The sequence below is a fragment of the Amycolatopsis sp. NPDC104587 genome (assembly GCF_055583645.1).
Window position 1 is genome coordinate 38,386 of record NZ_JBVJNO010000003.1, and the last position, 56,627, is coordinate 95,012.

48 protein-coding genes (1 of these 48 running past the window's edge) are annotated in these 56,627 nt (G+C 74.2%); 24 read left to right on the top strand and 24 right to left on the bottom strand.

Annotated features, from left to right (window positions below; genetic code table 11):
• Positions 1–152: 152 nt before the first annotated feature.
• Positions 153–1,601, top strand: coding sequence for an argininosuccinate synthase (gene argG / locus ACZ61C_RS08340; RefSeq protein ID WP_465304301.1), 1,449 nt, complete (start codon positions 153–155; stop codon positions 1,599–1,601).
• A gap of 51 nt (positions 1,602–1,652) precedes the next feature.
• Here the strand turns inward: argG and ACZ61C_RS08345 are convergent, their stop codons facing one another.
• The 3 genes from ACZ61C_RS08345 to ACZ61C_RS08355 all read right to left on the bottom strand — a co-directional run bounded on the left by ACZ61C_RS08345 (position 1,653) and on the right by ACZ61C_RS08355 (position 4,079).
• Positions 1,653–2,663 carry a medium chain dehydrogenase/reductase family protein gene (locus tag ACZ61C_RS08345; protein ID WP_465304303.1) on the bottom strand — a complete coding sequence of 337 codons (1,011 nt, stop codon included), beginning with the start codon at positions 2,661–2,663 and terminating at the stop codon, positions 1,653–1,655.
• 73 nt (positions 2,664–2,736) lie between these two features.
• Positions 2,737–3,306, bottom strand: coding sequence for a TetR/AcrR family transcriptional regulator (locus ACZ61C_RS08350; protein ID WP_465304305.1), 570 nt, complete (start codon positions 3,304–3,306; stop codon positions 2,737–2,739).
• 71 nt (positions 3,307–3,377) lie between these two features.
• Entirely contained in the window at positions 3,378–4,079 is a 702-nt protein-coding gene (locus ACZ61C_RS08355) for a S1 family peptidase (protein ID WP_465304307.1), read from the bottom strand.
• Between the two features lie 245 nt (positions 4,080–4,324).
• Here ACZ61C_RS08355 and ACZ61C_RS08360 point away from each other — a divergent pair, with 245 nt between their 5' ends.
• Positions 4,325–7,099: an AfsR/SARP family transcriptional regulator gene (locus tag ACZ61C_RS08360; protein WP_465304309.1), complete on the top strand. Its 2,775-nt coding sequence runs from the start codon at positions 4,325–4,327 to the stop codon at positions 7,097–7,099.
• A gap of 39 nt (positions 7,100–7,138) precedes the next feature.
• Here the strand turns inward: ACZ61C_RS08360 and ACZ61C_RS08365 are convergent, their stop codons facing one another.
• Positions 7,139–7,645 carry a hypothetical protein gene (locus ACZ61C_RS08365; protein WP_465304311.1) on the bottom strand — a complete coding sequence of 169 codons (507 nt, stop codon included), beginning with the start codon at positions 7,643–7,645 and terminating at the stop codon, positions 7,139–7,141.
• A gap of 269 nt (positions 7,646–7,914) precedes the next feature.
• On the opposite strand from ACZ61C_RS08365, the gene ACZ61C_RS08370 reads away from it, so the two are divergent.
• From ACZ61C_RS08370 to ACZ61C_RS08395, 6 genes are all read left to right on the top strand, one after another.
• Positions 7,915–8,511 (top strand): DUF6801 domain-containing protein, encoded by a 597-nt coding sequence (locus tag ACZ61C_RS08370; protein ID WP_465304313.1) that lies wholly within the window; start codon positions 7,915–7,917, stop codon positions 8,509–8,511.
• Between the two features lie 198 nt (positions 8,512–8,709).
• Positions 8,710–9,297, top strand: a complete 588-nt coding sequence (locus ACZ61C_RS08375; protein ID WP_465304314.1) for a papain-like cysteine protease family protein — start codon at positions 8,710–8,712, stop codon at positions 9,295–9,297.
• Complete coding sequence (locus tag ACZ61C_RS08380; protein WP_465304315.1) at positions 9,294–10,052, top strand: hypothetical protein; 759 nt, start codon at positions 9,294–9,296, stop codon at positions 10,050–10,052. The genes ACZ61C_RS08375 and ACZ61C_RS08380 overlap by 4 nt, the downstream gene beginning before the upstream one ends.
• Positions 10,053–10,124: 72 nt before the next feature.
• Positions 10,125–11,162 (top strand): Lrp/AsnC family transcriptional regulator, encoded by a 1,038-nt coding sequence (locus ACZ61C_RS08385; RefSeq protein ID WP_465304317.1) that lies wholly within the window; start codon positions 10,125–10,127, stop codon positions 11,160–11,162.
• Between the two features lie 47 nt (positions 11,163–11,209).
• Positions 11,210–12,454 (top strand): FAD-binding protein, encoded by a 1,245-nt coding sequence (locus ACZ61C_RS08390; protein ID WP_465304319.1) that lies wholly within the window; start codon positions 11,210–11,212, stop codon positions 12,452–12,454.
• A gap of 296 nt (positions 12,455–12,750) precedes the next feature.
• Positions 12,751–12,936: a hypothetical protein gene (locus ACZ61C_RS08395; protein ID WP_465304321.1), complete on the top strand. Its 186-nt coding sequence runs from the start codon at positions 12,751–12,753 to the stop codon at positions 12,934–12,936.
• Here the strand turns inward: ACZ61C_RS08395 and ACZ61C_RS08400 are convergent.
• The 3 genes from ACZ61C_RS08400 to ACZ61C_RS08410 form a co-directional block, all read right to left on the bottom strand.
• Positions 12,933–13,328 carry a hypothetical protein gene (locus tag ACZ61C_RS08400; protein WP_465304323.1) on the bottom strand — a complete coding sequence of 132 codons (396 nt, stop codon included), beginning with the start codon at positions 13,326–13,328 and terminating at the stop codon, positions 12,933–12,935. The genes ACZ61C_RS08395 and ACZ61C_RS08400 overlap by 4 nt on opposite strands.
• 70 nt (positions 13,329–13,398) lie before the next feature.
• Positions 13,399–14,262 (bottom strand): universal stress protein, encoded by an 864-nt coding sequence (locus tag ACZ61C_RS08405; protein WP_465304325.1) that lies wholly within the window; start codon positions 14,260–14,262, stop codon positions 13,399–13,401.
• Between the two features lie 70 nt (positions 14,263–14,332).
• A complete protein-coding gene (locus ACZ61C_RS08410; protein WP_465304327.1) occupies positions 14,333–15,544 on the bottom strand; it encodes an MFS transporter in 1,212 nt (403 codons plus the stop codon).
• 113 nt (positions 15,545–15,657) lie between these two features.
• On the opposite strand from ACZ61C_RS08410, the gene ACZ61C_RS08415 reads away from it, so the two are divergent.
• Both ACZ61C_RS08415 and ACZ61C_RS08420 read left to right on the top strand, forming a co-directional pair.
• Complete coding sequence (locus ACZ61C_RS08415; protein WP_465304329.1) at positions 15,658–16,536, top strand: LysR family transcriptional regulator; 879 nt, start codon at positions 15,658–15,660, stop codon at positions 16,534–16,536.
• Positions 16,537–16,593: 57 nt separating this feature from the next.
• Complete coding sequence (locus ACZ61C_RS08420; protein ID WP_465304331.1) at positions 16,594–17,562, top strand: DUF1731 domain-containing protein; 969 nt, start codon at positions 16,594–16,596, stop codon at positions 17,560–17,562.
• On the opposite strand, the gene ACZ61C_RS08425 is transcribed toward ACZ61C_RS08420, so the two are convergent.
• Positions 17,555–18,568: a helix-turn-helix domain-containing protein gene (locus ACZ61C_RS08425; RefSeq protein WP_465304333.1), complete on the bottom strand. Its 1,014-nt coding sequence runs from the start codon at positions 18,566–18,568 to the stop codon at positions 17,555–17,557. The two genes, ACZ61C_RS08420 and ACZ61C_RS08425, sit on opposite strands and share 8 nt — an antisense overlap.
• 103 nt (positions 18,569–18,671) lie before the next feature.
• On the opposite strand from ACZ61C_RS08425, the gene ACZ61C_RS08430 reads away from it, so the two are divergent.
• Entirely contained in the window at positions 18,672–19,622 is a 951-nt protein-coding gene (locus ACZ61C_RS08430; RefSeq protein WP_465304335.1) for an alpha/beta hydrolase, read from the top strand.
• Positions 19,623–19,629: 7 nt separating this feature from the next.
• Here the strand turns inward: ACZ61C_RS08430 and ACZ61C_RS08435 are convergent, their stop codons facing one another.
• Positions 19,630–21,432 (bottom strand): serine/threonine-protein kinase, encoded by a 1,803-nt coding sequence (locus ACZ61C_RS08435; protein WP_465304337.1) that lies wholly within the window; start codon positions 21,430–21,432, stop codon positions 19,630–19,632.
• Complete coding sequence (locus tag ACZ61C_RS08440) at positions 21,429–23,300, bottom strand: serine/threonine-protein kinase (protein WP_465304339.1); 1,872 nt, start codon at positions 23,298–23,300, stop codon at positions 21,429–21,431. The genes ACZ61C_RS08435 and ACZ61C_RS08440 overlap by 4 nt, the downstream gene beginning before the upstream one ends.
• Positions 23,301–23,662: 362 nt before the next feature.
• Here ACZ61C_RS08440 and ACZ61C_RS08445 point away from each other — a divergent pair, with 362 nt between their 5' ends.
• A complete protein-coding gene (locus ACZ61C_RS08445) occupies positions 23,663–24,511 on the top strand; it encodes an NAD(P)-dependent oxidoreductase (RefSeq protein WP_465304341.1) in 849 nt (282 codons plus the stop codon).
• Here the strand turns inward: ACZ61C_RS08445 and ACZ61C_RS08450 are convergent.
• Entirely contained in the window at positions 24,495–25,532 is a 1,038-nt protein-coding gene (locus ACZ61C_RS08450; protein ID WP_465304343.1) for an NADPH:quinone reductase, read from the bottom strand. The genes ACZ61C_RS08445 and ACZ61C_RS08450 overlap by 17 nt on opposite strands.
• Before the next feature lie 470 nt (positions 25,533–26,002).
• Here ACZ61C_RS08450 and ACZ61C_RS08455 point away from each other — a divergent pair, with 470 nt between their 5' ends.
• Entirely contained in the window at positions 26,003–26,131 is a 129-nt protein-coding gene (locus tag ACZ61C_RS08455; RefSeq protein ID WP_465304345.1) for a hypothetical protein, read from the top strand.
• Between the two features lie 6 nt (positions 26,132–26,137).
• Here the strand turns inward: ACZ61C_RS08455 and glgC are convergent, their stop codons facing one another.
• The 4 genes from glgC to ACZ61C_RS08475 all read right to left on the bottom strand — a co-directional run bounded on the left by glgC (position 26,138) and on the right by ACZ61C_RS08475 (position 31,802).
• Positions 26,138–27,355, bottom strand: coding sequence for a glucose-1-phosphate adenylyltransferase (glgC, locus tag ACZ61C_RS08460; protein WP_465304347.1), 1,218 nt, complete (start codon positions 27,353–27,355; stop codon positions 26,138–26,140).
• Complete coding sequence (gene glgA, locus ACZ61C_RS08465; RefSeq protein WP_465304349.1) at positions 27,352–28,506, bottom strand: glycogen synthase; 1,155 nt, start codon at positions 28,504–28,506, stop codon at positions 27,352–27,354. Before glgA ends, glgC begins: the two co-directional genes overlap by 4 nt.
• A gap of 94 nt (positions 28,507–28,600) precedes the next feature.
• Positions 28,601–30,130 (bottom strand): hypothetical protein, encoded by a 1,530-nt coding sequence (locus ACZ61C_RS08470; protein ID WP_465304350.1) that lies wholly within the window; start codon positions 30,128–30,130, stop codon positions 28,601–28,603.
• A gap of 205 nt (positions 30,131–30,335) precedes the next feature.
• Complete coding sequence (locus ACZ61C_RS08475; RefSeq protein WP_465304352.1) at positions 30,336–31,802, bottom strand: choice-of-anchor A family protein; 1,467 nt, start codon at positions 31,800–31,802, stop codon at positions 30,336–30,338.
• A gap of 211 nt (positions 31,803–32,013) precedes the next feature.
• Between ACZ61C_RS08475 and ACZ61C_RS08480 the strand changes: the two genes are divergently transcribed.
• Both ACZ61C_RS08480 and ACZ61C_RS08485 read left to right on the top strand, forming a co-directional pair.
• Positions 32,014–33,174 carry a sensor histidine kinase gene (locus ACZ61C_RS08480; protein ID WP_465304354.1) on the top strand — a complete coding sequence of 387 codons (1,161 nt, stop codon included), beginning with the start codon at positions 32,014–32,016 and terminating at the stop codon, positions 33,172–33,174.
• Positions 33,171–34,646 (top strand): BTAD domain-containing putative transcriptional regulator, encoded by a 1,476-nt coding sequence (locus tag ACZ61C_RS08485; RefSeq protein ID WP_465304356.1) that lies wholly within the window; start codon positions 33,171–33,173, stop codon positions 34,644–34,646. The genes ACZ61C_RS08480 and ACZ61C_RS08485 overlap by 4 nt, the downstream gene beginning before the upstream one ends.
• 7 nt (positions 34,647–34,653) lie before the next feature.
• Here ACZ61C_RS08485 and ACZ61C_RS08490 read toward each other — a convergent pair whose 3' ends face one another.
• On the bottom strand, positions 34,654–35,028 hold the full coding sequence (locus ACZ61C_RS08490; protein WP_465304358.1) for an STAS domain-containing protein: 375 nt from the start codon (positions 35,026–35,028) through the stop codon (positions 34,654–34,656).
• 400 nt (positions 35,029–35,428) lie between these two features.
• Here ACZ61C_RS08490 and ACZ61C_RS08495 point away from each other — a divergent pair, with 400 nt between their 5' ends.
• Entirely contained in the window at positions 35,429–36,298 is an 870-nt protein-coding gene (locus ACZ61C_RS08495; RefSeq protein ID WP_465304360.1) for a MerR family transcriptional regulator, read from the top strand.
• A gap of 15 nt (positions 36,299–36,313) precedes the next feature.
• On the opposite strand, the gene ACZ61C_RS08500 is transcribed toward ACZ61C_RS08495, so the two are convergent.
• Entirely contained in the window at positions 36,314–36,748 is a 435-nt protein-coding gene (locus ACZ61C_RS08500) for an SRPBCC family protein (RefSeq protein WP_465304362.1), read from the bottom strand.
• Positions 36,749–36,991: 243 nt separating this feature from the next.
• On the opposite strand from ACZ61C_RS08500, the gene ACZ61C_RS08505 reads away from it, so the two are divergent.
• The 3 genes from ACZ61C_RS08505 (at position 36,992) to ACZ61C_RS08515 (ending at position 44,056) form a co-directional block, all read left to right on the top strand.
• Positions 36,992–40,594 carry a discoidin domain-containing protein gene (locus ACZ61C_RS08505; protein ID WP_465304364.1) on the top strand — a complete coding sequence of 1,201 codons (3,603 nt, stop codon included), beginning with the start codon at positions 36,992–36,994 and terminating at the stop codon, positions 40,592–40,594.
• A gap of 99 nt (positions 40,595–40,693) precedes the next feature.
• Entirely contained in the window at positions 40,694–42,337 is a 1,644-nt protein-coding gene (locus ACZ61C_RS08510; RefSeq protein ID WP_465304366.1) for a PucR family transcriptional regulator, read from the top strand.
• 279 nt (positions 42,338–42,616) lie between these two features.
• Positions 42,617–44,056: a M4 family metallopeptidase gene (locus ACZ61C_RS08515; protein WP_465304368.1), complete on the top strand. Its 1,440-nt coding sequence runs from the start codon at positions 42,617–42,619 to the stop codon at positions 44,054–44,056.
• A gap of 55 nt (positions 44,057–44,111) precedes the next feature.
• Here ACZ61C_RS08515 and ACZ61C_RS08520 read toward each other — a convergent pair whose 3' ends face one another.
• On the bottom strand, positions 44,112–45,314 hold the full coding sequence (locus ACZ61C_RS08520; protein WP_465304370.1) for a cysteine desulfurase-like protein: 1,203 nt from the start codon (positions 45,312–45,314) through the stop codon (positions 44,112–44,114).
• A 23-nt stretch (positions 45,315–45,337) separates the two neighbouring features.
• Positions 45,338–45,565 (bottom strand): hypothetical protein, encoded by a 228-nt coding sequence (locus tag ACZ61C_RS08525; protein ID WP_465304372.1) that lies wholly within the window; start codon positions 45,563–45,565, stop codon positions 45,338–45,340.
• Between the two features lie 87 nt (positions 45,566–45,652).
• Here ACZ61C_RS08525 and ACZ61C_RS08530 point away from each other — a divergent pair, with 87 nt between their 5' ends.
• Positions 45,653–46,915: a glycosyltransferase 87 family protein gene (locus ACZ61C_RS08530; protein ID WP_465304374.1), complete on the top strand. Its 1,263-nt coding sequence runs from the start codon at positions 45,653–45,655 to the stop codon at positions 46,913–46,915.
• Here the strand turns inward: ACZ61C_RS08530 and ACZ61C_RS08535 are convergent.
• Positions 46,866–47,300 carry a DUF4383 domain-containing protein gene (locus ACZ61C_RS08535; protein ID WP_465304376.1) on the bottom strand — a complete coding sequence of 145 codons (435 nt, stop codon included), beginning with the start codon at positions 47,298–47,300 and terminating at the stop codon, positions 46,866–46,868. The genes ACZ61C_RS08530 and ACZ61C_RS08535 overlap by 50 nt on opposite strands.
• Positions 47,301–47,406: 106 nt before the next feature.
• On the opposite strand from ACZ61C_RS08535, the gene ACZ61C_RS08540 reads away from it, so the two are divergent.
• Positions 47,407–47,865 carry an SRPBCC family protein gene (locus ACZ61C_RS08540; protein WP_465304378.1) on the top strand — a complete coding sequence of 153 codons (459 nt, stop codon included), beginning with the start codon at positions 47,407–47,409 and terminating at the stop codon, positions 47,863–47,865.
• On the opposite strand, the gene ACZ61C_RS08545 is transcribed toward ACZ61C_RS08540, so the two are convergent.
• Positions 47,838–49,034, bottom strand: a complete 1,197-nt coding sequence (locus ACZ61C_RS08545; RefSeq protein ID WP_465304380.1) for an FAD-dependent oxidoreductase — start codon at positions 49,032–49,034, stop codon at positions 47,838–47,840. The genes ACZ61C_RS08540 and ACZ61C_RS08545 overlap by 28 nt on opposite strands.
• Positions 49,031–49,474: a nitroreductase/quinone reductase family protein gene (locus tag ACZ61C_RS08550; RefSeq protein WP_465304382.1), complete on the bottom strand. Its 444-nt coding sequence runs from the start codon at positions 49,472–49,474 to the stop codon at positions 49,031–49,033. The genes ACZ61C_RS08545 and ACZ61C_RS08550 overlap by 4 nt, the downstream gene beginning before the upstream one ends.
• A 54-nt stretch (positions 49,475–49,528) precedes the next feature.
• Between ACZ61C_RS08550 and ACZ61C_RS08555 the strand changes: the two genes are divergently transcribed.
• The 3 genes from ACZ61C_RS08555 to ACZ61C_RS08565 all read left to right on the top strand — a co-directional run bounded on the left by ACZ61C_RS08555 (position 49,529) and on the right by ACZ61C_RS08565 (position 52,727).
• Positions 49,529–49,984 carry a MarR family winged helix-turn-helix transcriptional regulator gene (locus ACZ61C_RS08555; protein ID WP_465304383.1) on the top strand — a complete coding sequence of 152 codons (456 nt, stop codon included), beginning with the start codon at positions 49,529–49,531 and terminating at the stop codon, positions 49,982–49,984.
• Positions 49,985–49,994: 10 nt separating this feature from the next.
• On the top strand, positions 49,995–51,491 hold the full coding sequence (locus ACZ61C_RS08560) for a cryptochrome/photolyase family protein (protein ID WP_465304385.1): 1,497 nt from the start codon (positions 49,995–49,997) through the stop codon (positions 51,489–51,491).
• A gap of 84 nt (positions 51,492–51,575) precedes the next feature.
• Positions 51,576–52,727: a DICT sensory domain-containing protein gene (locus tag ACZ61C_RS08565; RefSeq protein WP_465304387.1), complete on the top strand. Its 1,152-nt coding sequence runs from the start codon at positions 51,576–51,578 to the stop codon at positions 52,725–52,727.
• 157 nt (positions 52,728–52,884) lie between these two features.
• Here the strand turns inward: ACZ61C_RS08565 and ACZ61C_RS08570 are convergent, their stop codons facing one another.
• Both ACZ61C_RS08570 and ACZ61C_RS08575 read right to left on the bottom strand, forming a co-directional pair.
• Positions 52,885–54,339, bottom strand: a complete 1,455-nt coding sequence (locus tag ACZ61C_RS08570) for an MFS transporter (protein ID WP_465304389.1) — start codon at positions 54,337–54,339, stop codon at positions 52,885–52,887.
• A protein-coding gene (locus ACZ61C_RS08575; RefSeq protein ID WP_465304391.1) for a beta-ketoacyl synthase N-terminal-like domain-containing protein crosses the window boundary here: on the bottom strand, positions 54,336–56,627 show its 3' portion. The gene runs 1,884 nt beyond the window's last position; only the last 2,292 of its 4,176 coding nucleotides appear in the window; its start codon lies off the right edge, out of view; it ends in the stop codon at positions 54,336–54,338. The genes ACZ61C_RS08570 and ACZ61C_RS08575 overlap by 4 nt, the downstream gene beginning before the upstream one ends.

A 56,627-nucleotide genomic window follows, 5' to 3' on the forward strand; every position in this document is an offset into this window, starting at 1 on the left:
CCACCCCCCCCCCCCACACCACCCCCCCCCCCCCCCCCCCCCCCCCCCCCCCCCCCACCCCCCCCCCCCCCCCCCCCCCCCCCCCCCCCCCCCCCCCCCCCCCGGGGCACCCCGGATTGCACGACGATGCATAGCCGTGCATAATCATTCGCATGTCCAAGGTGCTCACTTCCCTGCCCGTCGGCGAGCGTGTCGGTATCGCCTTCTCCGGTGGCCTCGACACTTCCGTAGCGGTCGCGTGGATGCGCGACAAAGGCGCGGTCCCCTGCACCTACACCGCCGACATCGGCCAGTACGACGAACCCGACATCGACTCGGTGCCCGGCCGGGCCGGGCAGTACGGCGCCGAGATCGCCCGGCTGGTCGACTGCAAGGAAGCCCTCGTCGAAGAAGGGCTCGCGGCGCTGACCTGCGGGGCGTTCCACATCCGCACCGGCGGCCGCAGCTACTTCAACACCACCCCGCTCGGCCGCGCGGTCACCGGCACGCTGCTGGTGCGCGCCATGCTCGAGGACGACGTCCAGATCTGGGGCGACGGCTCCACCTACAAGGGCAACGACATCGAGCGGTTCTACCGCTACGGCCTGCTGGCCAACCCCTCCCTGCGCGTCTACAAGCCGTGGCTCGACGCCGACTTCGTCACCGAGCTCGGCGGGCGCAAGGAGATGTCGGAGTGGCTGCTGGCCCACGACCTGCCCTACCGCGACAGCACCGAGAAAGCGTACTCGACCGACGCCAACATCTGGGGCGCGACGCACGAGGCGAAGTCGCTGGAGCACCTGGACACCGGCATCGAGATCGTCAAGCCGATCATGGGCGTGGCGTTCTGGGACCCCGAGGTCGAGATCGCCACCGAGGACGTGACCGTCGGCTTCGAGCAGGGCCGGCCGGTGACGATCAACGGCAAGGAGTTCTCCTCCGCCGTCGACCTGGTGCTGGAGGCCAACGCCATCGGCGGCCGGCACGGCCTGGGCATGTCCGACCAGATCGAGAACCGGATCATCGAGGCCAAGAGCCGCGGCATCTACGAGGCGCCGGGCATGGCGCTGCTGCACGCCGCCTACGAGCGGCTCGTCAACGCCATCCACAACGAGGACACCCTCGCGAGCTACCACAACCACGGGCGCCGGCTCGGCCGGCTGATGTACGAAGGCCGCTGGCTGGACCCGCAGGCGATGATGCTGCGCGAGTCGCTGCAGCGCTGGGTCGGCACCGCGGTCACCGGCGAGGTCACGCTGCGGCTGCGCCGCGGCGAGGACTACTCCATCCTGGACACGACCGGCCCGGCGTTCAGCTACCACCCGGACAAGCTGTCGATGGAGCGCACCGAAGACTCGGCGTTCGGCCCGGTCGACCGGATCGGCCAGCTGACCATGCGCAACCTCGACATCGCCGACTCGCGGGCGAAGCTCGAGCAGTACGCCAGCATCGGCATGGTCGGCGGCAACTCGCACCCGAAGCTGATCGGCGCCGCGCAGGCCGCGTCGACCGGCCTCATCGGCGCGATGCCCGAGGGCGGCGCCCAGGTGATCGCCTCGCGCGGCAAGGCCGACGACGCCGAGCTGCTCGACAGCGCCGCGATGGAGTTCGGCACCGACTGACACGCTTTCCGAAGGCCGCACTTTCACGTGAAAGTGCGGCCTTCGGCGCGTTCAGGGGACGAGCACAACCTTGCCGGTGACCGTGCCGGATTCGGCCAGCGTCAACGCCTTCGCGGCTTCGGTCAGCGGGATCCGTGCCGCCACCTGCGCCTTGAGCCGTCCCTTCGCCGCCAGGGCGAAGACGGCCGTCAGGTCCTCGGTGAGGCGCGCGCGGAACCGGGTGAGGTTCCGCTTGCCGCCCCAGACGTTGTAGAAGTGCGTGCGGCGCCGGTTCGGCAGCGCCTGCCACCAGAGCAGCCGGGCGACGAGCTTGAGCACCGGGAGCCGCGAGTTGCCGCCGGTGTCCTTGGTGGACGCGCTGCCGTAGGCGACCAGGGTGCCGCCGGGGGCGAGCAGCCGGAACGAGTCGACGATGCCGGGGCCGCCGACGTGGTCGAAGACGGCGTCGACCCCGCCGGGCGCCAGCTCGCGCACCCGCGCCGGGACGTCGCCGCGGTAGTCGACGGCGGTGGCGCCGAGCGCGGTCACGACGTCGAGGTTGCGCGCCGACGCGGTGCCGATCACCTTGATGCCGGCCGCCTGGGCGAGCTGGACGAGGGTGGTGCCGACGCCGCCGCTCGCGCCGTGGACCAGGATCGTGCCGCCGGTCCCGACCTGCGCGATCCGGTGCAGCATCTGCCAGGCCGTGATGCCGTTGACCACGAACGTCTCCGCTTCGGCGGCGTCGAGGCCGTCGGGCACGGGGACCAGGTCGGCCGCGGGGACGACGAGGTGGCTGCTCCAGCCGCCGATCTTGGTCATCGCCGCGACACGGCGCCCGACCAGCGCGCGGTCCTCGGCTTCGAGCACCGTGCCGACGACGTCGTAGCCGGGCACGAACGGGAACGGCGGCTGGTCGTAGTACTTCCCGCGGCGCATCTGCTGCTCGGCGAACGAGATCCCGCTCGCTTCGACGCGGACGAGTGCTTCGCCGGCGCCCGGGGCGGGCAGCTCGCGGTGTTCGACGCGCAGGCCGTCCGGCTCGACGAGGCCGGGGAGGACGATTTCGGTGGTGGTGGTCATGGTGCTTTCCTTCCGATGCGTGAGTGACTGATCAATCACTCGACGGGCGTGAGAAAAGAAGGGCCGGGCCGGCTCAGTTCTTGCCGGGGTGGCGGATGCCGGCGGAGAGGATCGCGGCCCAGTCGCCGGTGTGGTCGTCGAGGTCGAGGGTGGCGATGAGGTGGCAGAGCTGGCCGTAGGCGATGAAACGCTGGACCTGCTCGCCGGCGGCGCCGGAGCGGTCGTGGGCGAGCTCGGTGACCTTCGCGAGGCCACGCCGCAGGGCGTCGGCGATCTCGGGTGTGTCGGCCGCCGACTGGGCGTGCACCTGCAGCATGAGCAGGCTCCGGTCGGCGATCAGCTCGGCGTAGGCGCCGCCCATCTCGTAGAGGATCTTTTCGGGGTCGGTGCTGTCGGCGCGGGCGGCCCCGTTCGACAGTGCGTGCGCGACGAGCTCGTAGCACCGGTCGAGCGCGGCGACGAACAGGGAAACCTTGCCGGGGAACAACTTGAAGACGTAGGCGGGGGAGATCTCGGCCTTGGCGGCCACGGCGCTGATCGGCGTGCTGTGGTACCCGGCCCGGGCGAACTCGGTGATGGCCGCGTCGACCACGGCGTCCCGCCGGGCGTCGGAGGTGGAGAGGGTGGCACCGCGCTTCGTCATGTGAGTGACTGTACACTCACTCTCGTCGGCGAAGCAAGCCCCCGGGTCCCGGGGGCTTGCTCGCGGAAGGCTCAGACGCCCGCGGTCTGGGAGATCCAGTCCCGGTACTTCGTGATGTTGATGTAGGCGGTGTAGGACTGGCGGTCGCTGGTCGAGGCGACGCCGACCTGCTTGCCGTTCGCGTACATCGGGCCACCGGAGTCGCCGCCCGCGGTGATGCCGTCACCGCGGTTCGCGCACACCGAAACGCCGGCCGCGCCGTCCGGGCAGTCGATCGAGGTGACGCTGACCTTGGCCACCTTCAGCAGCTGCGACTGGCACTCGATCTCCGGCTTGTCGGTGCAGGTCGCACCCCAGCCGTAGACCTCGGCCTGGTCGCCCACCTTGACGTCGCCCTCGCTGCCCAGCGGCGCGTACTCGGTCTGCACCTGCTGGTCGATCTGCACCAGCGCGATGTCGGAGTCCGGCGCCTCGTGCACCGAGGTCGCGTTGACCGTGGTGCCCTTCGTCTGGTCGAGGTCGCCGACGTGGAAGCTGATCGGCTGGCCGTCGGCGCCCTGCGTGCAGTGGCGCGCGGTGAGGATCCAGTCCGGGGCGATGATCGTCGCCGAGCAGATCTCCTGGCCGCCGGCGAACATCCGGGCCGCGGAGTGGAGCGAGTCGGCGTTGCCGCCGTCGATGATGGCCGGCTCGGCCGCCAGGGACGGCGCCGCGGCCGCCAGAGCCGAGAGGAGCACACCGGAGACGACTACGCCGGTTCGCGCGATACGCACTTTACGATCAACCTCCAGCCGCGGACCGGGGTCTCGCGGTGACGAGTGGTCAAGGACACGCTTACCGTCACCGTTGTGAGTGAATCCCGGAACCCGACGATGGTCGGTTGATCGAAAACACGACTTTCGTCGTGGGCTGTCCGGCGCAACCGGGAAACGGCTTCCCCTCGCGCCGCGTCGCAGTGCCGACACTGTCCGCGTGCAGGATTCACCCGCCTGGGGCGGGCTCCGGAACGGGGGGCTCGATGGGGTCTGACGTGCGCTTTCACCTGCTCGGGCCGCTGCGGGTGACGGTCGGGGACCGGCCACTGCCGCTCGGCGGGACGAAGCAGCGGGCGCTGCTGGCCCACCTGCTGCTCAACGCGAACCGGACGGTGACCCCCGGGCAGCTCGTCGACGTCGTCTGGCCGCGTGAGCCCCCGACGTCGGCCACCGCCAACCTGCAGACCTACGTCTGGCGGCTGCGCCGGCTGCTGCCGGAGACCGCGCTGCGGACCCACGGCCCGGGGTACTCGCTGGCCGTCGAGCCCGGCGCCGTCGACGCGCACCGGTTCGCCCGGCTCGTCGCGGACGCCGCGCGGGCGGCCAAGGACGGCTCGCCCGAGACGGCCCTGACCCTGCTCGCCGAGGCGGAAGCGCTGTGGCGCGGCGACCCGCTGGAGGACCTGCCCACCGCGCCCGCCTGGGACGCCGAGCTCGGCCGGCTCGTCGAAAACCGCCTGGCCGCCGTCGAGGAACGGCTTTCGCTGCAGGTGCGTCTCGGCCGGCACGACGCGGCGATCGCCGAGCTCACCGTGCTGCTCGCCGAACACCCCTACCGCGAGCGGCTGTGGCAGCAGTACCTGCTCGCGCTCACCGCCGCCGGACGCCGCGCCGAGGCGCTGCGGGCGTTCACGACGGCGCGGGAGCGGCTGGTCACCGAGCTCGGCGTCGAGCCGGGACCCCAGCTGCGAGCCCTGCAGGCCGCGATCCTCGCCGGCGACCCGCTGCCCGGGCCGGTCCCGGAACCGGCTCCCTTGCGGCAGCTGCCGGCGGACCTGCCCGACTTCACCGGCCGCGAGGACCACGTCCGGGAGCTGGAAGCCGCGCTCGGCGCGGGACCGGCGCCGGTCGTGCTGACCGGCGCGCCGGGAACCGGCAAGACGGCGCTCGCGATGCACGTCGCCCACCGCGTCGCCGGCCGGTTCCCCGACGGCCAGCTCTACGTCGACCTCGCGGGCACCGGCGCGCCGCGCGACCCGGCCGAAGTGCTCGCCGACTTCCTGCATGCCCTGGGGGTCACCGGAAACACCGTCCCGGCCGGGCTCGGCGGGCGGGCCGCGCTGTTCCGCTCCCGCCTCGCCGGCCGCCGGGTGCTGCTGGTGCTCGACGACACCGCGACCGCCGCGCAGGTCCGCCCGCTGCTGCCCGCCGACGCCGGGTGCGCGGTGCTGGTGACGACCCGCGGGCGGCTGCCGGAGCTGGCCGGCGCGAAGCACGTCGAGCTGCCGGTGTTCGGCGAAGCCGAGGCCGAGCGGCTGCTGGCCGGGGTCGCGGGCGCCGACCGCGTGGTCGGCGAACCGGCCGAAGCCGCCGCCATCGTGCGCTGCTGCGGCTACCTGCCGCTGGCCATCCGCATCGCCGGCGCGCGGCTGGCCGGGCGGCAGGCGTGGAGCCTGCGCACCCTGCACGACCGGCTGGCCGACGAGTCGAGCCGGCTGAGCGAGCTGCGGGTCGGCGACCTCGGTGTCCGGCCGAGCTTCGAGCTGAGCCTGCGCCAGCTGCCGGCGGCCGCGCGGACCGCGTTCTGCCGCTCGGCGGTGCTGGGCGCACAGGACTTCCCGAGCTGGGTCTTCGACGCGCTGCTCGGGCACGGCGGCGCCCACGAGGTGCTCGACGTGCTGGTCGACGCCAACCTGGTTTCCCTGGTGGGCCGCGACTCCGCGGGGCACCCGCGGTACCGGCTGCACGACCTCCTGCGCTGCTACGCGGCGGAGCTCCTGGCCGACGAGCCGGCTTCGACGCGGCGGGAGACCTTGGTGCGGGTGCTGTCGGTGCTGCTGGCGCTGACAAAAGCCGCGGCGGCGGGGCTGCCGCCCGCGTTCGGCGCGATGACCGGGCCGCCGCTGGGCGCGGAGCTCCCGGCGGCGCTGGTCCGGCTGGTGGCCGACCCGCTCGGCTGGTTCACCGCCGAACGCAAGCTGCTGGCCGGCGCGGTCCAGCTCGCCGCCGACGCGGGCCTGGACGAGCTCGCCTGGCAGCTGACCGCGGCCGCCGTCCCGTTCTACGACCTGCGCGGCGCCTACGACGACTGGCGCCGCAGCCACCTGGCCGCGCTCGCCGCGGTGGAAGCCGCGGGCAACCGGGCCGGCGCGGCGGTGCTGTGCCGCGGGCTCGGGCAGGTCCGGCTCTACCACGACGAATACGCCGCGGCCGCCGACGACATGGACCGCTCGGCGCGGCTGTTCGCCGAGCTCGGCGACGTCCGCGGCGAGGCGCTGGCGGTGGCCGGGCTCGGCACCGTGTACCGCGTCCGGGACCGGCCGCGCGACGCGCTCGGCTGCTACCGCCGGGCCCTCGAAGGGCTGGAACGGGCCGGCGACCGCAGCGGCGTCGCCCAGATGCGCAACTCGATCGGCTCGACGCACGTGCTGCTCGGCGAGTTCGCGGAGGCCCGGACGTGGCTGCAGCGGGCCCGGGACCTCGCGCGGGAGAGCGAAGACCCGCACCGCGAGGCGAAGGTGCTCACCGAACTCGGGACGCTGCACCGGGATTCGGGCCGGCTGCCGGAGTCGCTGACCTGCCTGCGGCTCGCGCTGAGCATCCTGGAGGAGCTCGACGACGAACGGTGCAGCGCGTACGCGTTGCTCGGCATCGGCCAGACGCTGCTGGCCGCGGGGGAGCCGGTCCAGGCCCGTGGGGTCTGCGACCGCGCGCTGCGCGTGTTCCGGGAAACCGGGAACCGGCAAGGCGAAACGACCGGACTGGCGTTGCTGGAGCAGGCCCGGCGATGGCGTCGCCCGTCGTCCGTGCGGGCGTGACGCGGGGAGGGGCCGCCCCGCGTCACGCCGGCGCGGCGATCAGTTGCTGTTGCCCGGCTTCCAGCCCAGGTAGCTGCCGAAGTAGCTCTGCTTCGCGTGGCCGATCGCGCCGTTGACGCTCGTCGCCCAGACGCCGCCGCTGCCGTCGGCGATGCCGACGTGGCCGTAGGCGGAGATGTCCCAGAACACGAAGGCGCCGCGCGGCGGGGTGCCGGTGGTGTGGCGGGCGCCGTCGGAGGAGCGCCAGTGCTCGATCGCGCTCGCGTGGTGCGTCGTGCGGTTCCACGACAGGCGCGCGGCCTTCTCGCAGTAACCCTGGTAGGCGGTGCTGCCCTGGCGGCTGGAGTACCAGGAGATCGCCTGGGCGGCGGTCCGCGCGGCGGCCGGCTCGGCCGGCGAGTCGGTGATCACCGCGCCCGGGTCGGCGATGTCGGCGGCGGTGACCTCGGCGTAGACGTCGGCGGGCGCGGGGGCGGCCGTGGCGGCGGTCGCGCCGCCGACGAGCAGGGCGGCCGAGAGCGCCACCGCCGGGTAGATGCTGCGCATGGGTTTGTCTCCCTCAGTGGACAAGTGCTTGCCCGGGAGGACCCTGGCCGTGGCCCCTACACCGCCACTACACCCGCACTCTCGCGGTGCTGACGCGCGTGAGTGCGCGTGCGTCGAAAATTGTCACTCGCGAACGGGTGTGTCACAAAAAACAAAACCCGCCACCTCGAACCGCGTGACAAATTCCGGGGCCACCGGAAAGCGCATTGGCCGGTTGGGAAGTTTCCACCTAGGATCCGAAATGCCGTTCAACGACGAAAGGACGTGACATGACGGAAACCCTCATGCGGAAAACGAGCCGACGTTTCCTCGGAATCGGTCTGGCCGCGCTGCTGGCGGGCGCGGTGGCCGTCGTTTCCGCGGGACCGGCCGCCGCGGCCGAGAAAACGCTCACCTACCGAGGGGGCTTCCCGCTGATCGGCGACCAGCAGGTGTCCGTGGTCGTCAAGGCGGACATCCCCGCGACGGCCACCGCGGGCACGCCGGTTTCGGTGCCGTTCAGCCTCGACGTCGACGCCGGGCAGGCGGCCGGGGACGGGCTGCGGCTCGTCGGCGCCACGAAACTGTCCGGCACGATCAAGTCCGAGGTGAACGTCGCGATCAGCGGCCAGACGGTCGCCATCCCGATCGAGCTGCCGATCCCGGAGACCCCGGTGCCGGCCGAAGGCACCCTGAAGTTCACCGCGCAGGGCCAGGTCGACTTCACCGTCCCGGCGGGCACCCCGGCCGGCGACGCGACGAGCAGCGTCGACCCCGCGGCGACCACGCACGTGGTGACCGACAGCAGCCTCGGCGAGTTCGACGTCGAGCTGGCGCTCGACCCGCCGGACCAGGACGCCACCCTGGGCACGACGACGGTCGGCTGACACCGGTCCGCCGGCCCGCCGGAATCCGTCCGGCGGGCCGGGGCCGCTGCCGGATTCCGGCACCCGGGAACTGCCGGGATCCGCCGGAAGTCGTTCCCTCCCAACGTGATCCTCCCTTAGTAGGTACCGGATCGACGGGCCGGGCGCGGAGTATTCCGTGCCACCACGTCGCATCGTCACCGGCTGGAGGACCATTTCGTGAAAACCACTTCAGGAGTCCTGCGTGGACTCGCGGCGGTCTCGGCCGCCGCGGCCGCCGTCGTCGCGCTGCAGGCGCCCGCCGCGGCGGCCGCAGCGCGGACCGATCTCGGCATCACCATGCAGGCGCAGCAGAAGGACCAATGGTGCTGGGACGCCAGCGGGAACACGATCGCCGGCTACTGGGGCCACTCCCTGACCCAGACCCGGTTCTGCCAGGTCGCCCACAACGAGTCGGGCAGTGACTGCGCGAACAACCAGGGATACCTCTCCGACCAGCAACGGGTGTTCCGCTGGCTCGGGTTTTCGAACGTCGGGTCGTACAACTCGAACGGGCAGGTGCTTTCCTTCGCCACCATCAAAAGCCAGATCGACGCCGGGCAGCCGATCGGCACGCGCATCGGCTGGCGTTCCGGCGGCGGGCACATGCACGTGCTCTACGGCTACGACAACTCCAGCGGCGCGACCCGCGTCGAATACGGGGATCCGTGGCCGAACAACAGCCGGTACAACTCGATGAACTACGACACCTACCGCTCGAACAACCAGTTCCAGTGGACCCACACGCTGTACGGGATCGAGGGATGAGCATGCTGAAGAAGGTGCTGGGCGCGGCCGTGCTGGCCGGTGCTGCGATGCTCACCACGACCGGTGCCGCGAGCGCGGCCGGCGGCCCGGACGGCGTCCCGACCGCGGCCGACACCGCCGCGATCGGGCAGGTCACCGGCGGCTCCGCCACGCTCGCGCGGCTGGCGTCGACGAAGTTCCCCGGAGCGCACGCGGCCGCGGCGGCGACCGCCGAGCCCCGGACGCAGATCGCGGTCTACGAGCCGACGGCGGCGTTCGTCGCCGGGCGGTCGGACGTCCCGGCCGCGCTGGCCTACGTCGCGGTCCCGGCGCGGACCGGCGACGGCAGCACCGCCACCGTCTGGGCCGAGCGGCAGGGCGCGGCCTGGACGGTGGTGAACGTCGCGTCCGGCGACTACGAGCGGAAGTACGCCGGGGCCGCGGCCGGCGGTTACCTCCTGCACGAGCCGCAGGTCAACGCCTGGTACGCGGTGCGCGGTGACGCCGTGACGGTGCTCGACGGCTCGGTCACCGGCCTCACCGCGGGCACGAAGCTCACCCTCGCCGATTACCGCGCGGCGCTGCACCAGCGCTACGCCGACAAGCTGCCGGGCTCGGCCTACGACCGCGACGGCGCGGGCGGCGGCTACGGCGGCCGGGAGCGCGCCGTCCCGGCCGCGGACCCCGCGGGGACCCCGGTGCTGCCGTTCGTGCTCGGCGGTGCTCTCGTGCTGGTCGCGGGCGCGGTCGTGGTGCCGCGGCTGCGCCGGCGGTAAGACCGCGAAGGGGCTCGCCGGCACGTCCGGTGAGCCCCTTGGCAGAAGATCATGACCAGGTCACAATGCGCCATGCCCGTTTCCCCCGGTGCGCAGGTGGAACCGGCGCGCCCGGGCCTGAGCGCCTCGGACCTCGCGCTGGTGGAGGCGCTGCAGCGCGACCCGCGGGCGCCGTGGACGCGGATCGCCGCCGCGGTGGGCACCGACGCGACGACGGCGGCCCGCCGCTGGGACCGGCTGCAGGCGGCCGGGCTGGCGTGGCTGACCGCGTACTCCACCGCCCCCACGACCACGGTCGGCTACGTCGACCTCGCCTGCCGCCCGGACGTGCTGAGCGAGCTGACCCGCGAGCTGTGCGGCTGGCCGTCGGTGTTCAGCGTCGAGCGCACGACGAGCCGGTTCGCGCTGTTCCTCAGCGTGGCGGCGCGGGACCTCGACGCGCTGGACGCCCTGGTGACCAGCCGCATCGGCGCCTTGCACGGGGTGCGCGAGGTCCGCTTCGCCGTCGCCACCCGCGTCTACCGGGAAGGCAGCGGCTGGCTGGTGAACGCGCTAGCGCCGGAGCAGCGGGCGGTGCTGGACAAGACGGCGGTGCAGGCCCGGCTGGTCGTGCCGCAGCAGTGGAACGACCGGGACCTGCGGGCGCTCGTCGAGTCCCTCGGTGAGGACGGTCGGCGCAGCTACGCCGAGCTGGCCCGCGACTGCCGGATGAGCGAGTCGGCGGTGCGCCGCACCCTCGCGCGGATGCTGCGCAACCACGAGCTGGACTTCCGGTGCGACCTCGCGCACGTCCCGGCGGGCTGGCCGGTGATCGCGGGGTACCGCGTCGACGTCGCCCCCGGCGGGCTCGAGCGGGCCGGAACGGCGATCGCGCAGCTGCCCGAGACCCGGCTCTCGGCCGCGGTGGTGGGAGAGGGCAACCTCGTGGTGTCGGCCTGGCTGCGGGTCCCGGCCGACTGCACCGGCTACGAGGCGCGGCTGGCGGCCGCGGCGCCCGGCGCGCGCATCCTCGACCGGGCGATCACGCTGCGGACGCCGAAACGGATGGGCCGGCTGCTCAGCCCGCACGGCCTCGGCGGCACCCACCAGGCGATCATCCCCGCCCGCTGAGCGGGGTAGGGTCGGGAGCAGGATCCGGCGCGGGGAAAGGACATCCGGTGGGCGAGTCGAACTGGGCCGGGAACCACACCTACGCCGCCGACGAGGTGCTGACCCCGCGCACGGTCGGCGAGGTCCAAGCCGCCGTCGCCGCCGCGAGCCGCGTCAAGGCGCTCGGCAGCCGGCACTGCTTCAACACCATCGCGGACGCGCCCGGCGGTGTGCTCCTCGACCTGCGGTCCCTCGCGAGCCCGGTGGAGATCGGCGACGGCACCGTGACGGTCGGCGGCGCGGCGCGCTACGGCGACTTCGCGGCGCAACTGCACGACGCCGGGTTCGCGCTCGCCAACCTCGCGTCGCTGCCGCACATCACGGTGGCCGGCAGCGTCGCCACCGGCACCCACGGCTCCGGACGACGTCAGCCGGGTCTCGCCGCGGCCGTCTCGGCGGTCGAGCTGGTCACCGCCGACGGCGAGCTCCGGACGTTCACCCGCGCCGACGAGGTGTTCCCCGGGGTGGTCGTCGGCCTCGGCGCGCTCGGCGTCGTCACGCGGCTGACCCTCGACGCGGTGCCGGCCTTCGACGTCCGCCAAGACGTCTTCGACGGCCTGCCCTGGGACGCCGTGCGCGAGCACTTCGACAGCATCGAGGACGCCGGGTACAGCGTCAGCCTGTTCACGAACTGGGCGAACGACGTCGTCGACCAGGTCTGGGTCAAGAGCCGCGTGGACGCCTTCACCGAGCGGTCCGGGCTCTACGGCGCGGTCCCGGCCGACGGGCCCCGTCACCCGGCGCACGCGGCCGGGATCCCGGCCGGCAACGGCACCCCGCAGCAGGGGGTGCCGGGCCCGTGGCACGAGCGGCTCCCGCACTTCGCGCTCGCGTTCACCCCGAGCGTCGGCGACGAGCTGCAGTCGGAGTACTTCGTGCCCTACGCGGACGCGCCCGCCGCGATCGAAGCGGTCCGCGGGCTCGGTGACCGGCTGGCGCCGCTGCTGCTGGTGTCGGAGATCCGCGCGATCGCGGGGGACGACCTGTGGCTGAGCCCGTGCCACGGCGGTGACCGGGTGGCCCTGCACTTCACGTGGCAGCCGCGCCAGGCCGAGGTCGAAGCGGTGCTGCCCGTCCTCGAAGAACGCCTCGCCCCGTTCGGCGCCCGCCCGCACTGGGGCAAGCTCTTCCACGGCGGCGAGGTCGCGGCGCGGTACCCGAAGCTGGCCGGCTTCCGGGCCCTGGCGGGGAAACTCGACCCCGCCGGCAAGTTCCGGAACCCGTTCCTGACGCGTCACGTCTTTACTGAGTAACCATTCGTCGATGATTTCGAAGCATGGATTCGCGTATTGACACCATTGTCGCGGACGCCCGGCGTGGATCGCCGGGCTTGAGGTAAGCGCTTTCTCGATTCTTTTTGACTGCCCGGGGCTACCGCGTCGCGTTCTCGGGCAGCGAGGGCCGGCTCGAGCTGGATGTCCGGGAAAACGAGTACGCGAACGACCCTGCCGAGCCGGGGTGGGCCCGGCTGACCCCGGCAACGGCTTGGGGAACCGCCTGAGGCCGTCCTGGCCGAACCCTCGGCGAAGGCCATGACGGCGGCGAGCGGATGCTCGCCGAACTGCTCGGCGAGGCCGGGCCGGACCCGCTCGGCTGCGCGGCCGACCACGGCGCGGGCCTGCGGGCCCTGCTCACCGGGCCGGCCGCCAACCGGTCGCTGGAGACCGGCCGGGCCGTGGCCGTGGCCGGGCTGCTCGCCGAAACCGGCGAGCAGCCCGTTTCCCTTGCGGGCTAGGTGATCGGCACCGTCGCGGTGCAGGACGCCGCGCCGCTGTCGAACGTCATCGCGGCGGTGCCGCGCCCGGTGACCGGCAGCGCGAGCCCGGTCGGCAGGAACTGCACGCCCTGGCTGGCCGGGCCGGTCTGGGAGTAGACGGTGTGGGGGCTGGGGCCCTCGAAGTACGAGATCCGCAGCGTCTGGGTGCCCACGTCCCCGATGTAGGGCCCCGAAACGGTGTAGGTGTTCAGCGGGCGGTGGTACCCGCCGGACGTCTCGTACCGCAGGGTGAAGGTGCCGCTGAAGGCACCGGAACGGCAGACGCTCGTGGCCTGCTTGCCGATGTCCGCCTGCGCCGGGGGCGCGAGCACAACGGCGGCCGCGAGCACGGCCGGGACGACGATCCTCATCGTTTTCACCCTGGACATCCTGCCGTGGATCGCCCCGGTCCCGCTCCGTTTTCGGCAAGCCCGCGCGGATTCAGGAGACCGTGCGGACCAGGAGCACCGGGCAGGCCGCGTGGTGCAGGAGCGCCTGGCCGGTGGACCCGAGCAGCAGGCCGGGGAACCCGCCGCGGCCGCGGTCGCCGAGCACGACGAGCTGGGCGTCGGCGCTGCGCTCGACCAGCTCCCGTCGCGGGTGCGCGGCCACCACGACCCGCTCGACGTCGACGCCGCCGGTGTCGTGCGCGAGGACCCGCTCGCCGAGGAGCCGGTGCCCGGCATCGGTGACGCAGCGCGGGTCCCGGTGGGACGGCGGGGTGTCCGCCCACGCGTGCAGCACCACGAGGGGAGCGCGGCGGGCGCGGGCTTCGGCGAGCGCGGTCGTGAGGACGCGGGTGCCGCTTTCGCTGCCGTCGATGCCGGTGACGACCGGGCGGGCGGCCGCGGCGGGCTCGTCCCAGCTGTCCCCGCGGACGACCACGGTGTCGCAGTGCGCGTGCGTCCCGGCGGCTCCGGCGACCGACCCGGCGAGCAGGCTGGTGAGCCGGCCGTGCCCGGTCGAGCCGACCACGAGCAGCGCCGCGCTGCGGGACGCTTCGATGAGCGCCTGGGCGGCGCGGTCGGGGTCGAGCCGGGTGGTGGCGCCGGCGAACCCTTGCGCGGCGGCCAGTTCCGCCGCGGTCCGCAGCGCCCGGCGGCCCCGCGCGCGCAGGGCGTCGACCATCTCTTCGGGCGGCGCCACGACCCCGCTCGCGACGAGCGCCGGGACGTCGAGGGCGTGCACGATCTCCAGCGGCGCGTCCCGCAGGCAGGCGGTCCGCGCCGCCCACCGCACGGCGTCGAGCGACTCGGCCGAGCCGTCCGCTCCGACGACGATCGGCGCCCCGGGCACGGCTGTCATGGTCGCCTCCTGACGCGGCTGTCGTCTTGACGACTGTAGGCCGCGTCGGGAGATCCGGCGGGGGTTCGGGTCAGCCCGCCCCGAGCGTCCGGCGCGCCGACCAGCCGAGCAGGGCCAGCTCCAGCACCGCGAACCCGGCCAGCACCACCGCGCCCGGCGCGACGAGCATCGCGAGGCCGACCAGCAGCACCGGCAGCACCAGTCCCGCGTAGGCCGCGAGGAACAGCGCGGCCAGGACCTCACCGCGGGTCAGGTCGTCGGCCAGCGCGGCCACCGCGGCGACCGACGCCCGGAAGCCCAGGCCGAACCCGGCGCCGGCGAGCACGCTCGCGCCGAAGAACAGCGGCAGCGAGGCCGCGAACGCCGAGACCGCCAGCAGCACCAGGCCGACGCTCATCAGCACGTACCCGGCCCGCAGCTGCGGGCGGGTGCCGACCCGGGCCAGCACGACCTGGGCGAGCGCGGCGCTGCCGAGCATCGTGAACGGCGCGATCCCGGCGAGCAGGCGGGACGGCTGGTGCAGCTCGTGCGCCAGCAGCGCCGGGGCGAGCGCCATGACCAGGCCGCTGATGGCGAAGGCGGCGAACGCGCCGAGCGCGGCGCCGGTGAACTCCGGCCGCGCGGCCGGCGGCAGGGAAAGCCGCTGCGGCCGGTACGCCGGCCGTTCCTCGCGGCGTTCGACGGTCTCCGGCACCAGGCTCACGGCGATCGCTTCCAGCAGCAGCACGACCAGGAACACGGCGAAGGGCGTGCTCAGCGGGTGGCCGGCGAACCGCGCGAACAGCCCGCCCACGAACGGCCCGAGGGCGAGCCCGCCGGCGTTCACCACGGTCGCGACCAGGCCGGAGCGCCCGAGCCCGGCGCCCGGCCGGGACACGGCGTGCAGCTCGGACAGGTGCGCGGTGGCCGTCGCGGTGATCACGCCGATCCCGGCGCCGCTGACCAGCCGCGCGACGATCAGGCCGGGCACCTCCGGCCAGAGCAGGAACAACGCCGCCGCGAACGCCTCGGCCAGCAGCCCGGCGAGCAGGACCCGGCGGCGGCCCAGCCAGTCGCTGAGGTGCCCGGCCAGGTACAGGCTCAGCATCACGCCGACCGCGTAGGCGGCGAAGATCACGGTCACGAGGAACGCCGGGAAGCCGTCGCGCTGCTGGTAGAGCGCGTACAGCGGGGTCGGCACGGTGGAGAACGCGAGCGCCGTCGTGAACGCGACCGCGACCACGCGGAAACCCAGGCCGTGGCTGAGACGCAGCCGGGCGGCCGGGGCGGTGAGGACGGACATCGGGACCTTCCGGGGTTAGAGGACCTTCCGATGTCCACAATCACCCTCCGGACTCAGCAAGTCCAACGAAAAGTCCTGGCCTGAGTTATCGGTCTGAGCGATAGATTGGTCGCATGGAGACGCGTCAGCTCGAGTACTTCGTCGCGGTGGCCGAAGAGCTCAGCTTCACCCGGGCCGCTCAGCGGCTGTTCGCGGTGCAGTCCACGGTGTCCGCGGCCGTCCGGGCGCTGGAGACCGAGCTCGGCACGCGGCTGTTCGACCGGTCGACCCGCCGGGTCGCGCTGTCGGCGGCCGGCGCGGCGTTCCTGCCCGAGGCGAAGGCCGCGATCGAGGCCCTCGAACGGGCGCGCGCTACCGTCCAGGAGGCGTCGGAAGGGCTGCGCGGCAGCCTCCGGATCGGCACGCTGACCTCGATCGGCACGGTGGACCTGCCCGCGCTGCTCGGCGCGTTCCACCGGCGCTACCCGCTCGTGGACATCCACGTGACGGTGTCGATCACCGGCTCGACCGGGCTGGCCGACGAGGTCCGCCAGGGCCGGCTCGACGCCGCGCTGGTCGGCCTGCCCGAGGCCGACCTGCCCGGGCTGAGCGTGCTGCGACTCGACACACGGCCGTTCGTCGGGCTCCTGCCGGCGTCGCACCGGCTGGCGGGCGAGCGCGCGTTGCGGCTCGCCGACGTCACCGGCGAGGCGTTCATCGACATGCCGCGGGGCTTCGGCAACCGCGTGGTCATGGACCGCGCCTTCGCCGCCGCCGGCCTGACCCGGCGGGTCACCGTCGAGGTCGCCGACCTGCGGACGGTGCCGGGGTACGTCCGCGCCGGGCTGGGGATCGCCGTCATCCCGGACACGCCGATGCCGGCGGAGCCCGACGTCGTGGTGCTGCCGCTGGCGGGCGCGGGCCTGGACTGGCCGCTCAACCTGGTGACCGCCGCGGCACCACCGCCGAGCCGCGCGCTGCGGACGCTGCTGGACCTCGTCGAGAGTATTTGAACACGTTCAACTCCTCCGGTACCGTGGTTCCCGGGCGGACCGGCGAGGGGGACTTCCATGAAGATCGTGATTCCGGGCGGCACCGGTCATCTCGGCCGGGTGCTGAGCCGCGTGCGGGCCGCACGCGGGGACGAGGTCGTCGTGCTCACCCGGCGGGAGGCGGCGCCGGAGCCGGGGGTGCGGCACGTCCGGTGGGACGGGCGGAGCGCCGGGCCGTGGACCGCCGAGGTCGACGGCTGCGACGTGGTGCTCAACCTGGCGGGCCGGTCGGTGAACTGCCGGTACACCCGGGCGAACCTGCGGGCGATGTGGAACTCGCGGATCGACTCGGCGCGGGTCGTCGGCGGCGCGATCGAACGCGCCACGCGGCCGCCGCGGGTCTGGCTGCAGATGAGCACGGCCACGATCTACGCGCACCGCTTCGACGCCCCGAACGACGAAACCACCGGCGTCATCGGCGGCCAGGAGCCGGGCGTGCCGGGCTACTGGGCCTACAGCGTCGACATCGCCCGGGCGTGGGAGCGCGAGCAGCGGCTGGCGGCGACCCCGCACACCCGCAAGGTCGCGCTGCGGACGGCGATGGTGATGAGCCCGGAGCCCGGCGGCGCGTTCGAGATGCTGCTGCGGCTGGCCCGGCTGGGCCTCGGCGGTCCGGTCGCGGGCGGCGGCCAGTACCTGTCGTGGATCCACGAGGTCGACCTGGTCCGGGCGGTCGACCTGCTCGTCGCGCGCGACGACCTGAGCGGGCCGGTGAACCTGGCGGCCCCGGAGCCGTTGCCCTACAAGGACTTCCTGCGCGAGCTGCGAGCGGCGGCGGGTGTCCCGTTCGGACTGCCCGCGACGCGGTGGCTGGCGGCGCTCGGCGCGTTCGTGCTGCGCAGCGACACGGAGCTGCTGCTGAAGAGCCGGCGGGTGGTCCCGGGCCGGTTGCTGGAGGCGGGGTTCGAGTTCGAGTACCCGGACTGGGCCTCGGCGGCGGGGGATCTGGTGCGCCGGCCGCGGAGTCCATTGAGGACGGTCAGCTGAGGTCGCCGTTGTCCCGCACCCGCCGCAGCATCAACGCCAGGTGCAGCCGGAAGCGGCCCGCGGGGGAGTCCACGTCGAACCCCAGCACGGCTTCCGCGCGGGCCAGCCGGGCGGGCATCGTGCTGTGGTGGCGGTGCAGCAGCGCCGCCGCCTTGCGGGCCGAGCCCGTCGCGCACAGCGCGTCGAGCGCCGCCAACGTGTCTTCGGTCGCCAGCCGGTCGAGCGCGCGGACGTCGGGCAGCTCGGCCAGCTCTGCCGGGCCGAGCCGGTCGGCGACCGCCGCCAGGCTGCCCAGGCGCTCCCACCACACCGCCGGCTCGAAGGCCGAGGTGAACCGCAACGCCGTCCGCGCGGCCGTCCACGAGCGGGCCACCTCGAGGGCCGGGAGCTCCGGTCCGATGCCCGCGCGGGCGCCGGGCGGGAGCGAACCGGGGACCGCGTCCGCGGTCAGCACCGCCCGGACGCTGCCCAGCCGCGCCGAGCGGCCCGCGAGCGTGTCGACGCCGGTGCCCGCCAGCACCCGCAGCCGGGCGGCCGGGCCGAACCCCAGCAGGTGCAGGGCCCGCGCCCGGTCCGCCGTGCCGACGTCGTCCGACAGCACCAGCTCGACCAGTGCGGGGTCACCGAGCTCGGGCCGCGGAACACCGTTGTGCTCCAGGAAGATCGCCGTGGCGATCGCGAACCGCTCCAGCAGCATGTCGTCGAGCGGGACCGGCGCGCCCGCGCGCGCGACCCACACCGCCACCCCGCCTTCGAGCGCGCGGACGGCGGCGCCCGGCGGTGCCGCGCCGGGCGTGGTGACCTCGCCCGCCGGGTCCGCGCGCAGCGACATCCCCTGGCCGGGCGCGTGCACGCCGACCGGGCAGCCGGCGAGCTCGGCCGTGCTGCGCACCAGGGCGTCCAGCCCGGCGTGCCCGGTGATCAGGCGGTCGAAGAACCCGATCACCCGGACGGCGTTCTCGGCGTCGGCGTCGAGCCCGGACAGCCGCAGCAGCAGGCCTTTCATGCCGTCACGATAGGCGCGTCCGCCGCCGGATGGCGAGGTCCGGGCGGGGAACGCCCGCCGCGTGGCGGTGGCCGGGGCACCGGTGGCGGCCGATGATCGGAGCATGACCTACGCGATCGATCCCGAGCTGCTGCCCTGGCTGGACATGCTCCCGGCGGTGGTCCTGTCCGACTACGACTCCCTGCTCGCCGCGCGCTCTTCGATGGCACAGCTGGGTGACGTCATCCCGGCCTACGAGCCGGCGAACCCGCTCGACGTCCGGGACACGTCCGTGCCCGGCCCGGCCGACGCGCCGGAGGTCCCCGTGCGCGTCTACAGCCCGGCGAACCGCACCGGCGCCGTGCCCGGCCTGCTCTACATCCACGGCGGCGGGTTCGTCGTCGGCGACCTCGACATGTTCCACGCGTCGCTGCTGCGCCTGGTCGACGAGCTGGGCATCGTGATCGTGTCGGTCGACTACCGGCTCGCGCCCGAGCACCCGTTCCCGGCGCCGGTCGAGGACTGCTACGCGGCCTTGCAATGGGTCGAGGCCAAGGCCGCCGAGCTCGGCATCGACCCGGCCCGCCTCGGCGTGGGCGGCGAAAGTGCGGGCGGCGGCCTGTCGGCGGCGGTCGCGCTGCTGGCCCGCGACCGCGGCGGCCCGGCGCTGAGCTTCCAGCTGCTCGGCATCCCGGAGCTGGACGACCGCCTGGACACCCCGTCCATGCGGGCCTACACCGACACGCCGATGTGGAACCGGCCCAACGCGGTCTACAGCTGGACCAGCTACCTCGGCGCGGAACCCGGCGGTGACGACGTCTCGCCGTACGCGGCCCCGGCCCGGGCGGCGGACCTCGCCGGGCTGCCGCCCGCGTTCGTGACGACGTGCCAGTTCGACCCGCTGCGCGACGAGGGAATCCAGTACGCGCAACGCCTCGCGCACGCGGGCGTCGCCGTCGAGCTGCGGCACTACCCGGGCACGTTCCACGGGTCGGCCCTGGTCGAGACGGCGGAGATCTCGCGCCGGATGTTCGCCGACGAGGTCGACGCGCTGCGCCGGGGCCTGCGGGTCTGAGCGGCGGTCAGGCCCGGGGCAGCTTGCCCACGAGCGCCTTGGCGAACGCCGTCGCCTGGTCGCAGGCGCCGCCGGTCTTCTGCGCGCGGACCCGGATGTGTTCGGCCTCGCTCGCGGACAGCGGCCGGTGGCTCCAGCTCACGACGCAGCCGTCGCCGGTCGCCAGCCGGGTCGCGGTGACCCCGCCGAGGTCGACCGGGCTGCCGGTGTCGGGCACGGTGAGCGGCTGCTGGTCGAAGGTCAGCGTCAGCGCCGTCGGGGCCGTCCAGTCGCACTCGCGCAGCCGGGTCGGCTTGACCTCGCGGACCGGGCCGATCGCCTGCGCGGTCACGGTCTTGTCGACGACCGTGCACGGGTCGAGCGTGAGCAGGGTCCCGGCCGCCAGGGTGTATTCGGTGCCGCCGCGGATGCGCTCGAGGACCTTGCCGAGCGTGGACTTCGCCAGGCCGCAGGTCTCGGCGAGCGCCGTCACACCCAGCTCCGGGTGCGCCGGGACCTGGACGCTCGCGTCGCACGTGCTGCCGCTGACCTCGGTGAACAGCACCAGCCGGCCGTCCAGGTCCTCGGTGGGCCGGCCGCCCTCGAGGTAGATCGGGTCGCCGAGGTGGACGGAGATCTTCTCGCCGGCCTTCGTCCGGTAGTCGCAGCGGCCGAGGTACAGCGAGTCGGTGTCGGCGCGCAGCTTCCCGGCCGAGGGCACGGTCACGGCGTCGAGCACCCGGCAGGGATCGGTGCGCCGCAACGTCTCCAGGCTCGTCGGGTCGAGGTTCCGGCCGGCGGTCGGCGAGTCCGGGTCGCGCGCGGTGATCGTCACCGCGAGCAGGCCGCCCAGCGCGAGCGCGGCCACGGCCGACAGCGCGGTCACGACCGGCAGCCGGCGGCGACGGCGGGGCGCCGCGGCCACCGGCACCGGCTCGGGCACCGGCCACGACAGCGCGGTGCGGACCGCGGCCTCCTGCGTCCCGATCAGCCGGTGCACCGCCTCCGGCCACGGCCGGGTCCCGGGCGCCACCGGGCCGAGGAAGTCGAGGATCCGCTGCGGCGCGGGCCGCCGGGCGGGGTCCTTCGCCAGGCACGGCTCGACGAGCGCGCGGATCTCGGGCGGCAGTCCGGTCAGGTCCGGGACGGCGTGGACGACGTTGTAGAGCATCTGCGCGGTCGTCGAGCCGGTGAACGGGCCACGCCCGGTCGCGGCCATGACCAGCAGGCCGCCGAGGGAGAAGACGTCGCTCGCGGGGGTGAGCGGGCGGCTTTCGGCCTGCTCGGGCGACATGAACGCGGGGGAGCCGACGATGCCGCCGGTGCCGGTGAGGTCCGAGCCGCCCTCGGTGGCGCGCGCGATGCCGAAGTCGATCACGCGCGGCCCGTCCGCGGTCAGCAGGACGTTGCCGGGCTTGAGGTCGCGGTGGATCAGGCCGACCCGGTGGATCTCGACCAACGCCGTGGCGAGCCCGACGGCGAGCCGGCGGACCGCCTCGACCGGCAGCGGCCCGGTCGCTTCGACGGCCTCCTTCAGCGACGGCCCGGTGACGAACACCGAAGCGAGCCAAGGGGTCTCGGCGTCGGGGTCGGCGTCCATGACCGCGGCGGTGAAGGCGCCGGAAACCCGTTGTGACGCCTGCACTTCCTGCTTGAACCGGCTGCGGAAGCGGGCGTTGTGGGCGAACTCCGGGTGCACCTGCTTGAGCGCGACCAGCCGGCCGTCCGGGGCGACGCCGAGCAGGACACGGCCCATGCCGCCCTCGCCGAGTGCCGCGACCAGCCGGTACTTCCCGGCCTGCCGGGCGTCCCCCGGCTCCAGCGGCTTCACGGCTTCGGCAGCCCGGGCCGGACCGCCTTGGCGAACTCCCGCGCCTGGCGGCAGATCTCGTCGTCGGTGAGCTTGCTGGCGGACGTGCGGTAGTCGACGATGACGTTCTCCGAGGTGTCTTCCCCGAGCGGGCGCTGCTGCCAGGTGAAGCTGCAGGTGCCGGTCGCGGGGTTGAAGCGCTTGGTGGTGAAGTAGGCGGTGACACCGCCGAGGTCGGCGCTGCCGGTCGAGTCCCAGTACGGGTCTTTCGCTTCCTTCGGCCGGAAGCCGCGTTCGAGGGTCACGACGACCTCACCGCCGACCTGCCAGTGGCATTCGTGCAGCCCGCGGGGTTCGACCTTGGTGACCGGGCCGACGATCCGCTGCGCGGTGGCGGTGGCGACCAGGCCGCACGGGTCCACCGGGGCCAGGCTGCCCGGCGCCGCGGGCGAACCCACGCTCCCGGCGCGGAGGCGCTTCAGCGTTTCGGTGAGCGCCGCCTTCGCGGAGTCGCACGGCTTGGCGAACTTCGTGGCTTCGACGCTGATGGTGGTGTCGGGCCGGTCGACGACGGGCACCGAGGCGGTACAGCGGCCCGCCTTGTCGTCGAGGGCGAGCGGGAGGCCGTCGAGCTCCCCGGAGACCGCGCCGGCGGCGGTCACCGGGCCGCCGACGGTCAGGTCCAGCCCTTGGCGCTGCGCGGTCTCGTAACCGCACTCGAAGAAGTGGACGTCGGTCTCGGGCGTGAGCTTCCCGATCCCGGGCACCGACGGCAGCACCTGGCACAGGGTGACCCCGCGCAGCTTGTCCGGGCCGAGCGGGTCCGGGTTCGGCGGGGCCGTGCTCGTCGTGACCGGCGGTGGCGCCGGGGTGCTCGCCGGGGCGGCGGTCGCGCCCTCGTCGCCGTTCTGCACCGTGACCGCGGTGACCGTCCCGGCCGCGACGATGACGGCCGCGGCGGCGGCGAGCACGGCCCGGCGGCCCCGCCGCCGGGGCTTCGGCGGCTTGGTGACGACCGCCGCGACGTCGGCCTGGTGCCGCGCGATCAGCCCGTGCACGGCGGGCGGCCACGGGCGCTGGACCGGCGGCAGGGGACCGAGCAGTTCGAGGACCTGCGCGGGCGTCGGCCGCCGCGCCGGGTCCTTGGCCAGGCACGGCTCGGCGAGGGCGCGCAGCTCGGGCGGGAGGAACCGCAGGTCCGGGTGCGTGTGGACGACGTTGTAGAGCGACTGCGGCGCCGAGGAGCCGGCGAACGGGCTGTGCCCGGTGGCGGCGAGCAGCAGCAGCGCGCCGAGGGAGAAGACGTCGCTCGCCGGGGTCAGCGGCCGCCCGTCGGCCTGCTCCGGCGACATGAACGCGGGCGAGCCGAGGATGACGCCGGTGTGGGTCAGGTCGGCGCCGCCCTCGGCGGCGCGCGCGATGCCGAAGTCGATGACCCGCGGGCCGTCGTCGGCCAGCAGGACGTTGCCCGGCTTGAGGTCCCGGTGCACCAGCCCGGCGCGGTGGATGCCGATGAGCGCCGACGCGAGCCCGGCGGCGAGGTGCCGCACGGCGGCCGGTGGCAGCGGCCCGGTCTTGTCGACGGCCTCCTGCAGCGACGGCCCGGCGACGAACACCGAGGCCAGCCACGGAGTGGGCGCGTGCGCGTCGGCGTCCATCACCGCCGCGGTGTAGGCGCCGGAGACCAGCCGGGAGACCTCGACCTCCCTGCGGAACCGCTCGCGGAACCCGGGGTCGCTCGCGAACCCGCGGTGGACCTGCTTGACGGCGGCGAGCCGGCCGTCGGGGGCGACCCCGAGCAGCACCCGCCCCATCCCGCCCTCGCCGACCGCCGCGAGCAGCCGGTACCGCCCCACCTGCGCCGGTTCCCCCGGACCCAACGGCTCCACGCCCACCTCCCGCGGGCGATCGTAGAGCGTCCAGTGGCCGCGGCGGGGCCGAACGGCCCAGTCCGGCCCGGTGCTCTCCGCCACCGGGCCGGACCGCGTGAGGTGTGAGCGGTTGGCGGGAGAGCTGGGGTTGCCGGTGCCGGCGGACCGTTGAGCGCTGAGCGAGCGGTTCCGCGCGTTGCCCGGGCGCGACGCGCGATGCCGAGGGACGGTGCGGAAGCCGGGCTGGTGCCGCCGGACCGCCGAGTGCTGGGCAGGCGCGGCGCGATGCCGACGCCGTGCGGTGAACGATCGGCGCGGAAGCCGGGCCTCCCGCCGGACCGCTGACTGCCGCCCTGCCCGGTCCGCGCTAGGAAGGACTCATGACCACCGCGAAGACCACCGTCGGACTCCTCCACCCCGGGGCGATGGGCGCCGCGATCGGCGCTCTCCTGACTGCCGGCGGCACCGAGGTCCGCTGGGCCTCCGCCGGCCGCGGGCCCGCCACCCGGCGCCGGGCCGACGAAGCCGGGCTCACCGACGTCACCGACCTCGCCGCCCTGCGAAGCTGCGACGTCCTCCTCAGTGTCTGCCCGCCCGCCGCCGCGCTCGATGTCGCTCGCAGCGTCAATGGCTTCGGAGGCCTCTACCTCGACGCCAACGCCATCAGCCCCCAGCACGCCCAGGCGGTCGAGGAGATCCTGAGCGGCGGGACAGCGACCGTCGCCGACGGCGGGATCGTCGGGCCGCCGCCGCGGTCGGCCGGGACCACGCGGCTCTACCTGTCCGGCTCGGCGGCCGCGACGACCCGGCTGGCGAGCCTGTTCGCCGGCACCCACCTCCGGACCATCGTGCTCGACGGCCCGGTCGGCACGGCGTCCGCGCTCAAACTGGCCTTCGCCTCCTACAACAAGCTCACCTTCGCGCTGGCCGCGCAGTCCCACGCCCTCGCGCAGCGCCACGGCGTCGGCGACGAGCTGCGTGAGCTCGCCGCCGACGTGCTGCCGCACACCCCGCTCGGCTCGCCCGACGGGATCACCTCCGCCGGGCGGCGGGCGTGGCGGTGGGAAGGTGAAATGGCCGAGATCGCCGAAGCTTGCGCCGGCTCCGGGCTGTCCCCGGCGCTGCTCACCGCCGCGCAGGAGCTGTTCGGCCGCTGGCGCGAGCACCGCGACGACACCGGCGTCACTCTCGCCGAACTCCTTCAGGCGCTGGTCACCCCGCCGGGGTGACGTCGATCAGCACCTTCCCGGTGACACCCTTCTCCGAGGCGATGTGGGCCTCGGCGGTGTCGGCCAGCGCGAACCGGTGGATCGGCACCCCGCGGTCCTCGCCGAGCCGGAGCGCGCCGTCGGCCAGGGCCGCGGTGACGTCTTCGGCGCCGACGCGCAGCTTGTCCGCGCCGACCGTGTAGAGCACCAGGAACTGGTACCGCGTGTTCAGCCACAGGTTCGCCCCGAAGTCGAGGCTGACGGTCCCCGTGCCGCGGTCGTCGCCGTACACCGCGACCGTGCCGCGCGGGCGCAGCACCTCCGTGTGCAACCCGGCGTTGACCCCGGCGGCGACCTCGACGACCAGGTCGACACCGTCGGGCGCGACCTCGCGGATCCGGGTGGCGAGCTCCGGGTCGGGGTAGCGCAGCACGTGCTGGGCGCCGGCCGCGCGGGCGAGCGCGGCCTTCTCGTCGCTGCTGACGGTCGCGATCACCGTCGCGCCGGCCCAGCGACCGAGCTGGATCGTGGCGTTGCCGACCGCGCCGGCGCCGCCGCTGACCAGCACCGTCCGGCCGTCGAGCGCGCCGGGGGAGAGCCGGGACGGCCCGTCTTCGGCGACGGTGAGCGCGCGGTGCGCGGTGAGCGCCGGGACGCCGAACCCGGCGCCTTCGTCGAAGCCGGCGCCGTCGGGCAGGCGCACCAGCTTCTCCGCCGGGAGCACGGTGTACTCCTGGGCGGTCCCGGCCGCCGGTCCGTGGGTGCCGGCGAGGATCAGCCACACGCGGTCGCCGGGCGCGAACCCGGTGACCTCCGGGCCGAGGGCGTCGACGACGCCCGCGCCGTCCTGGTTGGGCACCGTGTCGGGCGTTTCGGTCCCGGCCTCCGCGCCGCGGCCGAGCCGGGCCTTCCAGTCGGTCGGGTTGACCGCGGACACGACGACGCGGACGCGGACCTCGCCGGGCCCGGGGTCGGTGAGGGCACGCTCCGCCAGCGACAGCACTTCGGGCCCGCCGTGGCGGCGGTAGACGACTGCTTTCATGTCCGGTGCAATCCCGCCCCACCCGGGGTTATTCCCCGCGCCCGGAATTGAATCCGCGGTGCTTTTTCCCGCCGGCGACCGGAAAAACGGCGCCACGCGGGTGATCCCCCGGCCGGGCGATTTTCCGTGCTGCCCGAGCGAAATCGACCGCCGTCGCAGAAACTGGGCGCGTGGGAGAGGAAAAGCGCAGTCCGGGGGACGAGCGGCCGAAGCGCGACGACGGGGAACCGACGCCGATCTTCGACGCCGTGTTCAGCGCCACGCGCGCGCGGGCCACTACGAAGAATCCGCCGGGGGAGCCGGAGAAAACGGGACGCTGAACCACCATCGGCCGTGACGTACGCGCTGGTCGCGGTGGCGCAGGCCACCTCGCGAGCGGGTCCGCCGCCGACCTGAAGCACTTTGTTCGACGTCCGCAGTGAACATGTAGCATTCCGCGTGCACGTGCAGCTGCAGAGGAGAGGTGAGGCATGACGGGAGTCGTGAACAGCATGATCGCCGCCGAGCACGCGGCGGGCGCCTCGATCTCCGAGCTGGCCGAGCGTTGGGGCATCGACCCGCGCCAGGTGGTCGAGCGGATCTCCGCCGCGCGCGGCTGACCGGCGTCAGATCGCCCGTTCCCCCTTGCCGAGCACCACGATCCCGCCTTCGCTGACGTGGTAGTGGCCCCGGTCGCGGGCCAGGTCCACCCCGATGTGCGCCCCGGGCGGGACCACGACGTTCTTGTCCAGGATCGCCCGCCGCACGACCGCGCCACGGCCGACACGGGCGCCGTCCAGCAGCACCGAGCCCTGGACCACCGCGCCCTGCTCGACCAGGACGTCGGGGGAGAGCACCGAGTCGACGACCTGCGCGCCCGAGATGATGCAGCCGTTGCTGACGATCGACTGGTTGGCCGAGCCGCCCTCGACGAACTTGGCCGCCGCGCGCTGGCCCGGGTGGGCGAGGATCGGCCACTTCCGGTTGTAGAGGTTGAAGATCGGGTGGGTCGAGATCAGGTCGGTGTGCGCGTCGTAGTAGCTGTCGATCGTGCCGACGTCGCGCCAATAGCCGTGGTCGCGCTCGGTTTCGCCGGGCACGACGTTGCCGCTGAAGTCGTAGACCGCCGCCTCACCCGACTTGACCAGCGCCGGGATGATGTCGCGGCCCATGTCGTGGTGCGACGCCGCGTTCTCGGCGTCGGCGTGCAGCGCCTCCAGCATCACCTTGGTGGTGAAGACGTAGTTGCCCATCGACACGTACGACTCCTCGGGGGAGTCCGGCAGGCCCGGCGGGTCGTCGGGCTTCTCCATGAACGCGTCGATCATCAGCCCGTCGGTGGTCCGGATGACGCCGAACGAGCTCGCCTCCGCCCGCGGCACCCGGATCCCGGCGACCGTGACCCCGGCGCCCGAAGCGACGTGCGCCTCGAGCATCTGGCGCGGGTCCATCCGGTAGATGTTGTCCGCGCCGAAGACCGCGATGTACTCGGGATCCTCGTCGTAGACCAGGTTCAGGCTCTGGTGGATCGCGTCGGCGCTGCCCTGGTACCAGCGCGGCCCCAGCCGCTGCTGGGCCGGCACCGGCGTGACGTACTCGCCGGTCAGCGCCGAGAGCCGCCAGGTCGTCGAGATGTGCCGGTCGAGCGAGTGCGACTTGTACTGCGTCAGCACGCACAGCCGCCGGATGCCGCCGTGCACCAGGTTCGACAGCACGAAGTCGACCAGCCGGTGCACACCCCCGAACGGCACCGCCGGTTTGGCGCGGTCGGCGGTCAGCGGCATCAGCCGTTTGCCCTCGCCGCCCGCGAGCACGATGCCCAGCACGTCGGCTCCAGTGTTCACGACGACCTCCCGCACGCCTCGTAGAGGGCGACCGTCCGCTCGGCGATCGCCTTCCAGCCGAACTCGCCGACCGCGCGCTCGCGGCCGGCGGTACCCATCGCGGCGGCCCGGTCCGGGGAGCCCGCCACCTCGTTCAGCGCGGCGGCCAGGCCCGCCTCGAACGCTCGCGCGTCCTGCTCGTCGTAGTGCACCAGCAACCCGGTCCGGCCGTCGTCGACGACCTCCGGGATGCCGCCGACGTCGCTGGCCACCACCGGCGTGCCGCACGCCATCGCCTCCAGGTTCACGATGCCGAGCGGCTCGTAGACCGACGGGCAGGCGAACACGGTGGCGTGGGTGAGCAGCTGCACGACCTCGGGCCGCGGCAGCATCTCGGGGATCCAGCGGACGCCGGTGCGCGTCTGCTCCAGCTCGGCGACCAGCCCGCGGAACTCCGCGTCCAGCTCGGGGGTGTCCGCGCCGCCCGCGCACAGCACCAGCTGGATGCCCGGGTCGAGCGACGCGGCCGCGCGCACCAGGTGCGGCACGCCCTTCTGCCGGGTGATCCGGCCGACGAACAGCACGTACGGCCGGTTCGGGTCGACGCCGTGCTTGACCAGCGCTTCGGTGCCGGGGTCGGGGCGGTAGAGCGTCGTGTCGATGCCGTTGTGGATCACGTGCACCCGCTCGGGCGGCACCGCCGGGTACGCGGCGAGCACGTCCCGGCGCATCCCGCCGCTGACCGCGACGATCGCGTCCGCGCTCTCGTAGGCCTCGCGCTCGATCCACGACGAAACGCGGTAACCGCCGCCGAGCTGCTCGGCCTTCCAGGGCCGCAGCGGCTCCAGCGAGTGCGCGGTGACGACGTGCGGGATGCCGTGGGTGAGCTTCGCCAGGTGCCCGGCCAGGTTCGCGTACCAGGTGTGGCTGTGCGCGAGGTCGTGGCCTTCGAGCGCGTTCGCCATGGACACGGCGATGTCCATGGTCGTGAACGCGGGCTGGCCGTACCCGTGCGGATCGGTGTGCCCGGTGGCGTCGGGCCGGTCCGCGCCCCAGCAGTGGACGTCGAGATCGACCAGCGGCCGTAACTCCCGGGCGAGGAACTCCACGTGGACCCCGGCTCCGCCGTAGACCTCCGGCGGGTACTCCCGGGTGAGCAGGCCGACCTTCATGACCGAACCCTATGGCCTTTCCCGCCTTCCGCGCAGTCTGGCGTCCAGGGGAAATCCCGTGAACTTCCCGTGACTGCTCAGTTGAGCGCGGAGATCACGGCTCGCGCGTGAGCGTGAAGTGGCCGACGCCCTTCGCCGCGGAGGAGACCTGCCAGCTGTCCGGTCCGGTCGCCGGGCCCGTGGCGTACTGCAGCCGGTACTCGGGCTTGCGCGGCGCGACCGAGGTGTCCAGCCAGTGGTAGTTCACCCGCAGCGCGAGGCTCATCAGCGGGTTCGCCGTCGCGATCCGCTGCTCGACCAGCTTCACCGCCTGACCGCGGTCGGAGAACTCGTCGATGATCGCGCACTCGCAGTAGTAGGCCAGGGTGCCGATCTCGCCCGGGCTGGCCACGCTCGCGCCGTTCAGCCGGGCGCGCAGCTCGGTCCCGACCCGGGCGTAGTCCCGCGCGCTCGCCCAGTTGCCGAAGATCACCGGCGACGGCCACGGCACACCCTGCGCGACGTCGACCGCCGCGCCGCTCAGCACCAGCACCCCGGTGAGCCCGAGCGCCACGGCGGGCGGCCCGGTCCGCAGCGGCGGCCGCTCCCGGGTCTGGGCGTACCAGGTCCCGAAGGCGGCGACGGCGAACGTGCTCGCCGCCGTCACCGGGGCCACGTAGTACCAGTGGAAGGGGCCGACGCCGATGAACGAATACGCGACGTAGTACAGGATCCCGCCGCCGCAGAGCGCGGCGAACGGGCCGAGCGCGGGGAAGTCCGGCCACCGGACGCCGAAGCGCGCCGCGGCCCACGCGGCGAGCGCGACCACGCCGACCAGCGCCGGGACGAACGACACGAGCACGGTGACCGGCCAGCCGAGGTAGTACATCATCGGCCCGGTGCTGTAGCTCCACGGCGCGAACAGCCCCGCCTGCAGCTGCTTGATCACCAGCGTGTCGGGCACGAACGAGCCGAACGCGACCCAGCTGACGACGAACCACGGCGCGGCGGTCAGCACCGCGGCGGCCACGACGGGCAGCAGCCGCCGCCGGATCGCCGGGGCGCTCACCGCGACCACCACCACGAACACGACGAGGTCGAGCCGGGTCAGCACGGTGAGCCCGCCGGTCACGCCGAACCAGTGCGGCCGGCCTTCGAGCGCGAAGACCGTGAGCACCAGCAGCACCGCCGGGATCAGCAGCACTTCGAGGCCGATCGCGGACAGCACGAAGGGGTTGAGCAGCACCAGCGCGATCCCGAGCACCCCGGCCGCGGGCGGCAGCGCGAGCACGCGGCCCGCGCGTTGCCACGCCCAGCCGAGCACGCCGCCGCACAGCACGGTGAGGATCCCGAGGGCCACCACCGGGTGCGGGCCGCCGGCGAGCCGCGTCACCAGCGTCAGCGCGCCGAGGAGCAGGACGTTCAGCGGCGACGTCGCGGAGTTCGCGGGCGAGCCGGGGATGATGCCCCATTCGCCGTGCACCGCGAGGTTCTTCGCGTAGGCGAGGGTGATGTAGCTGTCGTCGGTGAGGCTGCCCCGCACCAGCAGGAAAGCGACGGCGCCCAGCACCGCCCCGAAGACGGGCAGCCACCACCGGCCGCGCGTGGTCGTCGCCGTCTGCTCCGTTTGAGTTTCCGCAAGCACCTTTTCACCTTGCGGATGCGCCATCGGCGCGGGATCCGCCCTCTGCCCGATCACCATGACCCGAGGACCGTAGGGGCGGCGGGTTACCGGGGTGCTACACCCGTGTCACGTCCGCCGTTCCCGTTCGGTCTCACCCGATGGTGTCACGCCCCGCGTGGTCCCGCAGTGTGGCCGGGGTCCCTTGTGGACACGCGGGACGGAACGGTCAGCGGGTCCGGCGGCGGATCGTGAGGAGCACCAGCGCGCCGCCGCCGGTGAGCAGCAGGGCGCCGAGGCCGAGGACCGGGCCGACGTCGACGCCGGTGTCCGGCAGGGTGCCGGTGCCGCCGGGCGTGGTCGGCACGGGCGGCGGGACGGCCGAGGTCGACGACGTGGCCGTGCTGGTGGCCGTGCTGGTGCTGGTGCTCGTCGCGGTCGAGGTGGTCGTGCCGGTCGGGCTCGTCGATGTGGTCGGGCTGGTGCTGGTCGAGGTCTGCGTGGTGCCGGTCGGTTCCGTGGTCCCGGTCGGCTCGGTGGGGGTGGTGGTCGCCGTGGTGGTGCTCGTGGTCGGCTCGGTGGTGCTCGTCGGCGTCGTGGTGCCGGTGGTGGTCGTCGTGGTCGGGGTGGTGCTGGTCGTCGTCGTGGGCTCCGGCTTGCCGCACGAGGGCAGGTCGCCGGTGAACGGGTACGCGTGGAACTCCTGCCCGCTGCCCTGGCCGGCGCTGGAGCCGTGGACCAGGTCGCCCGCGGTGAAGAAGCGGCCGTTGGTGCCGGGCAGGGTGACCGTCGTGGTACCGGCCGGGTTGCCCGCCAGCACGCTGCCCTGGAACATGCCGCTGCCGGTGAGGTGGACCGCCGTCGCGGCCGGGAAGTTCCACAGCAGGCGGGGTCGCAGCCGGTTGAGCGGGTCGCGGTCGTCGAGGGTGCCGCTGTAGGTGCTGATTGTGCGCGCCGCGCCGGTGAGGTTGACCAGCACGGTCGCGCCCTCGGGGATGCCGGTGAACTCGATGCCCTGCGCGCCGCCGCCGGGCGCGGCGATGTCCTGGGTGACGGTGAAGACCTGCAGCGCGGACTTGCCGTCACCGGTGAAGAGCGTCCGGTAGTTCTGGTTCTGCACGGTCCCGGTGGCGGCGGCGGCCGCGTAACACTCGCTCGCGGCGGTGAGCTCGGCCCGCAGCCCCGCGTACGGCTTCATCGCCGCCGGGTCGTGGACGAGCTCGCCGATCACGGTGCCGGTGACCGTCCCGGCGTGGCGGACCACGCCGCCGGCCGAGTCGCCGACGGCGTCGAGCCGCTGGCGTTCGGCGACGGTCAGGTCCCCGCCGACGGTCAGGTAGTCGGCGCCGTCCGGCGGTGGCACGCGGGAGCCGACCCCGGCGACCCCGACGTTGTAGATCGAAGAGCCGGAGGTCTTCCGCAGCGTGAAGTCCCCGCCGACGACCACCCGCCCCTCGGCCTCGGCGGCGCTGCCGGTGACGCGCATGCTGCCGCCGACGAAGACGTTGATGCCGTTGTCGCGCCCGGCGAACGCGCCGTTGCCGACCGGCGGATAGGTCCCGGGGCAGGTGCCCGGCACGCACGGCCCGAGGCCACCGGGCAGCGGATCGGCCTGCGCGGACCGCACGAACGGCACCGAAAGCACCACGAGCCCGCAGGCCGCCAGCGCCGCCAGCGCGGCATGGGTCACGCGCACGACAACCTCCCCTGGTCCACTGTGGACTCTGCGGGTCGGACGATAGTGCCAGGTCACGCGGGTCGCCCGCCGATCCACCCGATCGGTGGCGCGCCGGTGTTCACCGCCCGGCGGCCACAGTGGACCGACCAGGGCCGATGAAATCCGGATGACCGCGGCTCTCCTCCCGGGGCCGGATGCGCCGCGGTCGCGGGCTTCCTAGGCTGGTCCGGTGCGGGCGAGGGTGGTGAGCGGGCTCCGGGCCCGGATGGAGGCGAGCCTCGACCGGGCGGGCATCGCGCTGCCCTGGTGGGTGCCGGTCGCGGTGAGCGCCTTCGGGACCGTGCTGGCGGTCACCGCGGTCGTGCAGCGCGGGGCGCCCGTGCCGGCCGTGCTCGCCGGGCTGCTGGCGGTCGTGACGGCCCTGGGCTGGGCCGTCACCGGGGTCATCGCGCCGCCGTGGCTCAAGGCGCTCACCGTGCTCGGGGCCGTCACGATCCTGCTGGCCGACCCCGTCGTCCCCGACTTCGCCCCCGTCGTGCTGGCGGTGCTCGTCGCCGAGACGGCGTCGATCGCCCGGCCGGTGCTCGCTTTCGCCGTGAGCGCCGCGAGTGTCGTGCTGCTGAGCGTCGCCACGGCTCGCGTCGGGCTCGTCGGCTTTCCGGTCTACGTCGCGGCCGTGCTGCTCGGGCTGGCCGCCGGGTTCATGCTCCGCTGGTACGTGCGGGCGCTGGCCGCCGAGCGCGCGGCGCGGGACGCCGTGCGCGACCAGGCCGTGCTCGCCGAGCGGCAGCGGATCGCCCGCGAGGTGCACGACGTCGTCGCGCATTCGCTGAGCATCACGCTCCTGCACCTGACCGGCACCCGGCACGCCCTCCGCCAGGACCGGGACGTCGAGGAGGCGCTGGAAGGGCTCGAGGAGGCCGAGCGGGTCGGCCGGGCCGCGATGGCCGACATCCGCCGGACCGTCGGGCTGCTCGCCGAGGCGCCCGCCGCGACCCGGCCGCTGCCGGACGCCCGTGACATCGCCGCGCTCGTCGAGCGCACCCGCGCGGCCGGCCTGGCCGTGGACTACGAGCAGGACGGCGACCCGGCCGCGGTGCCGGACCTGGCCGGGCTCGGGCTGTACCGCATCGCGCAGGAGTCGCTGGCCAACGTCGCCAAGCACGGCGCCGGCGCGCCCGCGCGGATACGGCTGGCCGTCGAGGCGGGCGAAGCGCGGCTGACCGTCTGCAACCGGCTCCCGGCCGGGGCCCCGCCGCGGGCCGCGGGCGGGTCCGGGCTCACCGGGATGGCCGCCCGGGCGGGACAGCTGGGCGCGCGGCTGAGCGCCGGACCGGAAGGGGCGGACTGGGTGGTGGCCGTCAGCGTGCCCGCGGGTGTCGCGCCGTGACCGGCGAAGAGCCGGTGCGGGTCCTGCTCGTCGACGACCAGGAGCTCGTGCGGTCCGGGCTGCGGCGGATCCTGCGCCGCCGCGACGGGTTCGTCGTCGCGGGGGAGTGCGGTGACGGCGCGGACTTCCCCGCGGCGCTCGCCGCCGCCGAGGTCGACGTCGTCGTGATGGACCTGCGGATGAAGCACGTCGACGGGATCGAGGCGACCCGGCGGCTGCGGCGGGCCGGTCCTCGGCCGCCGGTGCTGGCGCTCACCACGTTCGACGACGACGAGCTGCTCGCGGGCGCCCTGCGGGCCGGCGCGGTCGGCTACATCCTCAAGGACTCGCCCGCCGAAGACCTCATCCGCGCCGTGCGCGCGGTCGCCGCGGGGGACGCCTGGCTCGACGCCGCCGTGACCGCCCGGGTGCTCACGACCTACCGCCGCGCGGCCGCCGACGGGTCCGCGGGCCCGCCGCCGGGTCTGCTGACCCCGCGCGAGCTGGACGTGCTGCGCGCGGCCGGCCGCGGCCTGAGCAACGCCGAGATCGCCGCCGCGCTGGTCGTCTCCGAGCTGACGGTGAAGAGCCACCTGGGCCGGATCTTCACCAAGCTGGGCCTGCGCGACCGGGCCGCCGCCGTGGTCTACGCGTTCGACCACGGCGTCGTCAGCCCGCGCGGTCCGGCGGTCGACGACGCGCCGATGCGGCCCGCGCCCGAGGCGGATCCGGTGCCGGGACTGCGGTTCTCCGTGCTCGGCCCGCTGCGCGCGTGGCGGGGCGGCAGCCCGCTGGACCTCGGACCGGTGCGCCAGCAGGCGCTGCTGGCCGCGCTCGTGCTGCGCCCGGGGGTCACGGTCAGCCAGTCCGAGCTGCTCGACGGCGTGTGGGGGCTGGAGCCGCCGGGCACCGGGGGCCGGGTCGTGCCGGTGTACGTGCACCGGCTGCGCAAGTGCCTGCGCGGGCCCGGCGAGCGGACCCCGGACTCGGTGATCGGCCGCACCCGCGGCGGCTACCGGTTCGCCGCCGACGGCGTGCGGCTCGACGTCGCCCGGCTGGCGGAGCTCGACGCGGACGCGGGCGCCGCCGAAGAAGCGGGCGACCTGCCCGCGGCCGCCGCGTGCTGCGCCGACGCGCTGGCGCTGTTCCACGGTGAGCCCCTCGCCGGGTTGCCGGGGCCGTTCGCCGAAGGCCAGCGGCTGCGGCTGGGCGAGCGCCGGAACACGCTGTGGACCCGGCGTGCCCGGCTGCAGCTGAGGCTGGGCCGGGCCGCGGAAACGGCCGACGAGCTGTCCGCCGTCCTCGCCCTCGAACCGCTGCGGGAGCCGCTGGCCGCGTTGCTCATGCGGGCGTTGCTGGCCACCGGCCGTCGCGCCGAAGCGGTCGCGGTGTACGGCCGCGTCCGCGACCGGCTGGCCGGGGACCTGGGTGTCCAGCCCGGTGAGGAACTGCGGCGCACCTACCGGGCGGTGCTCGGTGACGCCCCCGCGTAGGTCCGGTTCAGCCGGCGCGGCGGCGCGGGGCCGGTGCCACGGCGGCCTGGGCCTCGGCCGAGGTGGGGTGCAGCGGCAGGTCCTCGTCGAGGCCGAGGATTTCCAGCGGCCGGGCGACGGCCTCCGCGTCGGCCGCGATGGCGAAGGGGACGTCACGCGCCCGGGCGTCGCGATGGGCTTCCACCAGGACGCTGAAGATCGTCGAGTCGCAGAAGGTGACCGCGGCGAGGTCGGCGACGACCCCGCGGGAGCGGCGGCGGATCGGAGGCAGGAGCGCGCGGCGCAAGCGCGGCGCGGTGTCCAGGTCGGCGGGGCCCGCGCACCGGACGGTCACAATCCCGGCGGCGGTGGTGGTCTCGAGCGCGGTGGGGTGCTCTGTCATGGTTGTCCTCCTGGAGAACGGGTACCCGAAGCCGCGTGAGATCACTCGTCCGGCGTAGGCCCGCTGCGGCATCCGAGGGATAACGATGCGCAAGCGATGCGATTGAGGTATAGCGTGGCCGCGCAGCACCGTTTCCCCGGCACGTCGCCGGCCACGGCGGGTGCCACACCCCGCGGCCGGCGGGATCCGGCTGACGCGGGCCGGATCACCGGCGCCGGGCGGCGCCGAAGGGGACGCGGCAGGCCGACGCCTCGCCGCCGCGTCCCCCGCACGCCTCCGCCCGGCGAGGTCCCGGTTGCGCGCGGGCGGCGGTGACCCGGCGGGTCGGCCGGTCGCCGCCGGGTGCGGCGGGCATCGCGTCGCTAAGCTTCGGCCCACTCCGGTGAGGTGAAGGGACACGGTGGAACCCGAGAACGTCGACCCGCCGCCCGTCTGGGCGCCCGGCAAGGTGGCCGGGCTGCTCGGCGTGTCGCCGGTGACCCTGCGCAGCTGGAGCGCGCGGTACGGGATCGGCCCGCCGGTCGACGAAGGGCGCCATCGCCGCTACTCCGACGCCGACGTCCGGCGCCTGCAGCACATGCAGCGGCTCGTCGCGCGGGGGATGCCCGTGCGGGAGGCCGCCGCGACGGCGTTCGCCGGCCCCGCGGCGACGACGTCCGGGGTGCCGGCCGCCCGCCGCGTCCGCGAGCTCGCCGACGCCGCCGACGAGCTGCAGTTCGCCTCGGTCGCCGGCCTGCTCGACGAAACCCTGGGCACGCTCGGCCCGGCCGCCGCCTGGACCGAGGTCTTCGCGCCGGTGCTGCGCGGCCTCGGCGACCGCTGGCAGAGCGGCGACGTGTGCTTCGCGTCGGAGTGGGCGCTGACGAGCGAAATCTCCCTGGCGTTCGAGCGGTTCAGCCGCCGCTTCCCGGCCGCCGTCCCGGGCCGGCCGGTGCTGCTGGCCTGCTGTCCCGCCGAACGGCACTCGCTCCCGATGGAAGCGCTCCGCGCGGCCTTGGCCGAGGCGGGGGTGCCGGTCGCCTACCTCGGCCAGCTCGTGCCGGCCGAGACGGTGGCCGACCTGGCGGAGCGCCTCGACCCGGTGCTGGTCCTGCTCTGGTCCCTGGCGCCCCCGACGGCCGACGACCTGCTCGCCGCGCGGGTCCGGGACCTCGGGCGCGCGGTCGGTGTCGCGGGCCCGGGCTGGACGCACCTCGGCGACCGCGGGTTCCCGCGGGTGGCCGACCTGACGTCGGCGATGGAGCTGGTCGTGGCGTACGCCCACGCCTGATGGCGGTCGAAAGCGTCAGCGGAGCCTGCCGAGCTCCCGGGTCAGCTCCGGCACGACGTTGTCGCCGAGCCGCTCGAACTCCCGCTTGAGGAACGGGCCCGCCAGTTTCGCCAGGCCGTGGAACTCGATCGTCGCCTGGTAGCGAACTTCGGTGCCGTCCGGGCCGGAGGTCAGTGTGAAGTCGTCGGTGGACGTCGCCGTCTTGTTCTTGCCGACGAAGGTCACCCGGCCCGGGTCGCGCCGCGTGAGGCGGTACTCCAGCTCCGTCTTCTTGCCGCGGAACTCCGACACGTTGTGCCACACCGCGCCGACTTCCAGCGGGCCCGCGTCGGTCCGCGTGCACGTGACTGTGCCGGGGTCCCAGTCCTCGGTGTGCGCGAAGTCCGCGAGGTAGCCGGCGACGAGCTCGACCGGCGTGCGCACGGTGACGGTGCGTTCGACCTGGACCATGGGGCCTCCCGGGACCGGTTCGCTGCGGAGTCGATGCAACCGTAGCGGTGCCCGCTCAGCGGGGCACAACGGCGGCGCGCGCAGACATCGATGTCATTATTCCTAATTCTTGTCTTCCTTGTCGTCTTGACGGCTCCCGCGACCACCGTCGAAGCTTCGTGGCAACGTTGTCAGCCCACGGCGCCGACTCCCCGCGAGGCCCCCGCGTCCGTTCACGGCTGCCGCTTCGAGAACGGAGTTCGCATGGCTGAGGAGTACGGCGCCGGCCCGGACGTCGAGCCCGCGGAGGTGGCCGCCGTCTCGCGGCGGCACGTCCTCGCCGCCGGGACCGGCCTGCTGGCCGGGTTCGGCCTGGCCGCCGTCCTGCCCGGGGTCGCGTCGGCGGCGCCCGCGGTCGCCGAAACGTCCCCCAAGACCGACCTCGCGCTGTTCCGGCCGGTGCAGGTGTCCTCGACCGACTACGCCGCCACACCGGCCGAGTTCGCCGTCGACGGCCTCGCACAGTCCGGGGTCGGCGGCTCCGGCTGGCGCGCCGCGCCCGGAGACGACCAATGGATCGTCGTCGACCTGCAGGCGCCGTGCCGGATCGAGTCGGTCGTGCTGACCTTCGAGGCGAAGCCCGGCGACCCGGCCTTCGACGCCGGCGCGTCCCGCACCCACACCAGCGGCTTCGAGATCCAGTCGAGCTACGCGACCGTGTTCGACCTCGACGTCTCCGGTGACGGCAAGGCCTGGCGCACGGTCCACCACAGCGACGCCGGCGCCGGCGGGGTCGTGACGATCCCGCTCGCGGCCGTCACCGCCCGCTGGGTGCGGTTCTCCGCGTCGGGCCGGTCGACGACGAACCCGCTGGGCCTCAACGGTTTCCAGGTGTTCGGCACCGGCCCGCGCGACCGCCCGGCGGTGCACGGCTGGACGAGCTTCCCGGTGCGCCCGCACGACGACCCGCCCGCGCTCGCCGTCGCGCCCGACGGCACCGTCCCGCTCGAGTCCGGCTGGGTCCTGACGATGGACGACTGGGCGCCCACCGGCGACGGCAAGGCCCTTTCGGCGTCCACAGTGGACACCCGGGGCTGGCTGCCGGCGACCGTGCCCGGCACCGTCCTGGCCTCGCTCGTCGAGCAGGGCCGGCTGCCGGATCCGGTGTCCGGCATGAACAACCTGCACGTGCCGGAGGCGCTGTCCCGGCACGCCTGGTGGTACCGCCGCCGCTTCGGCCTGCCGCGCGGCCTCGACACCTCGCCGGGCCGGCACGTCTGGCTCGAGTTCGACGGGGTCAACCACGAAGCGCAGATCTGGCTCAACGGCGCGGAGATCGGCACCCAGAGCCACCCGTTCGGCCGCGGCGCCTACGACGTCACCGCGGCCCTGCGGCGCACCGGCGAGCAGGCCCTCGCCGTGAAGATCTCGCCGATGCCGCGGCCCGGCAGCCCCGGCGACAAAGGGTCCGCGGGGTACGCGTTCGTCGACGCCGGCAGCACGATGTTCGACAGCTCGCCGACCTACCTCGCGGTGTCCGGCTGGGACTGGATGCCCGCGGTCCGCGACCGCGCCTCGGGCATCTGGGACCACGTGCGGCTGCGCTCGACCGGCGCCGCCGTGCTCGGTGACGTCCGGGTCGACACGAAGGTGCCCGACGCCGGCACCGCAGAGGTGACGCTCACCGTGCCGGTGCGCAACGCCGCCGCGACGGCCCAGCGGATCAAGGTGAGCGCCGCGTTCGGCCCGGTGAACGTGTCGGCCACGGTCACCGTCCCGGCCGGACAGAGCACCGACGTCGTGTTCCCGAAGCAGCAGGTGAAGAACCCGAAGCTGTGGTGGCCCAACGGGTACGGCGCCCCGAACCTCTACGACCTGACGCTCACCGCGGCGATCGGCGCGGCGACGAGCGACCGGCGGACGGTCAAGATCGGCCTGCGGCAGATCGGCTACCAGTACGACCTGCCGATCGTCATCGCCGACGGCCGCGCGACGCAGACCGTCGACCTCGCGCCGCAGACCGCCCGGCACGTCCGGATGCAGGGGCTGAAGCGCGCCACGGGCTGGGGTTTCTCGCTCTGGACGATGGCCGTGCTGGACAGCTCGGGCACCGACGTGGCGCAGGGCAAGACCGCGACGTCGCAGTCGGTGGCCGACGGGAACCCGCCCGAGCGGGCCTTCGACGGCGACCCGAACACGCGCTGGACGTCCGCCTACGAAGACAACCAGTGGCTGCAGGTCGACCTCGGCGCCGCGACCGCGTTCGACCGGGTCGTGCTGACCTGGGAGACGGCCTACGCGGCGACGTTCAAGATCCAGGTGTCGCAGGACGGTGACACCTGGACCGACGCCGCCTCGGTGGACAACAGCCCGAAGCCGCTGACCTTCCTCGTCAACGGCGTCAAGGTGTTCGCCCGTGGTGGCAGCTGGGGCTGGGACGAGCTGCTGCGCCGGATGACGCCGGAGCGGACCGACGCCGTCGTCGCGATGCACCGCGACATGAACTTCACCCTGATCCGCAACTGGGTCGGCTCGTCGTACCGCCAGGAGCTGTTCGACGCCTGCGACAAGTACGGCATCCTGCTGTGGAACGAGTTCTGGGACGGCTGGTCGACCGACCCGGCCAACCACGACATCTTCCTCGCGCAGGCGAAGGACACCGTGCTGCGCTACCGCCACCACGCGTGCGCGACGGTCTGGTTCGGCTGCAACGAGGGCACGCCGCCGCCGGTGATCGACAACGCGCTGCGCGAGATCGTCACCGGCCACACCGACCTGCTCTACCAGGGCAACTCCGCGGGCGGCGTGATCACCGGCGACGGGCCCTACCGCTGGCTGGACCCGAAGCAGTACTTCACCGGCGAGGCGACCGGCGGCAAGGCCGGGTTCTGGAGCGAGATCGGGCTGCCGACCGTCTCGGTCGTGGAGAGCATGCGCAACCTGGTCGGCAAGGACGACCCGGGCTGGCCGATCGGCGCGTCGTGGTTCCACCACGACTGGTCGGGCAACGGCAACCAGGCCCCGCAGACCTACCTCGCGGCGATCGACGCGCGGCTCGCGCCCTCGACGAGCCTGGCGGAGTTCTGCCGCAAGGCGCAGTTCGTCAACTACGAGAGCATGCGCGCGATCTTCGAGGCGTGGAACGCGAAGCTGTGGAACGACGCCACCGGCGTGCTGCTCTGGATGTCGCACCCGGCCTGGCACAGCACGGTCTGGCAGACCTACGACTACGACCTCGACGTCAACGGCAGCTACTACGGCGCGCGCAAGGGCTGCGAAGCCCACCACGTCCAGGCCGACCTCACGACGTGGCAGGTCCGGGTCGTCAACCACACGCCGGCGGCGCTGAGCGGGGTGACGGTCAACGCGCGGCTGTACGGCCTCGACGGCGCGAGCCTGGGCCCGGCGAAGGAGCAGCAGCTCGACGTGGCCCCGATTTCGGGCGCCGCGGCGTTCACGGTGCCGTTCGACGCCGGGCTGCCGCCGCTGCACCTGCTCCGGCTGACCCTCACCGACGCCCGTGGCGCGGTGCTGTCGGAGAACACCTACTGGCGCTACACGACGGACACGGCGATGCGGGCGCTCAACCAGCTGCCGGGCGCCCGGCTCACCACGTCGCTGCGGCCCGACGGCGACGCGTTCACCGCGACGGTCCGCAACGACGGCCGGACGGTCGCGGCGATGATCCGGCTGTCACTGCGGGAACGCAACGGTGTCGACCGCGTGCTGCCGACCCGCTACGGCGACAACTACTTCTGGCTGCTGCCGGGGGAGAGCCGCACGGTCCGCGTCGAGCCCCGGCGGCGGGTGCCGGGCGCCAAGCTGCTGGTGGAGGCCTACAACGTGGCGGCGAAGCTGGCGGGCTGACCCCTCGGGCACCCGAGTTCGTCGTCCGGGACGAACTCGGGTGCCGAATTCGTGGCCTCCGACGAACTAGGCTGGGGTCGGCCCGCCTAGCTTCGGGAGGTGCTCGTTTCCGTGAACCTGCGCCCGCACGCCAGCCTCGGCCGTGTCCTCGACGACCTGGGCGGCACCCTCCTGGACCTGGTGCTGGGGGACGGCGACCGGCCCGGCGGCATCGGCGGGGTCGCCATCCACGACCCGCTCGACGAGCCGGCGCTGCCCCAGCACGCGCTGGTGCTGGGCGTCGGCCTCGGCGAGCCGGAGGAAGTGGTGCGGCAGCTGCGGGCCCTGGCCCGCCACGACGCGGCCGGGCTCGTGCTGCGGGCGCCGGTCACGGTGACCCCCGCCGTCACGGCCGCGGTCGAGGAGACCGGCGTGGCGCTGCTCGGGTTCGCGCGCGGCGCGTCGTGGGCTCAGCTCGCCGCCATGCTGCGGTCGCTGCTCGCGGAGGGCGACGTCGGTGACGCCGAGCCCGAGACCCTGGCCGGGCTGCCGTCGGGTGACCTGTTCGCCGTGGCCAACGCGATCGGGGCGTTGATCGACGCGCCGGTCACCATCGAGGACCGCCGCTCCCGCGTGCTGGCGTTCTCGGGGCGGCAGGACGAAGCCGACCCTTCGCGCGTCGAGACGATCCTCGGGCGGCAGGTGCCGGAGCGGTTCGCCCGGATGCTGGCCGACCGCGGGGTGTTCCGGGAGCTCTACCGCACCGACCAGCCGGTGTTCGTCGACCGGCCGCCGGAGAGCCCCGACGGGTTCTCGCTCCCGCGGGTGGCCGTCGCGGTCCGGGCGGGCGACGAGATCCTCGGCTCGATCTGGGCCGCGGTGCGCGAACCCCTGACCCCCGACCGGACCCAGGCGCTCTGCGACGCGGCCCGCCTGGTGGCGCTGCACCTCCTGCGCGTCCGGGCGGGCGCCGACGTCGAACGGCGCCTGCGCGCGGACCTGCTGAGCACGGCACTGGAAGGCGGGGCGGGCGCGCGCGAGGCGTTGAGCCGGCTGGGGCTGGCCGACCAGCCGGTCGTCGTGCTGGCGCTGGCGGTGCTCGACACGGCCGACCCCCGCGCGGCCGAGCTCGCCACCGAACGCCAGCGGCTCAGCGACGGCCTCGCCATGCACCTGAGCGCGGTGCACCCGCGGTCGGCCGCGGCGCTCGTCGGCGACACGGCGTACGGGCTGGTGCCGGTGACCCGCGACGCCGACGGCGAGCGGCGGGCCCTGCGGATCGCGAAGGACTTCCTGGACCGGGTCGGCGACCGCGTCCGGGCCGTCGTCGGCATCGGGCCGGTGGCGCGCAGCGCGGGGGAGCTGCCGGAAGCCCGCGACAGCGCCGATCGCGCGTTGCGGGTGCTGCGGTCCGGCAACGGCGCCGGCCGCCGCGTCGCGCTGCTGGCCGACGTCCACGTCGAAGCACTGCTGCTGGAGCTGCAGGACCTGGTCGCCGCGCGCGGCGACCGCCCGACCGGCCCGGTCGCCCGGCTCCTGGACTACGACGAGCAGCACCACGCGCACCTCGTCGAGACCCTGCGAGCCTGGCTCGACGCCTTCGGCGACGTCATCGCCGCTTCGGCCGCGGTCCACGTCCACCCGAACACGTTCCGGTACCGCCTCCGCCGCCTCGCCGAGGTCGGCGGCTTCGACATGACCGACCCGGAAGCCCGCTTCGCGGCCATGCTCCAGCTCCGAGTGGTGGCCCCACCCGCCCCCTGACCGTGCGCCAAGAGGCATCACACGTGATCAGCCGGGCATCACGCGTGTTTTGCGGGGCATCACGTGTGATGCCCGCCCAGTCACGTGTGATGCCCACCCAGTCACGTGTGATGCCCCTCCGGTCACGCCTGGGTCGTCCGAAATGTCGGTGATTAACTACCGGTTGCCCGACTCCAGATGGTCAGTTACCTACTTTCGACCGGTGTGCGACCCCTTCGGGGCATGTGACTCTGCACGGACTTCACGTCAGGTGATCAAGCTTCCACGGAGGTGTACCGGGTGTCACGCAAACGGGTCATCGCGGGGGCGGCGACGGTGAGCGCGGCCGTCGTCGCGGTGTCGCTGGCCACGATCAGTTCGCCCGCCGAGGCGACCATCGCGCAGCCGTCGATGCACGCGCTGAGCTCGCTCGCGATGCCGTTCGGCAGCGTGCAGCGGCAGCAGCAGGAGATCGGCGGGGTGCCGGTGTTCGGCGGTCAGCTGGTCCAGCTGCGCGACAAGGCCGGCGCGGTGCTCGCCACGCACGGGCGCACCACGAAGAAGACCACCGGCGCCTTCCCGAAGAGTGACGCGGGGGCCGCCGACGCCGCCATCGCGGACGTCGCGAAGCGCACCGGCCTGGCCGCGAACACGCTGAAGGCCGACGCGCCCCGCCCGTACTGGTACGACGCCACCCTCGGCGGCGCGAAGGGTGACGGCGTCGCCGTGCCGACCTACCAGGTCACCGTGCACGGCAAGAAGTTCCAGGGCAAGTGGACCGAGGTCGTCAAGGCCGGCACGGCCGACGTCCTGACGTCCTGGTCGGAGGTCCGCGAGGCCAACCGCGACGTCTGCGACGCCGACCGCAAGGTGGTCAGCGGCACGACCGACTCGGTCCGCTGCGGCGCCGCGTTCGACGTCACCCGCAAGGAAGGCGGCGCCGAGTCGAGCGTCCCGGACGTCAACAACGTCTACACCTTCTTCGGCCAGGCCTCGGACTTCTACCAGAAGTACGTCAACGTCGACCTGACCGGCCTCATCGGCGCCGACTACGGCGACGGCACCGGCAAGGCCCTGCGCGGCACCGTCCGGATCTGCGTCGACGGCGAATGCCCGTTCGCCAACGCCTTCTGGGACGGCGAGCAGATGGCCTTCGGCGAAGGCGTCACCACCGACGACATCACCGGCCACGAGCTGACCCACGGCGTCACCCAGCACACCTCCGGGCTGAGCGGCGGCCAGGCCGACTCGATCAACGAAGGCCTCTCGGACGTCTTCGGCAAGTTCATCGGCATCACCTCGAACGACCCCAACGACACCGGCGACAACCGTTGGCTGCTCGGCGCGGGCTCGTCGCTGGGCGCGATCCGCGACATGAAGGACCCGCGCTCGTCGCTGTCCCCGCAGCCGGACATGGTCAACGGCCCGGGCTGGCAGACGAACAACCCGGACGAGCACATCAACGACGGCGTCGTGAACAAGGCCGACTACCTGATCACCGACGGCGACACGTTCAACAACCAGACCGTGCGCGGCCTCGGCCTCGACAAGTCGGTCCAGATCTGGTGGGGCGTGGAGAACACGCTCACCCAGAGCGCGACCTTCAAGGACGTCGGCGAAGCCCTCAACTCCTCGTGCGCCGCGCTGGCCAAGGCGGGCACCGCGGGCATCACCGACGACGACTGCACGCAGGTCGCCAACGCGGTGAAGGCGACGCAGCTCGATCAGGACCCCAGCTGATCCGAGCCCGCGCGACGGCCACCCCGGGACGACTCCCCGGGGTGGCCGTCGGCGTTCAGCGCGGGAGCGACGCGACGCCGGCGAGCAGCCGGTCGACGTCGGCTTCCGTGGTGTAGGGCGCGATCCCGGCCCGCACCGCGCCGGTGTCGCCGAGCCCGAGGTGCCGCGCGCACTCGATCGCGTAGAAGCTGCCCGCCGGCGCGTTGACGCCCTGGGCGCCGAGGTGCTCGTAGACCGCCTGCGGCGGGACGCCGTCGACGGAGAACAGCGCGGTCGGCGTGCGGTGCCGGTCCGGCGCGCCGTGCCGGGTCACGCCGGGCAGCCCGGCCAGGCCGGTGTCGAGCCGGCTGAGCAGTGCGTTCTCGTGCTCCTCCAGCGCCGCCAGGGAGCGGAGGAGACGCGCGCGCCGCGTGCCCTCGCCGGGGACGAGCCCGGCGAGGAAGCCGACGGCCGCGGTGGTGCCGGCCAGCAGCTCGTACGGGAGCGTCCCGAGCTCGAAGCGTTCCGGGACGGCGTCGGTCGAGGGCAGCAGCTTGTCCGGGTGCAGGGTCTCCAGCAGCGCGGGTGCCGCGGCGACCAGCCCGAGGTGCGGGCCGAGGAACTTGTACGGCGAGCAGGCGTAGAAGTCGGCGCCGAGAGCGGTGACGTCGACCGCCGCGTGCGGGGTCAGGTGCACCCCGTCGAGGTAGAGCAACGCGCCCGCGTTGTGCACCGCCGCCGCGATCGCCGGGACGTCCGGGCGGGTGCCCAGCAGGTTGGACGCCGCCGTCAGCGCGACCAGCCGGGTCCGCGAGGACAGCAGGCCGGTGACGGCGGCCGGGTCGAGCAGGCCGGTCGCGGGGTCGAAGTCCGCCCAGCGCACGGTCGAGCCGGCGGCCGCCGCGGCCTGCACCCACGGCCGGATGTTCGCGTCGTGGTCGAGCCGGGTGACGACGACCTCGTCCCCGGGACCCCAGTCCTTGGCCAGCGCGCGGGAGAAGTCGTAGGTCAGCTGCGTCATGCTCCGGCCGAAGACGACCCCGGCCGGGTCGGCGGCGAGCAGGTCGGCGACGGCCTGGCGGGCCTCGGTGACCACCGTGGCCGCCCGGCGCTCGGCGGCGGTGACCACGCCGCGGTTGGCGATCGCCGCGCACAGCGTGCCGGCCACCGCCTCCCCGACGACGTCGGGAACCTGCGAGCCGCCCGGCCCGTCGAAGTGGGCGGCTCCCTCGGCGAGGGCGGGGAAGTGCTTGCGGACCGTCTGCACGTCGTAGCTCATGGCTCCAGCGTGCCAGGTGTGCGTCACCGCCCGCGGTTGCGCGCGTGGTCGCGGGCCTGCCGTTCGTTGCCGTGCTTGTAGTTGCCGGTCGCGCGGGCCATCAGCAGCTGCGCGTCATCCCCGCGGTCGAGCGCGGCGAGGAAGCGCACGGCGGCGCCACCGCGGAGCGTCCCGGCGGGACGGCCGTGGTGGGTGATCGTCACGGTGCCGCGTGCGTCGACGCGGTGGCCGAAGCCGTCCGGGGTCCCCATCCGCCCAGGGTGGCACGGGCGGCAACCGGTTTTCCCGGGGTCGGCCCGGGGGTTTCCCGGATGGCGCCCGCGCGGGGAGCCGACAGAATGCGTGAGACGACCGGAGGGGGACGAGGGGTGCGGGCGAAGCTCGGGAACAAGTACGTGCTGCTGAGCGCGCAGGTGCTCGTGCTGGTCGTGCTGCTGGTGTCCTACAACGACGGCCGCCTGCGGTTTCCGGCGTACCGCGTCGACCTGGACGTCTACCGGCTCGGCTCGGCGGCGCTGCTGCACGGCCAGGCGCTGTACGGCACGCTGCCGCCGACCGGGGACGGCCAGCTCCTGCTCTTCACCTACCCGCCGTTCGCGGCGATCGTGCTGGCCCCGCTGACGCTGCTGCCGTACTGGGCCGCCTGCCTCGCGCTCACCCTGCTCTCCCTCGGCCTGCTGGCCGCGGTGCTGACGACGGTGCTGCGCGCGCTCGGCGCCCGCTGCGACTGGCGCCGCGTCGGGGCGCTCCTGCTGGTGGCCGAGGTGCTGGAACCGGTGCTGCGCACGGTGTACGCGGGCCAGATCGACCTCCTGCTGCTGGCGCTGGTCGTGCTCGACGTGCTCGTGGACCACCCGAAGTGGCCGCGCGGCCTGCTCATCGGCCTCGCCGCCGCGATCAAGCTCACGCCGGCCGTGTTCCTGCTGTACTTCCTGCTCCGCCGCGACACCCGGGCCGCCGTGACGACCGTGGTGACGTTCGTGGCCGCGACGGCGCTGGGCTTCCTGCTCGCCGGCGCGGACTCGATGCGGTACTGGACCGGCGCCCTGTGGGACACCGGGCGGGTCGGGGAGCCGACCTACGCCGGCAACCAGTCGCTGCTGGGGCTGCTGGCCCGATCCGGGGTGCCGGCGGACGCGCGCACGGCGTGGTGGCTGCCGCTGGTGGCGGTGGTGCTGGTGCTGACCGCGCTGTGCGTGCGGCGCGCACTGGCCGCGGGGGAGACGACCGTCGCGCTCGGAGTGAACGCCGTCGGCGGGCTGCTGGTCTCCCCGATCTCCTGGACGCACCACTGGGTCTGGGCCGTGGTCGTCGTGCTCGGCTGGGCGGCGCTGGCGCGACGCACCCGGCGGCGTGGCTTCACGATCCTCGCCGGAGCGGGCGCGGTGCTGTTGGTCGCCGGCCCGCAGTGGTGGTGGCCGCGCGGGGGCGAGGTCGAGAACCGGTGGAACGTTCTCCAGCAGCTGACCGGGAACGGCTATGTCCTCTTCGGACTGGCGGTGCTCGGGGCCGCCGCCGTGGTGCGCTTCCCGCGGCCCGGCGACGACGTCGTCAGCGGCGGCGTCCTGGCCCGAGCCGGAGCCAGCCCAGCCCGAGGATGAGCATCGCCGTGCCGAGGCCGAAACTCAGGCAGACCGCGGCGGTGTTCATCGGCAGCAGGTCCTCGACCGCGCCCGGCAGCGGCAGGAGCCCGGCGAGCCCGAACACGGCGTACAACCCGCCGGCCCCGACGAGGAACCGGGCGGACAGCGCCGACGAACGGGTGCAGAAGACCGCGGCGGCGCCGGTGAGCAAATGGAGCAACGTCCATACCGCCGAAACGGCGAAGACGCCGAACAACCGGCTCGGCTGCTCGCCGGTGGTGACCCCCGGAATCAGCTCCAGCGCACCGAGCACGAGGAAGAGCAGGCCGATGAGCATGCCGATGCCCTGGATCGGAGCCGGGCCCGGTTTCGGCACCCGGGCGACGGGTTCGGTGCGTGCCATGGCATCCGGGTTCCCCGCCGGGCGGCTTTTAAAGCACCGGCGCGGGATTGTGTCCGGGCCGGCTGGGTAACCCGGGCTCGACCGGTCCGCCGACGAGGAGCTGACGATGACCCAGTACCGCCACACCGCGACCGCCGACGTCCCCGCGGACGAGCTGTTCGCGTTCCTGAGCCACCCCGAGAACCTCCCGCGGTACTTCCCGGAGATGAAGCTCGCCGAGCCGACGGGCGGGGACGGCGTGCACGTCGAGGCGGAGGTGCACGGGCAGCGCGTCGCGAGCGAGGCGTGGCTGCACACCGACGCGGCGAACCGCTCGCTGTCGTGGGGCGCCGAAGGCCCGGACGACTACCACGGCGAGCTGCGGATCGACGACGCCGGACCGGCGTCGTCGGAGATCACGGTGACCCTGCACAGCGTGCGCGAGGCGGACGACGACGAGGTCCGGCAGGGCCTCGAACGCACCATCGCGGCGATGACCCACGCGGTGGCCGCCGACGCCGACGTCGCCGCGGCCGAGGGCGAGGGTGGCTGGAGCTCCTACGACAAGAGCGATTCGTCCAGCTGAGGCGGGAACGGGCCGTAGGCGTTGCCGCGCGCGCCGCGGGCGCGCACCGCCGGGATCGCGAACAGGAACTTGAGCAGCGCGGGTGGCGCGGTGCCCCGGCCGCGGGCCCGGGCCGCCGCGGCCCGCCGCTCGACGCGCACCTGGTCGGCCTGCACCCGTTCGATCGCGCGGATCCGGTCGGCTTGGACCGCGGCGAGGTCTCCGTCGGTGAGATCGCCGCGCCGCAGCGGCGGGACCAGGCGGTTCGCCGCGGCGACGGCGTCCTGCACCGCCATGAGGATCCCGTTGCCGCCGACCGGGGAGATGACGTGCGCGGCGTCGCCGAGCAGCAGCAGCCCCGGGCGGTGCCAGCGCTCGACGCGGGAGATGTCCACCGAGAGCAGCGTGGTCTGCGCGAAGTCCGTGAGCAGGTGTGCCCGGTCGGCCAGCCACGGGACGCGCTCGCGCAGGAACGCGCGGATCGGCTCGACCCCGCCTTCGCGCAGTGCCGGGTAGGAGCCCTTCTCGATGCTGTAGCCCACCTGCCAGTCGCGGACACCGCCGAGGACACCGACGTAGGCGTCCCGGCCGAAGTAGAGGTCGAGGTCGGCGTCGGGCGGGTCGCCGGGGGAGCGCGGCAGCCGGAACCACAGCAGGTCGGTGGTCGCGCCGAGCGGTTCGGCGGGGAGCCCGGCCAGGCGACGCACGGTCGAGAACCGGCCGTCGGCGCCGACGACGAGGGACGTCTTCAGCTCGCCGCCGCGGTACTGGACGCCGGTGACGGTCCCGTCGTCGTCTTCGAGCAGCCCGGTGACCTTCGCGTTCGTCCGGAGCGTGAACGTCGGGAGCGCGCTCGCGCGTTCGGCGAGGAAGTCGAGGAACCGCACCTGGGGCATCAGCGCGACGTACCCGAACGGCGTGTCGAGCCGGTCGTAGTCGGCGCAGCGGTAGACGCCGGCCGGGGTGTGGAAGCGGAACGATCGCGCCTTGAAGTGGTCGAGCCGCAGCAGGTCCTCGGCCAGGCCGAGCCGGTCGAGCAGCTCCAGGGTGTACGGGTGGAGGGAGTCGCCGCGGAAGTCGCGGTCGAAGTCCGACCGCGCCTCCAGCACGGTGACCTCGATCCCGGCGCGGGCGAGCAGGTACCCGAGCAGCAGGCCGCCGGGCCCGCCACCGGCGACCGCGACGCTCACTCCGTGTCCACTGTGGACAACCGGAACACCGCCATGCTCGGCAGGTGCTCCAGAATCCGGTCCTCGGACGCGTCCTGCGGGACCGGGAAGGCCTTGACCGCCCACGGCACGGACATCGCGGCCAGGTACGTCGCGACGACGCCGGCGGCTTCGGAGCCGTCGACGGTTTCGGCGCGGCAGTCCTGGCGTTCCCCGGCCGAAAGGAGTGCGCACTCGGGCGCGTCGAGGAGGTTCGCGACCCAGTCGCGGTCGCGGACCGGCGAGACGAGGTAGCGCCCGCCGTCCCGCGCGACGACGGCCAGCGGCACGCGCCGCGGCTCGCCGGTGCTGCGGCCGCGGGTCTCGACCACCCGCAGCGCATACCCGCCTTCGGGTGGCGGCTCCGCCGGGGCGTCGATCAGCCGGGCGGTCATCTGCGCGTTCATCGCTCGGACATCCACCGGGCCCACGGTAGCAAAACTAGCTAGATTGTCTAGCTACCGTAGAATGGGCCGGTGGAAGACAGCGTCGCGCTCCAGGTGAACCTCGCCCTGCGGGACCTGCTGGCGCTCGCTCACGACGTCCAGCTGGCCCTGGCCCGGCGCCTGGACCTCGGCGCGACCGACGTGCAGGCCCTGCAGCACCTCGCGGCGGGCACGCCGATGGGCACGGTCGAGCTGGCGCACGCGCTCAAGATCCGCTCCGCGTCGGCGACGGTCCTGGTCGACCGTCTGGAGGCGGCCGGCCACGTCCGCCGCGACCGTCACCCGAGCGACGGCCGGCGCGTCACGCTGGTCATCGCCGACACCGCACGCGCCGAGGTGCGGACGGCGCTGGCGCCCCTGGTCGCCGCGATGACCCGGCTGACGGCGGAGCTGGCGCCGGGGCAAGCCGAGGTGGTGGCGAAGTTCCTGGGGGACACCACGGAAGTGCTGCGCGCGTACGCTGCGGAGCCGCCGGAAGCGGGTTAGCGTTCGGCCCATGGGAGACGAACCCGCGCTCTGGCTGTTCGCCGATCAGCTCGGGCCGCACTTCCACAGCACTCCCGGGCTCCGCGACCGCGACGTGCTGCTGGTCCGCTCGGCCGCGGCCTTCGCCGGGAAGCCGTTCCACCGGCAGAAGCTGCACCTCGTCCAAGCCGCCCTGTACCGGCTCGCGGCCGACCTCGGCGACCGCGTCACGCTCCTCGACGCGCCGGACTACCGCACCGGGCTGCGGCGCTTCGGGAGGCCGGTGGTCGTGCACGAACCGACGTCGCACGCGGCCGACGCGTTCGTCCGGCGGCTGCGTGCCGAAGGCGTCGTGACGGAGATCCTGCCGACCCCGGGGTTCGTGCTGTCCAAAGCGGACTTCGCCGAGTGGGCCGACGGCCGCACCCGGTTCGTCATGGAGGATTTCTACCGCGACCAGCGCCGGAAGTTCGGCGTTCTGCTCGACCCCGGCGGAGAGCCGGCCGGCGGTCGGTGGAACCTCGACCGCGACAACCGGGAGCCGCCGCCGAAGGCGACCCGGCTCGGCGTCCCCGCGCCGTGGCACCCGCGCGAGAATCCGATCGACGACCGCGTCCGCGCCGAGCTCGACCGCGCCGAGCGCGCGGGGGAGATCCACCCCGTCGGCGTCGACGGCCCGCGGCGGTTCGCCGTCGGCCACGACGAGGCGGAGCGGGCGCTGCGGCGGTTCCTCGAGCACCGGCTGCCGGACTTCGGCCCGCACCAGGACGCGATGCTCACGCACGACTGGGCGATGGCGCACGCGCTGCTCTCGGTGCCGCTCAACCTCGGCCTGCTCGACCCGCGGGACGTGATCGAAAAGGCCGAAGCACGGTACCGGACCGGGGAAGCGCCGCTGAGCAGCGTCGAGGGGTTCGTCCGGCAGGTGCTGGGCTGGCGTGAATGGGTGTGGCACCTGTACTGGCACCAGGGGCCGGACTACTTGCGCCGCAACGCTTTGCGGGCGCGCCGGGAGCTGCCGCGGTGGTGGCGCGAGCTGGACGCCGACGCGATCGAGGCGGCCTGCCTGCGCACCGCGCTCGCGGGGGTGCGCGACCGCGGGTACGCCCACCACATCGAACGGCTGATGGTGCTGGGCAACCACGCGCTGCAGCGCGGGTACGACCCGGCCGAGCTCACCCGGTGGTTCGCGACGGCGTTCGTCGACGGGTTCGCTTGGGTGATGCCGGCGAACGTGATCGGCATGAGCCAGTACGCCGACGGCGGGCTCGTCGCGACCAAGCCGTACGCGGCGGGCGGGGCCTACATCAACCGGATGAGTGACCACTGTCCCGGTTGTGCCTTCGACCCGAAGAGGCGGACGGGGCCGGACGCGTGCCCGTTCACGGCGGGGTACTGGGCGTTCCTCGACCGCAACGCCGAGCGTCTCCGCGGGAACCACCGGATGCGGCAGCCGTTGCGGGGCCTGGAAAAGCTCGCGGACCGTGACGAGGTCGTCGCCCGGGAGGCGGACCGGGACCACTTCTGAGTCCACCCCATCAGGTGGCTAGCCGGGGCGGGCGCGGTCTCTTACGGTGGTTGTCTCCCTTTCCCCGGCGAAGGCGATCCCCTGATGCCCGAAGCAGATCCGCGCGGCGCCGCCCGCGCGGGGGTGCTGTCCAAGCGTGCCCTGGTGACCGCGTCCCACGCGGTGGAGCGGGCGGCGCTCGCGGAGGGCGCGGGAGCCGACACCGTCGTGTTCGCGCTGTTCCAGCGGCTGCCGTACTTCGACCGCGAGCGCGAGGTCTACGCCCGGATCGCGCGGCGGGCCGCGGTGACGGTCGTCGGCATGGTCGACTCCGGCCGGCCCGACCTGCCGCACGGCGTCACGCCGGTGCTGCTGCGCGCCGACGAGCCGATGGCGCGGGAGTGGTCGGTCGCGGTGCTGTCGCCGACGTTCGGCGCTTCGGTCGTCGCGCAGGACCTGGACGAGGTCGACCCGCAGGCGTCCTCGGTGGAGCGGGCGCGGCTGTTCCGCGGGCGCTGGGGCCTGCGCCGCGACGAGGCGTACGCCGAGGTCGTCCGGCTCCGCGACGCGATGGGCGACCGGCTGCCGCCGTCGGTGCGCCGCCGGGTCGACGACGTCCTGGCGTCGGTCGACACCCCGGCGGCGCTCGACATCGAGAGCCGGGCCGAGGCGGCGTTGCGGCACGTGGCGGCGAAGCTGGACTCGGCGCGCGCGGAAGAGCCGCCGCCCACCGGCCCGCCGGTCGACCCGGACACCGGCCTCGACACGTTGGCGGGCATCACGTCCTGGCTCGGCGACGCGACCGACACGGTCCCGCTGGGCCTGGTCCTGGTGGTGGTCGACGACCCGGCGGCGGTCGAGCGCCGCCACGGCGTCCGGGTCCGGATGCACACGGAGCAGAACATCGCCGACCTCCTCCGCGACGGCCTCCGCCCCCTCGACCGCGCGGTGCGGCTCGGGCCGGGGGAGTTCCTGGTGGTCCAGCCGGCGGTCCCGGCGGGGGAGCTGGCCGAGCGCAGCCGCCGGCTCGAGAACCGCCTGGCGGCGTTGCACACGACGTACCCGTTCGTGGACCTCCACCCGCGCACGACGACGATGCTCACCCGGCGGCGGCCCTTGCCGTTGGCCGGTTTGCGGGCGCAGGTGCGCGACGTCCCCGCGGTGACGCTGTGGCCGCCGAGCCAGGGGTCGTTGCCGATCCCGCCGAAGCCACGCGGCCCGGTGATGCGGTCGGGTGCGGGGAGTTGGTTCCGGTGAGGGTTGTGTATAACAACCTATACTGCGGGCGTTGAGCCGGTTCGCCCAGGACCGCAGCTCGACCAAAGCTGCGAGGCGAGGGGCGGGCGTTGAGTCGGTTCGCCCAAGACCGCAGCTCGACCGGCGAAATGGCGAGGCGGGTCCGGCGAGCTGTGAGTCAGATCGCCCTGCCCCGGCACAAAAACGACACCACCGCAGCGACCGCGAACAGTCCACAAGCGACTCCCGCCGCCACCTGCACCCCATCCGCGCAAGCCGCCCGCGCCGCCGCCAGCAGCTCGTCCGCCGCCGCCAACCCTCGTGCCGCCGTCTCCGCCTGCGCCGGACCCGCCGCTGCGAGCCGGGCAGCTTCCAAAGGCACCCCTGGCGGGACCACCAGCCGCGCCGCGTACACCGCCGCCGCCAGGGAACCGAACACCGTTGTCCCCAGACCGGCTCCCAGCTCGTAGCCCGTCTTCTCGACCGCCGCCGCGCCACCCGCGCTGTCCGCCTGGGCCGCCGACAGGAGCGTGTCCGTGCTCGACGTCAGCGCGAGCGCCATGCCGAACCCCGAACCCACCAGCGCGCCGCCCAGCCACCACGGCGAGCTCGACGCCCCCGCGGCCGGGATCAGCAACGCCAGCGCCGCCACCGCGAACCCCGCCGTCCGGACCCGGACGTTGCCGAACCGTGCGAGCAGGCCCGGAGCCACCACGCTCCCGGCCGCCGACGCCCCGAGCACCAGCAGCAGCCGCGCCGCCGCGGCCGTCGGGGAGAGGCCGAGCACCACCTGCAGGTACTGGGCGAGCAGCAACCCCAGCCCGACCAGCGTGCTCATCACCAGCAGCACTCCGCCGACCGCGCCCGGCACACCCGGCCGCCGGAACAGCCCGAGGTCCAGCAACGGCTCCGGCGACCGGCGTTGCCGCCGGACGAACAGGCCGAGCAGGAGACACCCGGCCGCGCCCGCCGCGAAGCCGCCCCCCGACGGCCCGATGGCGGACGCGACCCCCAGCACCCCGCCGGCGGCGAGCGCGGCGCTGAGCGCGTCCCACCGGCCCGGCCCCGGTGGTGTCCGCGGCAGCCACCGCAGCGCCGCCACCACCGCGGCCAGGATCACCGGCGGGTTGACCAGGAACGTCGCCCGCCAGCCCCACGCCTCGACGAGGACCCCGCCGAGCACCGGCCCGAACACCGAGCCGGCGCCGGCGATGCCGCTGCACACCGCGATCGCGGTGCGCCGCTGCCGCCGCTCGGGGAACAGCTCCCGCAGCAGCGACATCGTCACCGGCATGATCATCGCGCCGCCGCAGCCGAGCGCCGCCCGCGCGGCGAGCAGCGCCGGGACGCCGGGGGCGAGCGCGCAGCCGAGGGACGCCAGCCCGAACACGACGTAGCCGGTGACCAGCACCCGCCGCCGCCCGAAGCGGTCGCCGAGGGTGGCGAACGGCAGCAGCAGCGGCGCCGCCGTCAGCGGGTAGATCGCCACGATCCACACCTGGGCGGCGGCATCGGGCCGCAGCTGCCGGACGACGTCGGGCAGCGCGACGTGCAGCACGGTCGCGTCGACCGCGACCAGCAGCAGCCCCGCGCCGAGCACGGCCAGCAGCGGCCAGGCCCGGACCAGGGTCACGGCCACAGCAGGCCCGCCAGGTGCCGCGCGACGACGTCGACGTGCGGCGGGTCGACCACTGAGAGGTGGTGCGCGGCGACGGGCACGATCTCCAGCCGCGGGCACAGGTCCGCCCAGCCGGCGGCGAGGTCCGTACGGGAGTACCGCGGCTCCATCGCCAGCCCGGCGGCGTACGGCTCGGTGGCCCGGTAGAGGACGACCCGGCCGTCGTAGCGCCGGGGCGTCCCGCGTTCGGCGGCCAGAGTGTCCAGAAAGGACTGACGCTGGTGCCGCAGCACCCCCGGGCTCAGCAGCCCGGCTTCGGCGACGCGGCGCATGGTGAGCTCGATCTGCTCCTCTTCGGGCAGCGGCGCGAGCTCGTCGTGGCCGAGGGCGACGGGCCGGCCGTAGGTGCCTTCGACGTAGCCGGTGAACCGCAGGAACCGCCGGGCCGACGACGCCCGCGGGTCGAGGTCCGGTTCCGGCAGCGGCAGCATGGTGTCGACGAGCGCCACGAGCTCGACCTCGGCGCCTTCGTCTGCGAGCCGCGCGGCGACGCCGTAGGCGAGCGCGCCGCCGAACGACCAGCCGGCCAGGCGATACGGCCCGTGGGGCTGCCGTGCCCGCACCAGCGGGAGCAGGCGGTCGACGCGCTCTTCGACGCTCGTGCCGGGCACCCGTTCGAAGCCGACGCACGGCACGCCGCCGGGCAGCCGGTCCAGCAGCGGCCGGTAGACCGTGCAGGTGCTGCCGCCGGGGTGGAACAGCAGCAGCGGCGGGGTCCCGGCGTCACCCGGCGAGAGCAGGTGCACGGGCCCGCGTTCTTCCCGCGTGTCCAGGACGGCGCGCGCGACGTCGGCGATGGTCGCGAGGGAGTCGTGCCGCAGCAGCTCGGCCGGGTCGACGGGGGTGTCGAGCTCGGTGGTGAGCCCGTCCGCGAGCAGCCGGGCGAGCGGCTCCGGCCGGGCGGCGCCGGACAGCCGGACGTGCGTGCCGCTCGCGTCGGCGCCGGTGTGGTCCCGCCACAGCCGCAGGACGAGCCGGTCGGCGGCGTCCCACGCGCGGCCGCGGGCCGGTCGCGGAGTCTCGTCTTCGCGCGGCGCGAGATCGCGGTTGAGGTCGGCGAGGGTGGCGCCGCGCAGGACGGCGGCGGCGTCGGGTTCGGCGCCGAGCTCACGCCGGACGGCCTCGCGGATCCGGTTCGCCATCAGGGAGTCCAGCCCGAGCTCGACGAGCGGGACGTCGGCGTCGAGCCGGTCGGGGGACAGGCCCATGATCGCGGCGACGATCTCGGTGAGCCGGTCACCACCGGCGGCGCGAGGCGCCGCACTCGCCGGACCCCGGCGAGCGGGGGCCGGCTCGGGATCGGTGTACCAGAACCGTTCGTGCCGCCAGGGCATCGGCGGGACGTCGGTGAGCCGCGCCCCGTCGTCGGGGTCCGTGAGACTCAGCCCGATCCCCGCGCAGTACACCGTCGCGGCGGCCGCGCCGAACGCGCGGACCTCGTCCTGGCCGCGGCGCACCGTCCCCGTCACCACCGCGTCCGCCACTCCGGCGGCCGCCAGCGTCCGGGCCACCGAACCCCGCAGGATCGGGTGCGGGGACACCTCGACGAACACGCGGTGCCCGTCCGCGGCCGCCGCCGTCACGGCTTGGCGGAACCGCACCGGCCGCCGCAGGTGCGCTGCCCAGTACCGCGCGTCGAAGTCCGGCAGCTCCCGCGGGTCGGTCAGGACCGTGTCGTACCAGGGCACCAGCGGCCGCCGCCCGCCCAGCTCGGCCAAGGCGTGCCGCAGGTCGCCGAGGACCGGTTCGACGCCGGCCGAGTGCCCGGCCACCGCCACCGGGAGCCGCCTCGCCGTCCGGCCGGCGGCTTCCAGCTCCGTGACGAGCCGGTCCAGCACGTCGGCGTCCGCGGCCACGGTCAGCTGCCCCGGTGCGGAGTCGACGGCCAGCTCGACCCCCGGGTACGCGGCGAGCTCTTCGGCCGTCAGCTCGACGGCGGCCATCGCGCCGCCCGGCCGGACCGTGCCCAGCAGCCGCGCGCGGGTCGCGACCAGGTGGACGGCCTCGTCGGCGGTCAGCACCCCGCTCACGACGGCCGCGGCCGCCGACCCGAGCGAATGCCCGAGGACCGCGGCGGGCCGGACGCCGAGCGCCTCCCACCGGGCGGCCAGCGCGACCTGCGTCCCGAAGATCGCCAGCTGCGTTTCGGCCAGCGAGAACGGGCCGGCGGAGCCGAGCAGCGCACGCAACGACCGCCCGGTGTGCTCGGTGAACGGGTCGCCGAGCTTGTCGACCTGCGCGGC

Coding starts and splice junctions, on each gene's coding strand:
- argG (WP_465304301.1), top strand. CDS start 153: ATGTCCAAGGTGCTCACTTCCCTGCCCGTCGGCGAGCGTGTCGGTATC.
- ACZ61C_RS08345 (WP_465304303.1), bottom strand. CDS start 2,663: ATGACCACCACCACCGAAATCGTCCTCCCCGGCCTCGTCGAGCCGGAC.
- ACZ61C_RS08350 (WP_465304305.1), bottom strand. CDS start 3,306: ATGACGAAGCGCGGTGCCACCCTCTCCACCTCCGACGCCCGGCGGGAC.
- ACZ61C_RS08360 (WP_465304309.1), top strand. CDS start 4,325: ATGGGGTCTGACGTGCGCTTTCACCTGCTCGGGCCGCTGCGGGTGACG.
- ACZ61C_RS08365 (WP_465304311.1), bottom strand. CDS start 7,645: ATGCGCAGCATCTACCCGGCGGTGGCGCTCTCGGCCGCCCTGCTCGTC.
- ACZ61C_RS08370 (WP_465304313.1), top strand. CDS start 7,915: ATGACGGAAACCCTCATGCGGAAAACGAGCCGACGTTTCCTCGGAATC.
- ACZ61C_RS08380 (WP_465304315.1), top strand. CDS start 9,294: ATGAGCATGCTGAAGAAGGTGCTGGGCGCGGCCGTGCTGGCCGGTGCT.
- ACZ61C_RS08385 (WP_465304317.1), top strand. CDS start 10,125: ATGCCCGTTTCCCCCGGTGCGCAGGTGGAACCGGCGCGCCCGGGCCTG.
- ACZ61C_RS08395 (WP_465304321.1), top strand. CDS start 12,751: ATGCTCGCCGAACTGCTCGGCGAGGCCGGGCCGGACCCGCTCGGCTGC.
- ACZ61C_RS08400 (WP_465304323.1), bottom strand. CDS start 13,328: ATGAGGATCGTCGTCCCGGCCGTGCTCGCGGCCGCCGTTGTGCTCGCG.
- ACZ61C_RS08405 (WP_465304325.1), bottom strand. CDS start 14,262: ATGACAGCCGTGCCCGGGGCGCCGATCGTCGTCGGAGCGGACGGCTCG.
- ACZ61C_RS08410 (WP_465304327.1), bottom strand. CDS start 15,544: ATGTCCGTCCTCACCGCCCCGGCCGCCCGGCTGCGTCTCAGCCACGGC.
- ACZ61C_RS08415 (WP_465304329.1), top strand. CDS start 15,658: ATGGAGACGCGTCAGCTCGAGTACTTCGTCGCGGTGGCCGAAGAGCTC.
- ACZ61C_RS08420 (WP_465304331.1), top strand. CDS start 16,594: ATGAAGATCGTGATTCCGGGCGGCACCGGTCATCTCGGCCGGGTGCTG.
- ACZ61C_RS08425 (WP_465304333.1), bottom strand. CDS start 18,568: ATGAAAGGCCTGCTGCTGCGGCTGTCCGGGCTCGACGCCGACGCCGAG.
- ACZ61C_RS08430 (WP_465304335.1), top strand. CDS start 18,672: ATGACCTACGCGATCGATCCCGAGCTGCTGCCCTGGCTGGACATGCTC.
- ACZ61C_RS08445 (WP_465304341.1), top strand. CDS start 23,663: ATGACCACCGCGAAGACCACCGTCGGACTCCTCCACCCCGGGGCGATG.
- ACZ61C_RS08450 (WP_465304343.1), bottom strand. CDS start 25,532: ATGAAAGCAGTCGTCTACCGCCGCCACGGCGGGCCCGAAGTGCTGTCG.
- ACZ61C_RS08455 (WP_465304345.1), top strand. CDS start 26,003: ATGACGGGAGTCGTGAACAGCATGATCGCCGCCGAGCACGCGGCGGGC.
- glgA (WP_465304349.1), bottom strand. CDS start 28,506: ATGAAGGTCGGCCTGCTCACCCGGGAGTACCCGCCGGAGGTCTACGGC.
- ACZ61C_RS08490 (WP_465304358.1), bottom strand. CDS start 35,028: ATGACAGAGCACCCCACCGCGCTCGAGACCACCACCGCCGCCGGGATT.
- ACZ61C_RS08500 (WP_465304362.1), bottom strand. CDS start 36,748: ATGGTCCAGGTCGAACGCACCGTCACCGTGCGCACGCCGGTCGAGCTC.
- ACZ61C_RS08505 (WP_465304364.1), top strand. CDS start 36,992: ATGGCTGAGGAGTACGGCGCCGGCCCGGACGTCGAGCCCGCGGAGGTG.
- ACZ61C_RS08520 (WP_465304370.1), bottom strand. CDS start 45,314: ATGAGCTACGACGTGCAGACGGTCCGCAAGCACTTCCCCGCCCTCGCC.
- ACZ61C_RS08525 (WP_465304372.1), bottom strand. CDS start 45,565: ATGGGGACCCCGGACGGCTTCGGCCACCGCGTCGACGCACGCGGCACC.
- ACZ61C_RS08530 (WP_465304374.1), top strand. CDS start 45,653: ATGCGTGAGACGACCGGAGGGGGACGAGGGGTGCGGGCGAAGCTCGGG.
- ACZ61C_RS08535 (WP_465304376.1), bottom strand. CDS start 47,300: ATGGCACGCACCGAACCCGTCGCCCGGGTGCCGAAACCGGGCCCGGCT.
- ACZ61C_RS08540 (WP_465304378.1), top strand. CDS start 47,407: ATGACCCAGTACCGCCACACCGCGACCGCCGACGTCCCCGCGGACGAG.
- ACZ61C_RS08560 (WP_465304385.1), top strand. CDS start 49,995: ATGGGAGACGAACCCGCGCTCTGGCTGTTCGCCGATCAGCTCGGGCCG.
- ACZ61C_RS08565 (WP_465304387.1), top strand. CDS start 51,576: ATGCCCGAAGCAGATCCGCGCGGCGCCGCCCGCGCGGGGGTGCTGTCC.